30 protein-coding genes and 3 pseudogenes (2 of these 33 cut by a window edge) are annotated in these 57,671 nt (G+C 69.2%); 24 read left to right on the forward strand and 9 right to left on the reverse strand.

The features are described from left to right. The 5 genes from L3Q67_RS32415 to L3Q67_RS32435 form a co-directional block, all read left to right on the forward strand. Nucleotides 1–943 carry the 3' portion of a WXG100 family type VII secretion target gene (locus tag L3Q67_RS32415; protein ID WP_499185231.1) on the forward strand. 206 nt of this gene lie to the left of the window's left edge, so 943 of the gene's 1,149 nt are visible here — the last part of the coding sequence; its start codon lies off the left edge, out of view; it ends in the stop codon at nucleotides 941–943. Between the two features lie 6 nt (nucleotides 944–949). After that, on the forward strand, nucleotides 950–1,363 hold the full coding sequence (locus L3Q67_RS32420; protein ID WP_499185232.1) for a hypothetical protein: 414 nt from the start codon (nucleotides 950–952) through the stop codon (nucleotides 1,361–1,363). 214 nt (nucleotides 1,364–1,577) lie between these two features. Beyond that, nucleotides 1,578–3,374: a serine/threonine-protein kinase gene (locus L3Q67_RS32425; RefSeq protein ID WP_499185233.1), complete on the forward strand. Its 1,797-nt coding sequence runs from the start codon at nucleotides 1,578–1,580 to the stop codon at nucleotides 3,372–3,374. Then, nucleotides 3,371–5,203, forward strand: a complete 1,833-nt coding sequence (locus L3Q67_RS32430) for a serine/threonine-protein kinase (RefSeq protein WP_499185234.1) — start codon at nucleotides 3,371–3,373, stop codon at nucleotides 5,201–5,203. The genes L3Q67_RS32425 and L3Q67_RS32430 overlap by 4 nt, the downstream gene beginning before the upstream one ends. Nucleotides 5,204–6,236: 1,033 nt before the next feature. Further along, the gene (locus tag L3Q67_RS32435; RefSeq protein WP_499185235.1) at nucleotides 6,237–6,467 is read left to right on the forward strand and encodes a hypothetical protein; all 231 of its coding nucleotides are present in this window, start codon (nucleotides 6,237–6,239) and stop codon (nucleotides 6,465–6,467) included. A gap of 550 nt (nucleotides 6,468–7,017) precedes the next feature. Here L3Q67_RS32435 and L3Q67_RS32440 read toward each other — a convergent pair. From L3Q67_RS32440 to L3Q67_RS32455, 4 genes are all read right to left on the reverse strand, one after another. Next, nucleotides 7,018–7,467: a hypothetical protein gene (locus L3Q67_RS32440; RefSeq protein ID WP_499185236.1), complete on the reverse strand. Its 450-nt coding sequence runs from the start codon at nucleotides 7,465–7,467 to the stop codon at nucleotides 7,018–7,020. Between the two features lie 25 nt (nucleotides 7,468–7,492). Further along, complete coding sequence (locus L3Q67_RS32445) at nucleotides 7,493–8,227, reverse strand: hypothetical protein (RefSeq protein ID WP_499185237.1); 735 nt, start codon at nucleotides 8,225–8,227, stop codon at nucleotides 7,493–7,495. 153 nt (nucleotides 8,228–8,380) lie between these two features. Continuing rightward, a complete protein-coding gene (locus L3Q67_RS32450; RefSeq protein WP_499185238.1) occupies nucleotides 8,381–9,607 on the reverse strand; it encodes a Rossmann-fold NAD(P)-binding domain-containing protein in 1,227 nt (408 codons plus the stop codon). 16 nt (nucleotides 9,608–9,623) lie between these two features. Beyond that, nucleotides 9,624–11,066, reverse strand: a complete 1,443-nt coding sequence (locus tag L3Q67_RS32455; protein WP_499185239.1) for an MFS transporter — start codon at nucleotides 11,064–11,066, stop codon at nucleotides 9,624–9,626. A 102-nt stretch (nucleotides 11,067–11,168) separates the two neighbouring features. On the opposite strand from L3Q67_RS32455, the gene L3Q67_RS32460 reads away from it, so the two are divergent. From L3Q67_RS32460 to L3Q67_RS32475, 4 genes are all read left to right on the forward strand, one after another. Next, nucleotides 11,169–11,804: a TetR/AcrR family transcriptional regulator gene (locus tag L3Q67_RS32460; protein WP_499185240.1), complete on the forward strand. Its 636-nt coding sequence runs from the start codon at nucleotides 11,169–11,171 to the stop codon at nucleotides 11,802–11,804. A 111-nt stretch (nucleotides 11,805–11,915) separates the two neighbouring features. Next, entirely contained in the window at nucleotides 11,916–12,044 is a 129-nt protein-coding gene (locus L3Q67_RS32465; protein ID WP_499185241.1) for a hypothetical protein, read from the forward strand. A 72-nt stretch (nucleotides 12,045–12,116) separates the two neighbouring features. Continuing rightward, entirely contained in the window at nucleotides 12,117–12,326 is a 210-nt protein-coding gene (locus L3Q67_RS32470; protein WP_499185242.1) for a hypothetical protein, read from the forward strand. 237 nt (nucleotides 12,327–12,563) lie between these two features. After that, nucleotides 12,564–12,971, forward strand: a complete 408-nt coding sequence (locus L3Q67_RS32475; protein WP_499191695.1) for an alpha/beta fold hydrolase — start codon at nucleotides 12,564–12,566, stop codon at nucleotides 12,969–12,971. Between the two features lie 496 nt (nucleotides 12,972–13,467). Here the strand turns inward: L3Q67_RS32475 and L3Q67_RS32480 are convergent, their stop codons facing one another. Then, a complete protein-coding gene (locus L3Q67_RS32480; protein ID WP_499185243.1) occupies nucleotides 13,468–16,143 on the reverse strand; it encodes an ATP-binding protein in 2,676 nt (891 codons plus the stop codon). 880 nt (nucleotides 16,144–17,023) lie between these two features. Between L3Q67_RS32480 and L3Q67_RS32485 the strand changes: the two genes are divergently transcribed. Beyond that, on the forward strand, nucleotides 17,024–17,752 hold the full coding sequence (locus tag L3Q67_RS32485; protein ID WP_499185244.1) for a helix-turn-helix domain-containing protein: 729 nt from the start codon (nucleotides 17,024–17,026) through the stop codon (nucleotides 17,750–17,752). 27 nt (nucleotides 17,753–17,779) lie between these two features. On the opposite strand, the gene L3Q67_RS32490 is transcribed toward L3Q67_RS32485, so the two are convergent. Continuing rightward, a complete protein-coding gene (locus tag L3Q67_RS32490; RefSeq protein ID WP_499185245.1) occupies nucleotides 17,780–18,262 on the reverse strand; it encodes a MarR family winged helix-turn-helix transcriptional regulator in 483 nt (160 codons plus the stop codon). 141 nt (nucleotides 18,263–18,403) lie between these two features. On the opposite strand from L3Q67_RS32490, the gene L3Q67_RS32495 reads away from it, so the two are divergent. The 4 genes from L3Q67_RS32495 to L3Q67_RS32510 all read left to right on the forward strand — a co-directional run bounded on the left by L3Q67_RS32495 (nucleotide 18,404) and on the right by L3Q67_RS32510 (nucleotide 22,257). Continuing rightward, complete coding sequence (locus L3Q67_RS32495) at nucleotides 18,404–18,778, forward strand: DoxX family protein (RefSeq protein ID WP_499185246.1); 375 nt, start codon at nucleotides 18,404–18,406, stop codon at nucleotides 18,776–18,778. A 210-nt stretch (nucleotides 18,779–18,988) separates the two neighbouring features. After that, entirely contained in the window at nucleotides 18,989–20,995 is a 2,007-nt protein-coding gene (locus L3Q67_RS32500) for a carbamoyltransferase family protein (protein ID WP_499185247.1), read from the forward strand. Between the two features lie 40 nt (nucleotides 20,996–21,035). Further along, a complete protein-coding gene (locus L3Q67_RS32505) occupies nucleotides 21,036–21,299 on the forward strand; it encodes a hypothetical protein (protein WP_499185248.1) in 264 nt (87 codons plus the stop codon). 19 nt (nucleotides 21,300–21,318) lie between these two features. Next, entirely contained in the window at nucleotides 21,319–22,257 is a 939-nt protein-coding gene (locus L3Q67_RS32510) for an ROK family protein (protein ID WP_499185249.1), read from the forward strand. Here the strand turns inward: L3Q67_RS32510 and L3Q67_RS32515 are convergent. Then, on the reverse strand, nucleotides 22,212–22,646 hold the full coding sequence (locus L3Q67_RS32515) for a type II 3-dehydroquinate dehydratase (RefSeq protein WP_499185250.1): 435 nt from the start codon (nucleotides 22,644–22,646) through the stop codon (nucleotides 22,212–22,214). The genes L3Q67_RS32510 and L3Q67_RS32515 overlap by 46 nt on opposite strands. 242 nt (nucleotides 22,647–22,888) lie before the next feature. Here L3Q67_RS32515 and L3Q67_RS32520 point away from each other — a divergent pair, with 242 nt between their 5' ends. The 3 genes from L3Q67_RS32520 to L3Q67_RS32530 are packed head-to-tail and all read left to right on the forward strand — an operon-like array spanning nucleotide 22,889 to nucleotide 25,801. After that, nucleotides 22,889–24,040, forward strand: coding sequence for a DegT/DnrJ/EryC1/StrS family aminotransferase (locus L3Q67_RS32520; protein WP_499185251.1), 1,152 nt, complete (start codon nucleotides 22,889–22,891; stop codon nucleotides 24,038–24,040). Next, entirely contained in the window at nucleotides 24,037–25,125 is a 1,089-nt protein-coding gene (locus L3Q67_RS32525; RefSeq protein WP_499185252.1) for a Gfo/Idh/MocA family protein, read from the forward strand. The genes L3Q67_RS32520 and L3Q67_RS32525 overlap by 4 nt, the downstream gene beginning before the upstream one ends. 13 nt (nucleotides 25,126–25,138) lie before the next feature. After that, nucleotides 25,139–25,801, forward strand: coding sequence for an HAD-IA family hydrolase (locus L3Q67_RS32530; protein WP_499185253.1), 663 nt, complete (start codon nucleotides 25,139–25,141; stop codon nucleotides 25,799–25,801). A gap of 5 nt (nucleotides 25,802–25,806) precedes the next feature. Here L3Q67_RS32530 and L3Q67_RS32535 read toward each other — a convergent pair whose 3' ends face one another. Beyond that, on the reverse strand, nucleotides 25,807–26,829 hold the full coding sequence (locus tag L3Q67_RS32535; protein WP_499185254.1) for a 3-dehydroquinate synthase family protein: 1,023 nt from the start codon (nucleotides 26,827–26,829) through the stop codon (nucleotides 25,807–25,809). A 181-nt stretch (nucleotides 26,830–27,010) separates the two neighbouring features. On the opposite strand from L3Q67_RS32535, the gene L3Q67_RS32540 reads away from it, so the two are divergent. Both L3Q67_RS32540 and mhpA read left to right on the forward strand, forming a co-directional pair. Beyond that, on the forward strand, nucleotides 27,011–29,857 hold the full coding sequence (locus L3Q67_RS32540; protein ID WP_499185255.1) for an AMP-binding protein: 2,847 nt from the start codon (nucleotides 27,011–27,013) through the stop codon (nucleotides 29,855–29,857). Next, complete coding sequence (gene mhpA, locus L3Q67_RS32545) at nucleotides 29,838–31,448, forward strand: bifunctional 3-(3-hydroxy-phenyl)propionate/3-hydroxycinnamic acid hydroxylase MhpA (protein ID WP_499185256.1); 1,611 nt, start codon at nucleotides 29,838–29,840, stop codon at nucleotides 31,446–31,448. The genes L3Q67_RS32540 and mhpA overlap by 20 nt, the downstream gene beginning before the upstream one ends. On the opposite strand, the gene L3Q67_RS32550 is transcribed toward mhpA, so the two are convergent. Then, on the reverse strand, nucleotides 31,399–32,091 hold the full coding sequence (locus L3Q67_RS32550; RefSeq protein ID WP_499185257.1) for a hypothetical protein: 693 nt from the start codon (nucleotides 32,089–32,091) through the stop codon (nucleotides 31,399–31,401). The two genes, mhpA and L3Q67_RS32550, sit on opposite strands and share 50 nt — an antisense overlap. A 340-nt stretch (nucleotides 32,092–32,431) precedes the next feature. Here L3Q67_RS32550 and L3Q67_RS32555 point away from each other — a divergent pair, with 340 nt between their 5' ends. From L3Q67_RS32555 to L3Q67_RS32575, 5 genes and pseudogenes are all read left to right on the forward strand, one after another. Continuing rightward, the gene (locus L3Q67_RS32555; protein WP_499185258.1) at nucleotides 32,432–33,007 is read left to right on the forward strand and encodes a YceI family protein; all 576 of its coding nucleotides are present in this window, start codon (nucleotides 32,432–32,434) and stop codon (nucleotides 33,005–33,007) included. A gap of 269 nt (nucleotides 33,008–33,276) precedes the next feature. After that, nucleotides 33,277–48,132 (forward strand): SDR family NAD(P)-dependent oxidoreductase, encoded by a 14,856-nt coding sequence (locus L3Q67_RS32560; protein ID WP_499191696.1) that lies wholly within the window; start codon nucleotides 33,277–33,279, stop codon nucleotides 48,130–48,132. Nucleotides 48,133–48,208: 76 nt separating this feature from the next. After that, nucleotides 48,209–50,692 (forward strand): annotated as a pseudogene (locus L3Q67_RS32565) (type I polyketide synthase); the annotation flags it as partial. A gap of 255 nt (nucleotides 50,693–50,947) precedes the next feature. Next, nucleotides 50,948–53,548 (forward strand): annotated as a pseudogene (locus tag L3Q67_RS32570) (SDR family NAD(P)-dependent oxidoreductase); the annotation flags it as partial. Nucleotides 53,549–53,980: 432 nt separating this feature from the next. After that, nucleotides 53,981–57,671 (forward strand): annotated as a pseudogene (locus L3Q67_RS32575) (SDR family NAD(P)-dependent oxidoreductase); its annotated part runs 1,816 nt beyond the window's last position; the annotation flags it as partial.

Consider the following 57,671-nt stretch of genomic DNA (forward strand, 5'->3'; position numbering starts at 1 on the left):
CACCGCTGCGCGGCTGGCCACCGACTCCGGGGTGGCATTGGGTGAGGCGGCGAAGTACTACGCCGCCGATGATGACGCCCACGCCGCGGCGCTGGATCGGACCGTGCCCGCCGGCGCCTTGCCGGCCAGACTGGAGAAGGCCCCGGTCGAGGGCGACACCGGCGAGCCGTTCTCCAAGTACGACGAGGACCCGATCGAGACCGCGAAGAAGAACTACGAGCGCGGCACCGGCATGGAACGCCCCGACTCCGACGCCTTCAAGCAGCGCTGGGGACTCAAAGTCGCCGAGGAGATCAGCGCGGCCACGGGCAAGGCGTCGTTCAGCAGCGACCTGCGCGCATTCCTCACCCACATCGCCGGCAGCGACATCCTCGAGACCATGATCGGCGCGCTGGGCCCCGGCGGCTGGGAACTGCTCGACGCCCAGGCGGTGGCGTTCCAGCAGGGGGCCGACGCGGTCGAGGGGATCAGGAAGAACCTGGACCGGGGCCGGTTCGACATCCAGGGCGGCTGGGCAGGCAACGCCGCCGACGAGGCGGGCCGCTGGCTGGAACGCTTCAGCGGCTGCCTGGCCCAGCACCGGGACTTCCTGCTCACCGGCGCCGAGGAGATCATGGCGTTCTGCCGCACGATGTACCTGAACATGGAACAGCTCAACGCCCTGGTCGACCTGCTGATCGACAAGCTCGTCGGCCTGCTGCCCATCCTCGAAGCCGCCGACATCGGCACCGCCATCCTGAACATCCTCAAAGGCGAGGACAAACTGCACGTCGTCGCTTCGCTGATGGTCACTCTGGCCGACATCGACGACTGGATCTGGTCAGCGCACCAAGGGGTGTCGGCCTTCGTGAGCATGCTGCACCGAGCGCAGGTCGACGGCCCGGTCAACGCCGCGCAATGGCCCCCCGAGCCCTACGTCGTGCCCCAGCTGATGAGGAAGTAGCGCACCGTGAACGAGCATTTCGACCAGACCGGCGAGCGCCGGCACGCGACCGACATCGCGCTGCGGATCATCGCCGCCAACGGGACCGGCGCCCAGCAGGCGACCGCGAAGGACGTTCTGGAAGGCCGTCACCGGCTCCAGGACCTGCTGTACCTGCCCGACCACAGCGGCACGCGATTCGCACCGCTCTACCAACTCGCCCAGCCCTGGACCGTCATGTCGGCCGACCAGCGCGCCGAACTCATGCGTGACGCCGACACCGCCGTAGCCGACATCGTCTCACGAGTCGCGGCCATCGAACTCCCGCAGGCCGACCGCGACCACCAGCACGGCGAGCCCGACGACGTGGACTTCTCCGAGATCACGTTCTGCGTACCCGCTGTCGAACTCCACCGGCACGACGACCGCGAACCCCGCTGAGCCGTGGCGAATCCGGAAGCCGGGGAACCACGGGCGGATCTGCACCGTCGGAGTCTGACGGAACTGTTACATTGCGGGGCGAGGAGTCACACGGTGCGCCTCGGTATCGGCGGATAGCGGGGTTATGCGGTCATCGAGGACGAATCGGGGAAAGCGTCGTGACGGTGGTGTGATCGGGCAGTATCGGCTACTTGCCTCGCTGGGTGCCGGGGGCATGGGAAGGGTGTCGCTCGCCCAGTCACCCGATGGGCGGCTGGTCGCGGTCAAGCAGATCCATCCGGCGCTCGCGCACGATCCCGGTTTCCGGGAACGGTTCCGGCTCGAGGTGCAGGCCTCGCGCCGGGTTTCCGGGGCGTACACAGCCCCCGTGTTCGACGCGGACCCCGACGCGCCCGCGCCGTGGCTGGCGTCGTTGTACATCGCGGCGCCGACGCTGCAGGACGCTGTCGAGTCGGCGGGGCCGTTGCCGCAGGACATCGTGCGCAGGCTCGCGGTCGGGCTGGCCACGGCGCTGGCCGACATCCACCGCGCGGGGCTGATCCACCGCGATCTCAAGCCCGGCAACGTGTTGCTCGCCGCCGATGGGCCCCGGGTGATCGACTTCGGCATCGCCAGGGCCAGCGAGGGTGACTCGGAGCTGACCCGCAGCGGCGCGATCATCGGCTCACCGGCCTACATGTCGCCCGAGCAGGCGCAGGGGGAGAGGCTGACACCGGCGAGCGATGTGTTCTCCTTCGGCGGGTTGCTCGTGCTGGCGGCGACGGGACGTGCTCCGTTCGCCGGCCGGTCGACGCCGCAGACCTTGTACAACGTCGTGCACCTCGACCCGGACCTGTCAGCGGTGCCGCCCGCGATCCGGTACCTGGCCGAACCCTGCCTGGCGAAGGACCCGCGGCGAAGGCCGACGCCGCAGCAGCTCCTCGACGCGCTCGGCGCGCTCACGCCGAGCCCGCAACCGTGGTCGGCGACCGTGCACGCGCTGATCACCGAGCGCGAGAAAGCGGCGGCGAAGGCGCTGCGAGGCCCTGCTCGGCGCCGGAACAGGATCACCGCCGCCGCGGTCGGTGCCGTTGTCGTCCTCGCCGGTGCGGTGACGATTCCCGCCCTGCTCGCGCGGTCCACGCCGGAGGCGGCCCCGGCCGCCGCGACGCCGACAGCGCACCCCACGCCGTCCACGACAGAGCCGTCGTCCCCGCCCGCACCGTTGAGCCCGGCCGGGCTCCGCACGATCGACCCGTGCAAGGTGCTGTCTGGCCTGAAGGTCACGACCCGCGTGGGGTTCTTCGCCTGCGCATTCACCGGTGACGGGCAGCGCGAGATCTCCGTGGGCGTGCCGACCGGCCCGATCCCGCCGACGGAGGCCACGGAGACCGCCACCGTCGAAGGCATGGCCGCCGCCGTCCAGGCCGAGTCGGACAAGGTCCGGGACACCTGCCGCGCCACGGTCACCCTGCCCGACGATCCGGAGAGCGCGCTCGGCGTGACCGTCGCCCGTGATGACCAGGCGGGCACGACGGCCGAACTCTGCGAAGACGCCAAGGCCAGGTTGGGCGAGGTCGTCCGGAACATCAGCGACGGCAGCGCCCGGCGGCCGGACGAGGACACCACGCTGGGAAAGCTCGATCCCTGCGCGTTGCTCGGCGACGACGAAGCGCAGACGATCTTCGGGGTCCTGCCCACCAAGCGGCCCGGCACGTTGCACAGCTGCGACTGGGACGCCGCCGCCTCGGCCTCCCTCGCCCTGCAGTTCGACTTCCACGACTCGCCACCGTCGGCGGAGGAGACCCGCGGTGAACGGGTCACGATCGGCGGACTGACCGTCTACCAGCGGCCCTTTACCGAATCCGAGCCGAGCGTCTGTGAACTGCGCTGGGTCCAGCACGGTGCCGAAGGGCAGGCGAGGGAGGTCGTGAGCATCCGCGTGCGCCCGCCGGCCGAAAGCAACACCGCCGACACGTGCCGGCAGGCCAGAGACGTCGCGGCGAAGGTCGTGCCGAGGCTGCCGCGATGAAGCCGCTCGACCCCGCCCAGCCGCGCACCGCGGGCCGCTACCGGCTGCTCGCTGTGCTCGGCGAGGGCGCCATGGGACGGGTGCTGCTCGCTCTCTCCCCGGATGGGCGGCTGGCCGCGCTCAAGCAAATCCACCCGGAGTTCGCCCATGACGCGGGGTTCCGCGGCCGGTTCCGGCACGAGGTGCAGGCCTCGCGCCGGGTTTCCAGGGCCTACACCGCCGCGGTGCTCGACGCCGACGCCGACGCCGAGGTTCCCTGGCTCGCCTCGGTCCACGTGCCGGGGCCGAACCTGCGCGAGGCGGTGGACGCGGCGGGCCCACTGCCGCCCGACGCGGTCCGCTACCTCGCCGTGGGACTGACGACCGCGCTGGCCGACATCCACCGCGTGGGGCTCATCCACCGCGATCTCAAGCCGGGCAACGTGTTGCTCGCCGCCGACGGACCCCGCGTCATCGACTTCGGGATCGCCCGCGCCGCCGAGGGCTCGGACCTCACGGGGACCGGCGCAATCATCGGCTCGCCCGCGTTCATGTCCCCGGAACAGGCCACGAGCGACATGCTCACCCCCGCCAGCGACGTGTTCTCCCTCGGCGCCTTACTGGTCATGGCGGCAACCGGACGGGCGCCCTTCACCGGCAACACCACGGCCCAGACCCTGTACAACATCGTCCACACGCGACCCGACCTGAGTGGGCTGGCGCCCGAGATCGCGGCGCTGGTCGAGCCGTGCTTGGCGAAGGACCCGGCGGCGCGCCCGACACCGCAACAACTGCTCGCCCTGCTGGGCCCAGTCCCCACCGGAGCGGGGTGGCCCGACGGTGTGCGAACCCTCATCACGGCGCGGGGCGCGCGTATCCGCGAGGTGCTGTCCTGGCCACTGCCCGAGCCGCCGCCACGGAAACGCCCGTGGGGCAAGGCCACCCCTGTGCTGGCCGGGGCACTGTGCGCGGTCACGGCGGCGTCGTTCGCGGTGGTGCGACTGGACGGCTTCGAGGATGTGGTCGACGGCCGCGCCACGGGACATCCGCTGCCGGCGCGCGAGGCGCTGGCCGACGCTCGACTCCGCCTGGTGGATCCGTGCCGCGTGCTGGACGGGGTCGACGTGGACCCGGTCGGCGAGTTCACCCGGTTTCGCTCCGAAGAGCCCGGCGGATGCACCTACCAGACCTCCGAGAACGACCTCGGCGTCTGGCTGACCATCGGGATGGACAGCGACGCCGGCAGCGATTCGGGCCGGGACGCCGGGAAGGACATCGACGGCTTGCCCGTGCGGCTGACGGACGCGAACACTGGCTGCGGCGCCCTGATCCAGACTCCGGCGCGACCCGAGTTGAGCATCGGGATCGAGTTCCCCACCGGGACGGCCGACTCCTGCGGCCCGGCGACGACCGTGCTGCGCACCGTCGTCGACCGCCTGCGAACCGACGTGTTCCGGTGGGAAGTCCCCGCGAACAGCGCCCTGCCCGTCGATCCGTGCTCCCTGGTGGACGGTGAGACCGCACGATCGGCCGTGGGCGGTGGGTTCAAGGCTTCCCCGTACTTGCTGCGCGCGTGCAGGTGGGAAGGGCAGGTCGGCAGCATGAGCCTCACGGTGAAGCAAGGAGAACCGGGCCAGCCGCCCCGCGGCGCGGGCGAGCCCACGAAAATCGACGGCGTGGACGCGTACCTGTCGCAGGACGACACCGGGTACTGCACGCTCGCCTGGACCCACCGGCAGGTCGACGAAGAACGCACGGAAGTGCTCGAGGTCGAGTCGATGAGGACCACTGACCCGTGCGGCACGGCGACCACGTACGCCAAAGCGGTGATGACGAGACTGTCGGGCTGAGTTCGGCCCGATCACTCGCGCCAGCGGCCGGAACCCGTGGCTCGGGCCGGAACATGAACCCGGCGCCTGGCCGTGGTCGGACCCGAGGAAGTTCAAGCCGCACGCCCACGCCAGTCCCGCGCGCGGCACGACGACTTCTGCGACCGCCGTCACGGGCTCGACCACGGCCCAAGGCCATGGCTTCGGCATGGGCCGGCAACCAGGCCGAAGCCCGGCACCACTGCGCCCCGGCAAGGCGCGCTGGGCCGGGTGTTCCGCGTGTCCCACCGCGGCACGGCGACGGAGACGGCCAGGGTGGTGGGCATGACTCAATACCCCGGCGTGGCTGGCGATTGCCCGGCGCCCCGACCGCGAGAACTCCTCCTCCGGCTCCCGGTTCGTCCGGGCCGACCAGGTCATCGGCGTGCACGTCAGGAAGCTCCACTCCAGGTTCGAGGCGAGGTGTGACCACGATCTTCACCATTGTCATGGGCGTTGTGCGGGTGCTGATCCCTGCACTGGACGACCACATTGGACGCCGCTGCGCGGCGGGCTCGCCGACTTCGACCCGCTCCTGCTCACCGGCGACGGCGTCCACAAACCCTGCCTGGCAACGAACTATCCGACCACGCCGGACGGATCGACGGCGACGCGCAGTACCTAGCCGACGCCTTGGTCGACGCGGCCGTCGCCGTGCCGCGCAGCGACCCGGCCGAGCAGCCTGACAACACCACCGCAATGCTTACCGTCCGCGTGACCAGACCTGTCCTTCCGGCCACGGCTACGCCATTGACGGACGTGGGCTAGGCGTAGGACATGGGCGGCCGCCGCCCTTCACTGCGGGATATTGCCGACGGTGCAGGCCGCCGCAGCCGTGTCTTCGTCAACGAAGGTCGCAACCAAGGCAAGGGTGCACACAACGACGGCCTCTGGCGAGAAATCGGGGGCCGCCGCGACCGCTATGCAGATACCGCCCCTGACAACGCCTACTCGGTAGCCGTTCGATGTGAGAACGCTTTGGCATAGGGCGACGCCCAGAACTGAAACATCACCGTTGGCTGCAGGCGTCGTCGAAGCCGTCGCCGTGCTGACCGAACCAGCGTGCGGCGAAGGCTCTGCGGCTGCGCTGACACCAGACATACATGTGATGGCCATAGTCGCACCGGCTGAGACCACAGCCGCTCGTTCAACGATTCTTGCGATACCCATCTCTTCTCCGATCATGATGATCGACCTACAACAGGCCGTCGTGGTTGAACTAGATGCCATCGGCATCGGCGCATGATGTGCCGGTCGAAGGATCTGACCAGCGCCACTGCCAACACGCCAATAACGGGGTTGCCCGGTTCGCGTACGTCGAAGCGATCCGGACAACCGGGGCACCTCGATCATCGGTACAGCCAGTTGCCCTGGACAAGGCCATACGGCTCTTTCGTACAAACTCGCACAGAGCGTCCTCAGGTGGTGATCACCAGGCCAGCGTCGTCGACCTTCGACAGTCGGGTAATGGGCCCCGGCTCAGCGCAGGTTCGTCGTGCTCACCTGCCTGGGAACGGCATGCCGGTGGGGGAGGAGCCCGCCGCTGGAAGTGCAGCACGGATCGTGCCCAGCCTTACCGTTTCGCCTCCTCAATGCGGTCGACGAGGTTGGCGTGGATTCCTTGCAGCCGTGGCATTTGGTCGAGGCCAACCCGGAGTAGTGGACATCTGACGCAGGCATTTTCGTGTGCACAAGGGGTTCCGTGGTCGCGGCCGCATGTTCCGAGGGCCACTTTCCGCAGCTCGAAGTGGGCGAGGAATTCGTCCCATTCCTGGGCGGTGAGGTCGCGGTATTCCTCACTGGGGCGCTCGGCCCGGCGGCCTGTGACGTGGCCACGAGGCATTCTCGGATGTAGCTGCGCGTGATGGGCCGGTATTCGGTGCCGAAGCGCCGTTGGAACAGGAACGGCATCGGAGAGCTCCAGTTCTGCTCGAACACGTCATAGCTGACACCAACGGCAGGGTGGCGTTGCCCGCCCGCACTCGGAAGATGATCGCGGTCAAGACCTCTCCGAGCTCCGGTGAAACCAGCAGCAGGCGCTCCGCGTCGGTCTTGGATGGAGCGACCTCCAACATCGGCACGACCTCGCCGGTGGTGGGCAGCGTGTAGGCGACGAAACTGTGATGTGTCAGCTCCAGCATCTCCTCGATGCGGATTCCGGTGTGCCGCAAGACTTCTATCGTCGCCCACGACCAGAACGCGGCCGACTCCTCGTGGGTGAGTTCCCGCCGCTTGTCCGTCACCACGTCGATGGCGTAGACCCGGCCGGACTCACCCTGGTGGCAACGCTGCAACTCCTGACCGCCCGCGGTGAACCGGCTCCCGGAGGGAGTGGCCGCGGCGGTGGTGATGCGTTCTTCGGCGTCCCTGCGGTGCTGCTCGACGGCCCGCAGCAACGCCGGCAGCAACGGAAGCTGGGTCCTGGTCCGCTGATCCATCCGGGCTTTGACGCGCGCCTGGGCCTTCTTCCGGGTCACCTCCGACGCCTTGATCGGGCACGGCGCCACCCAGGGCGTCCTCCGGGCCGGGTCGTTCTCTCCACGCCTGCGCGACCTCAGGCACCAGCCGTAGCGAGTCGATGCCGGGGTGGTGGATCTCCAGGTCACGCCAGAACAGTCGGCAGAGGTTGCGGGCGACGGAGCGCAATGAGGTGTGGTCGAGTTCAGGGGATCGCTCGGTGAGGCACTCAACCAGAAGATCCCGGACAGGCAGGCACTCGATGCCGTAGGCGTCGACGATCTGCTCGACGCTGCGGCGGCCGTCCAGCCGCAGCAGGCGCAACCGCTCGGGCGCCGCAGCCGGTAACACGCTGGCCTGCTTGAGCATCGCGTAGAACAACGGCCTGCCCGCGCTGCCCCGCAAGTGGTGCTCCTGCAACGCCTTGGTCAGCTCGAAACAGTCGCCGACGGTGATGTCGCCAACGACGCCGACCTGGCGGATCACGATCCAGGTCAGCTCGTTCAAGGCGTCTGCCGTCCGGGCCATGCCGAGCAGCACCCGGCCCATTCCGCCCTCACCGAGGGCCGCCACGAGCCGGTGGCGCCCGGCCTGCCCCGGTTCGTTTTGAGATTCAGCCACGCGACGCCGGCGGTTCGTCGAAGTGGGAGGCCATGCCCCCGAGGTATCCGTTCATCGCCCGGGGATCATGCCGACGCACACTTACATCTCGCTTACATCGACCGCCACGTCGGAGGTAACCGGCGTGAAATTGGGATCGGGCAGGGTGAGAGCGGTGTGCGCCGGTCGCCCGGTTTCCGGTGGCAACGCAGTGAGGCCGCGAAGTCCGTTGTTGCGTCGCGCGAGGGCTTCGGCGGTCACCGGGAAGAGCGCCGCGTCGCCCGCGTCGACCTGTGCCTGGTTCAGTTCGACGAAGCCACGGGTGCCGTTTTCGTAGGCGGCGAAAGCGACGGTGTGGTCGCGATGGGTGGCCAGTGCCCCGGCGAGCATGTAGGCGCCGACGAGGGCGATGCTGGAGCCCTGACCGGTCAGGAACGACGGGGCATAGGCGGCATCGCCGACGAGACCGACCCGGCCGCTGGACCAGCGGGGCAGGTGGATCTGGCTGACGGTGTCGAAGAACAGGTCGTCCGTGTCCTGCATGGCGGCGACCATGGTCGGGATCTCCCATCCGTCGTCGGCGAAGGTCGTGGCGACGAGGTCACGCTGTGCCTCGGGGACGCGGAGTACGTCGTAGGGTGGTTCGGGGAGGGCGACAACCAGGAAACCATGGAGCTCGTCGCTTCCCTTGACCGCGTAGAGCGCCGCCGCCCGGCCGGGGGAGTTCCAGATCACTCCTTCTTGGGAGAGGCCGAATTTGTTGGGCATGGTGAATCCGGCGAAGCAATATCCCAGATAACGGTGGTATTGCTCCTCGGGTCCGAAATTGAGTTCCCTGGTGCGCGAGTGCAGTCCGTCGGCACCCAGCACCAGATCGAAACTGCGCTGCGCGCCGCTGCGGAAGGTGACATCGACACCGTGCTCGTGTTCGGTGAGCGCATCGATGGAGTCGTCGAATACGTACTCCACTTCGTCCCGGGTGGCTCCGTGCAGGATTTCCGCCAGTGCCCCGCGAGGCACCTCGACATCACGTCCCTCGACTCCGCCGACCACCGTCTGCGGATGAACCGAGGCCACCTCGCTGCCATCGGAATCAAGGAAGGTCAGCCGTTGCGTTTCGATATTCGCTTCCTGGAGCTGCGGCAGGATTCCCATCCGGCGGGCCACCTCCAGTGCGGTGCCGCGCACGTCGATCGGATACCCACCGCCACGCAGTCCGGTGGATTTCTCCACCACCGTCACCGCGAAGCCGTACCGTTGCAGCCAGAACGCGACAGCGGGACCGGCGATGCTCGCCCCGGAGACCAGAACCGTACGTTGTGTTTTCATTTTTTCATCAACTCCGTCAGAGAGACGCCCGAGACGGCGTTTGGGGGCTGACGCGCGACTTTCGCACCAGCATGACAACGAGTACCGCGGCGATCGCGAATGCCGTGGTAGCGATCGTGATATAGGTGAAAACACCCGTTCCCGAGTTCACCGTTTCGCCGTTGGCGACCACGGTGGTCGACTTGAGCACCGCCGCGCCGACGAAGTTCAGCACCACCGATCCGATCGCGATGACGACCATGACCAGGCTGGAGACGATGCCCTGCCGGTCGGCGGGCGCCAGGCTGCCCGCCATGTTGAAGCCGGAGGTGCCGAGTGCGCCCACCGTGAAACCCAGCAGGAACGCGAAGAAGAGCGCGGCGGGGAACTGGGAGACACCGAGGAACATCCCGATGGTGCCCACCGTGCCGAGCGCGACTCCACCGGCCAGGGTCGAGGCCGGTCCGATGCGGGCGGCGAGCGCTCCGGCCACCGGGCCGCCGATCATCACGCCGATTCCCGGCGCCGCGAGCAGCAGAGCCACCGTTCCCTGGCCCGCCAGTCCGTATCCGAGTTGCTGATCCGCCGAGATGTCACCGATCAGGGGAACGAGCTGGAGCATGCTCTGGTACGAACCGGTGCTGAGCACGAGGACGAGGAGCGTGAGCACCAAGGGCGCGCCGAGGTTCCTGACGTCGATCAGGGAGTCGGGCTTCCGGCTCGATACCAGGAACCACCTGGCGAACGCGGTGATACCACCGACGAGGAGAACCAGGGGACCGAAGGCGAGCCAGCCGAACTCCGAGCCGAGGCTGACGTAACTGAGCACCCCGGCAAGGCCGCCGCCGAGGAGAAGGGCGCCCCCGACGTCGATCCGGCCCGGTGTCCTGATCAGGGATTCGGGAATGACCTTGCGCACGCAGATCGCCATCGTGACCGCGACGACGGCCGAGACGAGGAACAGGATCTGGAAGCCGAACTCCGCGGCCAGTTTCTCGGTGAGGAAACGGGAAGCGATGTTGAGCACCGCGGACCCGGAGGTCACGATGCCGACGATGACCATCGCGATCCGGGGTGCGCAGACGTCGCGGACGATCGCGACGGTGAGGAACATGGCGGCCACGGCCGCGCCCTGCAACAGGCGCCCGGGGATGAAGACCCAGATACTGGGAGCCAGCGCGCAGACGAGCGCGCCTGCGCAGCTGATCAGCAGGGTCAGCACGAGCACCTTGCGCTTGCCGTGGACGTCGGCGCTCTTCCCGAGCAGTGGCGCCCACATGACGCCCGCCAGCATCGCGCTGGCGTTGAGCCAGGCCGCCTGGTCGGTGCCGAAGTAGTCGAGCATTTCCGGAAGGACGAGCAGTGGTGCGGTGATGGCCGTGTCGACCATGAAGTTGACCAGAACGAGGACGGCCACCAGGCCGACGAGCCGTCCGTTCCACCTCGTGTGCGGTCCGGCGCCGATCCTGCTCTCGTGCATGAAGGACTCCTTGCGGCGGGATTCGGGGGAGACGGCGTACTCGCCTCACAAGAAACAACACTACACCGTGCAGTTTTCTGCGACTGAGAATAGGATGAGAACATGGCGACCCCGCGAGCGACCGCGCAGACACCAGGCAGGCGGCTGCGCGCCGAGGCCAAGCAAGCGGCCATCCTTGACGCGGCCGAGGCCCTGTTCGTCTCGGACGGGTACGAACTCACCAGCGTCGACGCGATCTCGGCGCGGGCCGGGGTGTCCAAACGCACCGTCTACGACCACTTCGGCGACAAGCAGACTCTCTTCCGATCCGTTCTCGGGCGCACCAACGACGCGGTGGTCGCGAGCGTGAGAGCGGCGATCGACGAGGAAATGGTCGACGGCAGGGACATCCGCGACGCCCTGCTCGGCTTCGCGCAGAGGGTGACGACGGAGATGTTCCCGACGTCGCACTACGTGACGTTCCGGCGGCTGAGTTCCCAGGCACCCGTGGCGCCGCGTCTGCCGGAGGCGGCGCGCGATGAGCCCGAACGGATGGTGGAGGAGCGGTTCGCGAAGTTCGCCGCGGATGGGAGGCTCCAGCTGACCGATCCGCGCCGCGCCATGCAGCACTTCATCGCACTGACGATGCGACTGGCCCTCGATGTGATCGACGAGGACCTGGCAGGCACGGTGGGCAGGCCGGAGATTCTCGCGATCCTCGCCGACGGCGTGGACGTGTTCCTTCGCGCCTACCGCTGACCCGTCCGGGTGTAGAGTTGTTGTTGTCCGAGAGCAACTCGCGCGCAGGCGGTCAAGCCGGCGCCTCGGTCCCTCTTCCGGCTCTTCATCGCCGGGGACGGGAGCACCGGCATGCAGTCGGGCCCGCACACCACCACCAAGGCCAGGAACGGCACCGAATCCCTCCACCCGGCCACCCGCCTCCGCCTGAAGCTCAAGCACCGACGCTCCTGGGTGCGCGACACCCAGGAACCGCGCTGAGCGACTTCAGTGAACACCGCGAGCGACGATCGTCGACAGCGCGCGGGCCCGGCTGGTTCCTAGCGTGGCGGCATGCTCAAGATCCTGCTTTCGCTCGCGCTCGTGGCTCCACCGGCCGTGGCTGACGCGTCGCACCACCTGAACTGGCAGCCCTGTCCCGAGGCGGGCACGGTTTCGATCCAGTGCACCGACCTGAACGTCCCGCTCGCCGAGCCCGGCGGTCGCCTGATCACGCTGAAGGTGGCGCGGCTGCCGCGACCGGCAAGAAGCGCGGCACGGTAATGATCAACTTCGGCGGACCGCAGGGCAACCAGATCGCGATCATGCGGTCCCAACCGCGGATCTTCGACACGTGGGACCCGCGTGGCTATCCAGGGCTCAGCAGTCCGGTGCTGGAGTGCGACTGGAGCAAGCACGCCACCGTTCCCGGCCGACCAGGCGGAGTTCGATCGGCTCGCCACGGCCAACAAGGCCAGGGGAGACCAGTGCCGTGCCAGTGATCCGGAGTTGTTCGACCACATGGACTCCGCGAGCGACGCTCGCGACGCCGACGTGATTCGCCAGGCACTGGGCGAAAACCGGATGAACTTCATCGGCACCTCGTACGGTGGTGTCATCGCGCAGTCCTATGCCCGGCAGTTCCCGGACGGGTGCGCATCATCTACGTCGACGGCACCGGCGACCACGGTGCGCGGAACTAGAGGCTGTCGCGCTCGACTTCGAGCGCTACCTGGGGCGGTTCCTCGACTGGGCGGGTCCGGGAACCGACCGACGCTGGCGGTCGCTGGTCGCCAAGGCCGACGTGGAGCCGGTTCCGGCCGGTACGGCCCGCTTCGACGGCACACAGCTGCGTGCGCTCGGCATTCGGAAGGTGACGCGCGGGCCGGATGCCTGGCCTGCCCTGCTGGCCGCCATCGGCTCCGCTGAGGCGGGCGACGCCTCCGGTTTCGCGGCGTCCGGTAGCGATCCGTATCCAGGGGTGCCCGGCGGCGGTGTCACGGAGTGCCTGGATGATCCCGCCCGCGCGACCACGCGGACGTCGCGCGTAGCGTCGAGCGTCTCAACCACGTCGCACCCAACGCAGGCGCCGCCTTCCCCTCGCCTGGCACCTGCCGACGACCTGTTCCGGCTGGCCCGCACCGGTCATCAATCCGCCGGCGCCGCTACCCGGCGGCCTGCCGCCGATGCTGGGCGCCGGTACCTGGCTCGACTTCAGCCCGACCGTGCGGGCGGTGGCCGAAGTCCCCGGCAGCCGGACGATCTATCACGACGGTCCCGGCCACCAACCTGTTCGGGGCGATGGCCAACCCGTGCGTGATCGACCACGTGAGCCGCTACGTCACCGATCGCGCACTCCCGCGGGAGAACACCAGCTGCTCCTGAGCGAACCGGCCTGACCGGGCTGGGCGGCCGCCCAGCCCGGTCAGGCGCCCAGTTCGTCGGGGAGTTCTTCACGGCGTTTGACGTCCAGCTTGCGGAACACCCGCGTCAGGTGCTGTTCGACCGTGCTGGCCGTGACGTACAGCCGGCTGGCGATCTCCCGGTTCGTGTAGCCCATGGCGGCCAGCGAGGCGACCCGTCGTTCCGAATCGGTGAGCTGCTTGATCCGGCTGGGCCGAGTCGCGACGGCGACCGTCGCCGGGGAGAGTTCGTCGCCGCCTTTGGGCAGGAGTTCCTCGCACAGGGGTTCCGCGTCGCAGCTGTTGGCCACGTACCACGCCCGGCGCACGATCCGGCGAGCCTGTTTCTGCTCACCGATCGCGTGCCTGGCCCGGCTCAGATCACGCAATGACCGGGCGAGTTCGTACTTGTCGCCGCGTTCCTCGAGGATGTCGATGGCTTCGGTGAGCAGCTGCGGCCGACGCTTCGCCGAACTGGTTTCGGCCAGCAGGCGCAACGACAGCGCCCTGGCGCGATCGCCGTCCGCGCCGGGGCGGGCGAGCTGGTCGAGCACGAGCCGCTTGGCCTGATCACGGTTGCCGAGCGCTAGCCACGCCTCGGCCGCGCTGGTCCGCCACAGGACCAGGCTGCTCCCGCTGAGCCCCCAGTCGTCCATCAGCTCACCGCACATCAGGAAATCCGCCAGTGCGGCCTGGCTGCGCCCGATGGCGAGGAAGTAGTGGCCGCGGGCGTGCAGGTAGTGCAGCCCGTAACGGTTCCTCAGCGCCGACGCCGGGATCGACTGGGTCGCGTACCGTGCCGCCTTCTCGAACTGGCCCATCCTGGTGTACGCGAGAATCAGGCTCCCGAGTGGAAACCCGACCGCGGAGGCCCATGACCCGGGGGACGCGTCGGCGAGCGCCCTGTTCGCGAGGTCCGCCGCCGCGGTCAGATCTCCCTGCCGCACAGCGATTTCGGCCTTGCAGGCGGAGAACAGCGAGCGCCACATGGGCATGCGGCGGGAGCCGGCTTCCTGGAGCAGGACGTCGCACCACGTGTTCGCGGTCTCCAGCTGGTCGGTGTAGATCAGCGCCAGCACCGCGAGCAGCCCGCCCTCCTCCTGGCCGGCGACGCTGTGCCCGAGGTGCAGTTCCCGCAGGACCTCCTCGGCTCTCGGCTTGATCTCCTGGCTCTGCCCGCGCACGAGCACGTCGGCCAGCACGGCCGACGCCCGCGGCACACTGCCTTCCCTGGCGGTCTTGAGGCCGCGGTCCGCCGGCGGCCGCACGCCACGGCGGGCGAGCAGTGGATACGTGCACGTCAGCCATCGGTCGACGGAGTGCAGTTCGTCGGCGGCTTGCGGGTCGTCCCGCAGTCCCGTGAGCACCTGCTCGGCCTCGCTCGTCCGGCCACGCCACAGCAACTGCCGCACCAGCGCGATGGTTTCGGGTGCCGCCAGATGCCCGGAGTCGGCGGCGTCGACCAGCGGCCCGAGGTGCCGGGCGGCCGTCGACGGGTTGATCCGCCATTCGATTTCCGCGAGCTTGGCCTCGACGGACGCGCGTGCCTGCGCATCGGGGCAGGATTCCAGCGCGCGTTCGAGCAGTTCCACCGCGAAACTCGCGTTCGCGGCGAGTGCGGCCAGCTCGGCGGCTTCGAGCAGGACGTCCTGGCTCCACGAGGTTTCCCTGTGACCGGCGGACATCAGGTGCCGTGCCACCGTCACCGCGGGCATGCCGAGGTCGTGCAAGAGCTTGGCGGCACGGCGATGCAGGTCCGCGCGCACGTCGGCGGGCAGTTCGTTCAGCACGCTGAGCCGGGCGACGTCGTGCCGGAAGGCGCCGCCGTGCAGGAGACCGGCTTCGGTCATCGCGTGCAGTGCCTGGACCACCAGCGCGGGGTCGGCCCCGGCGACACTGGCGAGTTCGGCGGGGGAGGCGTCCGCGTCGAGAACGGCCAGCGCGCGCACCGTGTCGAGCAGGACCGATTCGTTGCGGTACAGGCAGCTCAGAAATGCCTGGCCGTAGCCGTGCTCCTGCGCCTCGCCGGCGGAACTGTAGTCCTCGATCAACGCGTGGAGCAGCAGCGGATTACCGCCGGAGGCCTTGACCAGGTCGGTCGGGCAGCGGTCACCGGGGTCGCCGTCGGGCAGCTTCGCCAGGATGCGGGTGACCGCCTCCGGCGCCAGCGGGGCGAGTTCGATCCGCGCGCTTTCCGGCAGGCGGGCCAGTTCCGCGCGCAACGGCGGATAGGTCGACCGCAGATGTGAATCGTCGCTCACCAGCACCACGATCGAGCTCTGCGTGGCGCGGCGGAGCAGCTGGCCGAGGCACATCGCCGAGGCCACGTCGGCGTGGCGCAGGTCGTCGATCACGATCAGCAGCGGTTCCCCCTCCGCCAAGCCGATCAGTTCCATGCACAGCTGGTGGCCGAGCCGCACGATCGCCGCCTCGTCCGGTTCGGCGGGCTGCGGGAGTTCCATCGGCAGACCCGCCGCCCGGAACAGCTGCGCCACCACGCCGAACGGGAGCTCGCGCTCCGCGTGGGCGCAGTTGGCCAGCAGCACCGAGAAACCCCGGTCCGCGGCGCGCTCTGCGGTGTCCCGCAACACCGTCGTCTTGCCGCAGGCCAGTGGTCCCTCCACCAGCAGGACACCGCCCACCCCGGCCACCCCGTTGTCCAGCAACCGTTCCGGTACCGCCGGACTTGAGTCGTTCATGGTTCGCTCCACGAGCTCTCCCCCTCCGAAAAGCCGCTGCTTTGTTGTCGCACCGGAACCACAACGTCCAGCCCGCCGCGACGATTCCCTCTTGTCGAAGTTTCGATACACGGACTCATCGCGCCGACCGGCGCGTCACCGCAATGGCTCAGCGCTGAGCCGCGGAAGACATTTTTGACGCGTGTGTAACACCCTTCGGCAGATTGTCACATCGGGGATTCCGCGCCTCGATCGATATCCGCCCAACATACGTCGACCTCGCGAATCCGGCAAACGCCACCTGAGGATCCACTGAATGATCCGTATGCGGACGTGCAATTTCCGAAGGTGGTTTTCCGCTGGCCGGAGACAGTTCCTGGAGTCGCTCGAGGTGACGCGCCGGATCTGTTCGATGACGCGATGTTCGTACCGGATGGTGTCATTCTGTTGCCTGATCAATTCCGTTGAATGCAAGACTGCGTGATCTCAGGTTGACCTGGCATGGGCCACTCTGCCGCCGGGACGGCGCCCATGCTGGCAAGGCGACCTCCACCCGGGCTCCGTCACCCGGCCGGACTAGCGCAAACCTAGGTCTTCTTGCCATCCGGTGCCATGCGCGAGATTGCGGAGGTTGTGTTCAGAACTTGCGGTGTTGGACCGGACGGGCAACGGATTTGCCTGATCGACGTTCGTTCCGCGCCCTCGCCCCGCGCCACTACGGATTCGCGTACACTTTTTCCTGAGGTTTTCGAAACAATCGCGCGTTTTCGAGATTCAAACGACGAGGAATTCCTTGCTGCCCACTTTTCCCGCGCCTTCCGCCCAGTGGCGGTCGCTGGCCGTCCGGCACATTGTCTGGCCTGCCACGAGCACCGGCACGCTGGTGGCCGGCGTGGCAGGCATGAGCCTGCTGCTCGCCGAAGCGGGCCGGACCACCATCACCATTCGGGCAGGCGAACAACGCCGTCACCACGAATGGGCGCCGGGACGGCTTCTGCTGAATGGACCTGACCGTCCGGTGCGGGTCAGCTACCAGGCAACTGAAGAGCTTCGGGGTACCCTGGTTCGCGTCCCGCGGGAAACTGTCGAACGAACCGCCGGGAAACTCGAGCACCCCGACGTGGACTACGAGCGAATGGCCGACCTGCTGCCGGCCGACGACCCGTTTCTGCGAGGAATGGTCCGGGCGCTGGACGCGGCCTCGCGGAGCCGGGCAGGTGAACCGTACGCGGAGGCGGCCGCCGGTTTCCTCGTCGCGCATCTGCTCACCCACTATTCCATGCGATCCGCACGGACCACGCGTTTCCCGGAAACCGAAAACGCCCGCATCCAGGCGGTGATCACGTTGATGCGCGACCATCTCGACGAGCCGCTGACCTTGGCCGATCTCGCCGACGAGGTCTATCTCAGCGTTTACCACCTGGCGCGGGTCTTCAAGGAGGCCACCGGGGAAACCCCGCGCCGGTATCTCACCCGGTTGCGCCTCGAACGGGCCGAACGCCTGTTGCGGGACAGCGATCTGGCGATCGCCGAAATCGCCCCGCTGTGCGGTTTCGCCAGCCCCAGTGCGCTGTCGAACGCGTTCCTGCGGAAAACGGGCAAGCGCCCTTCTTCGTACCGCACTTCGTGAAACCGGTTCGGATTCCGCTGGGCGGGTTCACTCGATGGAGGATGTTCCGTCCCCGTCGGCCGCGGTGCTGATCCGTTTGCCGATCTCACGCAGTTGTTTCTGCTGGGCCGCGGTCAGCGGGTCGAAGACGAGTTTGCGTACTTCGGCGACGTGCCCGGGGGCGGCGTCCTCGATTTTCTGCCAGCCGGCGTCGGTGAGGACCGCCAGGGTGTAGCGCCCGTCGGCCGGGTCGGGCCGTCGTCGCAGCCACCCCTGGTTCTCCATGCGCTTGACCACGTGCGACAGCCTGGACAGCGAACCGTCGGCCAGTACCGCGAGGCTGCTCATCCGCAGGGTTCGTTCCGGCGCTTCGGAGAGTCCGGCCAGTACCTGGTATTCGAAGAAGCTGATCCCGGAGTCACACTGCAGCTGCGCGTGCAGCGCGGCCGGCACCCTGATCAGCACGCTCGCCAATGCCACCCAGGTCTCCCGCTCCTGTTCGTCGAGCCAGCGAGGTTCGTCCGCGTTCATGATCTCCGTCCTGGCTCGCCTGCGCCTGGTCCATCCAACCAGGTTCGACTTGAAGGGTCAAGTGAGATGACTTGACGCTTCAAGTCATCTCTTGCTAGCTTCTGGCCAGGTAGTCACCTAGAACTCGGAGATGTCGAACTCATGAACGTCGTGTTGTGGGTCATCGCGGGCTTGCTCGCAGCCGCCTTTCTCGGGGCGGGGGCGATGAAGCTGGCCCAGCCGAAGGAGAAACTGGCCGCTTCGGGGATGGGCTGGGCAGGCGACTACTCGGCCGGCTCGGTCAAGGCGGTCGGTGCGGTCGAAGTGCTCGGCGCACTCGGCCTGATCCTGCCGGCCGCGTTCGGCGTCGCCGTCATCCTGACCCCGGTCGCGGCACTCGGCCTGGCGATCGTGATGGTCGGCGCGGTTGTCGTGCACATCCGCCGCAAGGAGAACCAGGCGCTCGCCGCTCCGGTGATCCTGCTCATCCTCGCGGCCGTCGTCACCTGGGGCCGCTTCGGCCCGTATGCCTTCTGAGCGAACACAAGCACGACTGGAGCGCGGCACCGGAACAAGGTGCCGCGCTCCAGTCGTTCCCGGCGTGCTCACCGTCGCGGAAAGGAAGGGGGTACAGGGGGGCTGGATAGGGGAAGCGGCGCCGTTTCTTCGGCAAGACTGGAGTTCGCAGGAGTCATGGCGTGGCCACCGGCCGGGCGATCCTGTCTTGTCCGTTGCCGAAGGTATTGGGTGATCAACGTGCTGGTGCTTGGCCTCAACGGGAACTTCTCCACCCGGGACTCCGATCTGGTGCCGATGATGTCCGAGTTCTTCTTCCACGACGCGTCGGCGTCGCTCGTCCGCGACGGCGAGTTGCTCGCGGCGGTCGAGGAGGAGCGGCTCAACCGGATCAAGAAGACGACCAAGTTCCCGGTCAACGCCATCCGGGCGTGCCTCGACGCGGCCGGGGTCACCCCGGACGACATCGACGCGGTCGGGTTCTACTTCCGCGAAGAGCATATGGACAACGTGCTCAACCACCTCTACACCGAGCACCAGCGGGCGCCGGTCCGCTACTCGCGTGAACTGATCAAGCAGCGGCTCAAGGAGGAGTTCGACTGGGACCTCCCCGACGAGAAGCTCGTCTACGCCCCGCACCACGACGCGCACGCGATGTCGACCTACCTGCACTCCGGAATGCGGGAGGCGCTGGTGGTCGTCCTGGACGGTCGTGGTGAGGAGAACTCCGGCACGATCTACCGCGCGGAGGACGGCAGGCTGGAGAAGCTCGCCGACTACGGGGTGATGAACTCCCTCGGCGTGCTCTACCTGAACGCGACCCAGTTGCTGGGCTACGGCTTCGGCGACGAGTACAAGGTAATGGGCCTCGCGCCCTACGGCGACCCGTCGACCTTCCGCGAGCTGTTCGCGAAGCTGTACACGCTGCGGGAAAACGGCGAGTACGACCTGCACCCGAACCTGACCGTGCCGAACTTGCTCAGCCCGCTGTTCCTCGAGCACGGCTTCACGCCCCGGCGCAAGGGCGAGGCATTCACTCAGCGGCACAAGGACTTCTCCGCGGGACTGCAGGAGGCAGTGGAGACGATCGCGCTGCACGTGCTCGGGCACTGGGCGGCGGCCACCGGCCTGTCGGCCCTGTGCTTCGGTGGCGGCGTGGCGCACAACTCGAGCCTCAACGGCGTCATTCTCGGTTCGGGCCTGTTCGACGAGGTTTTCGTGCACCCGGCCTCCCACGACGCGGGCGCGGGCGAAGGCGCCGCCTTTGTGGCGATGGCCGAGCTCGGTCACCGCGTCGCACCCGGCGACCGGCTGCGAAGTGCCAGTGTCGGCCCCGATCTGGGCACCGAGGTGCAGATCGCCGACCGGCTCGCCGACTGGGGTTCGGTGGTCGAGTTCGAACGCCACGACGACATCGTGGACAGTGCGGCGCGGTTCCTCGCCGACGGCTCGGTGCTGGGCTGGGCGCAGGGACGGTCGGAGTTCGGCCCCCGTGCGCTCGGGAACCGCAGCATCATCGCGGACGCGCGGCCCAGCGAGAACCAGACCCGGATCAACGCGATGGTCAAAAAGCGCGAGAGCTTCCGCCCGTTCGCGCCGGTGGTCACCGCCGAGGACGCCAGGACCTACTTCGACCTCCCCGAAACCGAAGCGGCTTACGAGTTCATGTCGTTCGTCGTGCCGGTGCGGGAGGACCGCCGGAACGAACTCGGCGCGGTGACCCACGTGGACGGCACCGCGCGGGTGCAACTGGTCGACGCGGAATCGGGTCCCCGGTTCCACCGGCTGGTCAGCCGGTTCGGGGAACTCACCGGTACGCCGGTGTTGCTCAACACCTCGTTCAACAACAACGCCGAGCCGATCGTGCAGAGCGTGGACGACGTGGTGACCTCCTTCCTGACCACCGATCTCGACTACCTGGTGGTGGACGACTTCCTGGTGCGGCGCAAGGGCGAACGGCTCGACCTCGACCTGCTGGTGCCCGCTTTCCGTGCGGTGACACGGCTCGTCGAGCGGATCGGCCTCGGCGGGCCCGAGCGGGAGATCCACCTGGAGTACTCGGGTGGCCCGGTGGCACCGATTTCCGCGCAGCTGTACCAGCTTCTCGCGACGGCCGACGGGAGCACCACGCTGGGCGCGCTCGCCGAAGCCGCCGGAGCGGATCCGGACGGCGTGCGCGAGGAACTGTACGACCTTTGGCAGCAACGCTTCCTGACCCTGACGCCGGCCTCCGCCTGACATGCAGCACACGATCGATGGCCATCGCGACGCCGCATCCGTGGCGGACGGGCTGAACGACGACATCCTCAAACTGCTGAGCATGCTCTCCGGGCACCCCGCGCGCTCCGACGCACTGGTCGAAGCGTGCGTGGCCTGCCTGGAAGCGGCGCAGTGCCTCGCGGGCCTGGTGGCGGGCGGGATCCCGATCACCACCGACCGGCAGGGCGAGGATGCGGTCCACGCGATACGGGCGGCTTCGCTGGCCGTCCGGTCCGCGCTGGTGGAGGCGGATGACGAGCGCCGGACGCAACTGGCGGACTGACAACCGAGGACGGTACGGCATGAGCTACCTGGGAATCGACATCGGCGGTACCAAGGTCGCCTTCCGGGCCGAGTCGCCGGCCGGTGAAGTGGCCGAGTTCTCCTTCGCCTGGCCGGAATGGGACCGCGGGGCGCCGGAGGACCTCCGGTTGCTCGCGGACGGGCTCGCGAAGCTGGCCGCGTCGGTGCGTGAACCGATCACCGCGGCCGGCGTCGCGTTTCCGGCCACTGTGGACCGAACCGGCAGGGTGGTGACCTGGCCGGGACGGCCGAGTTGGTCCGGAATGGACTTCGACGCGGCACTGCGGGCTTTGCTGCCCGGGGTTCCCGCGCGCTTCGCCGATGACGGCGACCTCGCGGCGCTCGCCGAGGCACGCGTGGCGAACTGCGCGAACCTGGTCTACTTCGGGGTCGGGACGGGGATCGGGGGCGGGATCGTGCTCGACGGCCGTCCCCGCCCTGGGCTCGCCCGTGCCTCCTGCGAACTGGGACATCTGGTGGTGGACCGCTTCGGCGAACGGTGCGATTGCGGCCGTCGCGGCTGCGTGCAGGCCGTCGCCTCAGGTCCGGCGACGTTGCGCCGGGCGGCGCGAGCGCGAGGCGCCGCGGTGACACCGGCGGAACTGCGGCGCGGGCTGGCGAACGCGGAGCGGTGGGCGGAAACCGCGATCATCGAAAGCGCCGGCGCGCTCGCGGCGGCGGTGGTGAGCGTCGGCGAGCTGTGCGACCCCGGACTGTCGGTGATCGGCGGCGGCTTCGCGACCGCGATGCCGGGCTTTGTCGACCTGGTCGCCCTGCACGTGCGGTCGCTGGTGCGCCCCGGCCACGAGCCGGCACCCGTGCGGCCCGCCGTCCTCGGTGGGCTGTCCTCTTTGCACGGTGCGGTGCTCGTGGCCAGGGAGGCGGCGGGCGTTCAGTCCGCGGAGATCTCCAGCAGGGCGCTTGCCGCGAGCCGGTAACCGAGCGCGCCCATGCCGACCACCACACCACTGGCCAGCGGCGCCAGCACCGAATCGTGCCGGAACTGCTCGCGCGCCCAGACGTTGGACAGGTGGACCTCGATCCACGGCCGGGGATAGTTGGCGAGCGCGTCGCGCAGGCTCCAGCCCGCGATCATCAGCGCGCCCGGATTGACGATCGCGCCGACCGTGTCGTAATTGTCCTGGAGTGCGCCGATCAATTCGCTCTCGGCGTCGGACTGGAAGGCGATCACCTCCCAGCCGCGTCCGGTGACCGCCGCGGTGACCGACTTCTCGATGTCGTCCAGCGTGTCCGTGCCGTAGATATCTGTTTCGCGGCGGCCGAGAATGCCGAGATTGGGCCCGTTCAGCAGAAGCACCTGGTCCAAGGGAGTTCCTCACTCTCGTTTCGTACGCCGGTTCGGCCGGGTTTCCGATGCTAGCAAGGAAAACCGCGACCGGTCGGCGAGTGCGGGACGCTGACGTGCACAGGGGGTGGTCAGGGGGTGTGCAGGGGATTGGGGGGTGCGTTATGCCGAGGGTAGCGTGGAATTGTCTGGCGCACCGTTCTGTGCGCGCTTTGTCCGACTGTTTTCGTCAGGTGGGAGAGCGGTAAGAAATGGGTAACAATATGCAGGAGCTGGAATTCCCGTCCTGGCCCCAGTACGGCGACGAGGAGCGGACGGCGCTGCACCGTGCGCTGGACCAGGGCCAGTGGTGGCGCATCGGTGGCAACGAGGTCGACACCTTCGAACGCGAATTCGCCGACCACCACGGAGCCGAGTACGCGCTGGCGGTCACCACCGGCACGCACGCGCTGGAACTGGCGCTCCAGGTGCTGGGGGTGACGCCCGGCAGCGAGGTCATCGTGCCCGCGTTCACCTTCATTTCCTCCTCGCAGGCCGCCCAGCGGCTCGGTGCGGTGGCCGTCCCGGTCGACGTGGACCCCGGCACCTACAACCTCGACGTGGCGGCCACCGCGGCCGCGATCACCTCGAAGACCAGCGCGATCATGCCGGTGCACATGGCCGGACTCGTCGCCGACATGGACGCGCTGGCGAAGCTGTCCGCCGATTCCGGGGTGCCGCTGCTGCAGGACGCCGCTCACGCACACGGTGCGCTGTGGCGGGGCAAGAGAGTCGGCGAGCTGGGTTCGGTGGCGGCGTTCAGCTTCCAGAACGGCAAGCTGATGACCGCGGGTGAAGGCGGTGCCGTGCTGTTCGGCGACGCCGAGCTGTACGAGACCGGTTTTGTCCGGCACAGCTGCGGCAGGCCGCGGGAGGACCGCGGCTACTTCCACCGCACGTCGGGCTCGAACTTCCGGATGAACGAGTTCTCGGCCGCCGTGCTGCGTGCCCAGCTGGGACGGCTCGAAGACCAGATCACCGTGCGGGCGCAGCGGTTCCCGATGCTCACTGGGCTGCTCGCGCAGATCGACGGCGTCGAACCGCAGGCGGCCGATGACCGCTGCGATCGCAATCCGCACTACATGGCGATGTTCCGGCTGCCGGGTGTCACCGAGCACCGGCGCGCCGAGATCGTCGACGAGCTCATCGCGCGCGGCCTGCCCGCGTTTGTCGGCTTCCGCGCGATCTACCGCACCAACGCTTTCTGGGAGGCCGGGGCGCCGGACGAGTCGGCGGAGGAGATCGCCCGCCGCTGCCCGAACGCCGAAGCGCTGACCACGGACTGCGTGTGGCTGCACCACCGCATGCTGCTGGGCAGCGAGGAACAGATGCACACCGCGGCCTCGATCGTCGCCGACGTGGTCGGCCGCCGATGAGCCCGCGACCGGTCCGCGTCGCGGTGATCGGCCTCGGCTGGGCGGGCCGGACGATCTGGCTGCCCCGGCTGCGCGCACATCCGGCCTTCGAGGTCGTGGCGCTGGTCGAGCCGGAGCCGGTGCAGCGGGCCAGCGCGGCCAGGCAGGCGGACGGGATCACCATGTACGGCTCGGCCGATGAGCTGCGGCCGGATTCGGTGGATCTTGCCGTGGTCGCGGTGCCCAACCACCTGCACGCCCCGGTCGCCGACCAGGTGCTCGCCGCCGGCATCCCGGTGTTCCTGGAGAAACCGCTGTGCCTGAGCCAGGCCGAGGTGGACCAGTTGGCTGCGGCGGAGTCCGCGGGCGGGCTGCTGCTCGGCGGGAGCGCGGCCCGCTACCGCGCCGACGTGAGCGCGTTGCGGGAGCTGAAGGACTCACTCGGCGAGATCCGGCACGCCGAACTCTCCTGGCGCCGTGCCCGTGGGGTGCCCACCGGCGCCGGCTGGTTCACCACCAGGCAGCTCGCCGGCGGCGGGGCGCTGGTCGATCTGGGCTGGCACCTGCTGGACATCGCCGGCTTCCTGCTGGGCCCGCTGAGCTTCGAGCAGGTGGTCGGCACCGTGTCCGCCGACTTCGTGAACGGCAGCTCGTTCCGGGCCGCGTGGCGGAAAGAAGCGGCAGGCGGCCTCGGCGACGTCGAGGACACCGCACACGGATTCCTGGTGAGCACCGAAGGGATCTCGGTGGCGCTGCGAGCGAGCTGGGCCTCCCACGAGGCGACCGACCGCACCACGTTCCGGCTCGAAGGCAGCGAAGGCACCGCCGAACTCCGGTGCACGCTCGGCTTCAGCCCGAACCGGGAAGACGGCTCGATGCTCACGCACACCGTCGGCGGGGAAATCGTCCGCGCCGAGCGGCTGGACGAGCCGATCGGCACGGAATACGACCGCCAACTCGACGAACTGCCCGCGCTGCTCGCCGATCCGGCAGGCCGCGGTCACGCGGTACGCGACGCCCGCCGGGCGATCGACGTCATCGAACGAATCTACGCCTCCGCGGCGCTCGGCCGGTCAAGACAGCCGTTGCCCGCCGCGGTCGGCTGAAGGGAGTGGGCTCATGAAAACCCAGCACCCATCCGTGGTCGTCTTCGACCTCGACGGCGTACTAGTGGACAGCTTCGAGGTCATGCGAGCGGCGTTCACCCTCGCCTACGCGGAGGTCGTCGGTGACGGTGAGCCGCCGTTCGCGGAGTACAACCGGCACCTCGGCCGGTACTTCCCGGACATCATGCGGATCATGGGGCTGCCACTGGCGATGGAGGAGCCGTTCGTCAGGGAGAGCTATCGGCTGGCGGATCGCGTGGAGGTCTTCCCCGGCGTGCGCGAGCTGGTGACCATTCTGCGGGACAACGGAATCGGACTGGCCATCGCCACCGGGAAGAGCGGTGAACGGGCCAGGTCGCTGCTGGCGCGACTTGACCTGCTCGACCTGTTCGACCACGTCATCGGCTCCGACGAGGTCGCCAGGCCCAAGCCCGCGCCCGACATAGTGCGGCACGCGATGGCGTTGCTGGGCGCGGACCCCGGCGAGGTGATCATGGTGGGCGACGCGGTGACGGACCTGCAGAGCGCGAAGGACGCCGGTGTCACCGCCGTGGCCGCGATGTGGGGCGAAACCTCCGAAGCGGAACTGCTGCGCGCCGGACCGGACGCGATCGTGCGGACGCCGATGGAACTGCTGACCCTGTGCGGACTCGACCAGCGGAGCCCGGTGTACTGAGCTGATCAGTGCGCCTGGGGCATCGCGGCCAGCGTGCGCGCGACGACCTCCTCGGGCACGTCCCGGACCAGTTCGGGGCCGTCCGGTCCGTCCAGCACGAAGCTCAGGCCGGTGGTCGCTTTCTTGTCCAGCCGCATCAGCGCGACCAGGCCGGGCCCGTCGACGCCGGCAGGCAGATCGGCCGGGAGTCCGTAGCGCTCCACCACTTCGCGGTGCTCGCCGACGCGCGCCGCGTCGATCCGGCCGAGCTCACCGGCGAGCAGGCCGGCGAACACCGTGCCGATCGCCACCCCCTCGCCGTGCCGGAGGTCGAAGTCGGTGGCGCGCTCCAGCGCGTGGCCCAGGGTGTGGCCGTAATTGAGCAAGTGCCGCGCCCCGGTGTCGCGCTCGTCGGCCGAGACGATCCCGGCCTTCAGCGAGACACTCGCGACGATCTGCTCCAGCAGCGGCAGGCGGTCGATCCCTGGCGCCCCGATGAAGTGGCACCGGGCAATTTCCCCGTACCCGTTGAGTCGTTCCCGCTCGGGCAGAGTGGCCAGGAAGTCGAGGTCGCAGAGCACCGCGCTGGGCTGCCAGTAGGTGCCGACCAGGTTCTTGCCCTCCGGCAGGTTCACCGCGGTCTTCCCGCCGACGCTCGCGTCGACCTGCGCGAGCAGCGAGGTCGGCAGGTGGATCACCGGCACACCCCGGTGGTACAGCGCGGCGGCCAGGCCAACGGCGTCGGTTGTCGTGCCGCCACCGCAGGACACCACCACATCCGACCGCGTCAGGCCGAATTCGACGAACCGGCTGCACAGCTCCGCCACGGTCGCCAGGGTTTTGTTCTTCTCCCCGTCCTGTGTGGTCAGCACGGTGCACGGCACGCCGGGGTCGGGCGTCTCCGCTTCCGGTCGGGCGGTGACCACCACCGCCTTGCGCGCACCGAGGTCGCGGACGATGCCGAGAAGTGTCTGCCGCGCACCGGAACCGATGTGCACGGAGTAGGAACGCTCGGCGAGATCGACGTCGACGCGCCGGATTTCGGGCATGGGGTGCTGGCCTTTCGGACCGGGATCGCTGATGGCTGAAGCGTATTACGGCGGCACGGTGGGCAAACCGGATTGAGGGGGGCCTCCGGGGATCGGTCAGGGGGGCCGGGTGGCGCCGGCGCGGCCGAAACTGGCCATGCCTGCTTAGCGATCGTGACCACTCAGTGGGAGGTGTGCCGGCATGCTGCGTACCGACCTGATCCGCCCGGTGCCGGATCTGCTGCGGGAAAACGCTGTCCGCCATGCCGATCGTGTCGCCTATTCGGATGGACGGCGGTCGGTCACCTACGCCAGGCTGGAAACGCGGACCCGGCGGGTGGCCGGGCACCTGGCCGGGCTGGGTCTGCACTCCGGCGACCGCGCGATGATCTGCCTGGGAAACCGGGTCGAAAACGTCGAAAGCTATTTCGCGTTGACGCGGGCGGGCGCGGTGGGTGTTCCGGTCAGCCCGTGGTCGACCGACGCGGAACTGTCCTATTTGCTCGACGACAGCGGCGCGCGCCTGGTCGTCACCGATGCCGCGCACGCCGCGCAGTTCGGCCGATTGCTCGGTGGGCACCCGGAACTGCGGATCGTGCTGGTGGGCACGGGCGCACCGCCGCCTCGCTGCGTTTCCTACGAAGCGTTGGCGGCGACCGAGCCCGTCGCGCCCGCCCGTGACGATCTCGGCCTGGATGAGCCGGCTTGGATCGTCTACACCGCCGGTACCACCGGGAAGCCGAAGGGCGTGGTGTCGACCCAGCGGAATTGCCTGTGGTCGGTGGCGGCGTGTTATGTGCCGATTCCGGGGTTGTCTTCGGCTGACCGGGTGCTGTGGCCGTTGCCGTTGTTCCACAGTTTGTCGCATATCGTCTGCGTGCTGGGTGTGCTGGCGGTGGGTGCGTCGGCGCGGATCCTGCCGGGCTTTTCGGCGGACGAGGTGCTGGCCGCGATGCGCGAGTTCCGGCCGTCGGTACTGGCCGGGGTGCCGACCGTCTATCACCAGCTCGTGCGCGACGGTGGTGCCGGGGTCGGTGGTTTGCGCGTGTGTCTGGTGGGCGGCGCGGTGCTACCGGCAGGCCTGCGGCGGTCGTTCGAGGAGTTGTTCGGTGTTCCCCTGATCGACGCGTACGGCAGCACGGAGACCTGTGGCGCGATCGCGATGAACTGGCCGTCCGGCGGGCGGGTCGAGGGTTCGTGCGGGCTGCCGGTGCCGGGGGTCGCGGTGCGGTTGGTGGCATCCGGGATCGATGTGGACGCCGGGTGCGAGGGCGAGGTGTGGGTCCGCGGCCCGAACGTGATGGTGGGGTACCACAATCGGCCGGAGTTGACCGCCGAAGTGCTCGGGGCGGGCTGGCTCCGGACCGGTGACCTGGCTCGGTTCGACGAGTCCGGGTTCCTGACGGTGACGGGCCGCGTCAAGGAGTTGATCATCCGGGCGGGGGAGAACATCCATCCCGGTGAGGTCGAGGACGTGGTGCGCGGCGTTCCGGGCGTGGTCGATGTCGCGGTGGTGGGAAAGCCGCACGAGGTGCTTGGTGAGGTTCCGGTAGCGTATGTGGTGCCGGACCCCGATGGCTTCGATCCGGCCGAGCTGCTGGCCGTCTGCCACGAACGACTGTCGTATTCCAAGGTGCCGGAAGAGGTCTACGAGATCGCGATGATCCCGCGCACCGTTGGCGGGAAGATCACCCGCCACGTGCTGCTGGAGCAGCCGGCGCGGCTGCGGGCGGCCGGCAGCGGCCAGTACGGTTCACTACTCCGCCTGGACTGGGTGCCCTGCTCACTGCTGTTCGACCCGCCCGCGCTGACCGGTTCACTGGCGGTCGCCGGACCGGACGCGGCCGAACTGGTGGCGGGACTGCGTGCGGTCGCGGACGGCGACCTGCGTGCCTACGCCTCGCTCGGTGAGGTCCGCGCGGAACCGGTACCCGATGTGACGGTGCTGGTGGTGCCGGAGCGCGGTGGCCCCGAGGACGTGGCCGAGGCGGTCGGCGACGGTGTCCGGAGCATGGTGGCCGAGCTGACGGCCTGGCTCGCCGACGAGCGCCTGTCCGCGTCGGCGCTGGTGGTGGCCACACGTGGTGCGGTGGCCACCAGCGAGCGGGAGGACGTCGGCGAGCTCCGGCGCGCGCCGCTGTGGGGCGTGCTGCGTTCGGTCCAGGCGGAGCACCCCGGCCGGATTCGCGTGGTGGACGTGGAAACCCTGGACGGCGCCGAAACCGGTGCCGCCTTGATCAGCGCGGTGACCGGGCCGGACCCGCAGTCCGCGGTGCGCTCCGGTGTGGTGTTGGTGCCCCGGCTGGCCAGGGTGGCAGTGCCTGCCGAGCCCGTGCCCGCCATCGAACCGCGGGGCACCGTGCTGGTCGCGGGCGCGGACGGCCTGCGCGGGGCGGCGATCGCCCGCCATCTGGCGACCGCGCACGGTGTCCGGCAACTGCTGTTGATGAGCGCGGACGGCTGGCCGGACGCGGCCGCCGCGGAGCTGACGGCCGATTTCGCGGCCATAGGCGCGGAACTCACCCTCGAAACCGGCACGGCAGCCGACCGCGGGACCCTCGAATCTCTGCTGAGCAATGGGAAACAGCCCATCGCCGGAGTGGTGAACGCGGAGGAGACCGGCAGCCGGTACCCGCTGGAAGCCGTGGTGCGGGGCATCATCAACCTGCACGAGCTGGCCAGGGACGCCGGCTTGTTCGTCCTTGTCACGTCGGCGGGCGGGGTGCTCGGCGGCCGGGTGGAGCAGGCCGCGGCGGACGCGTTCGGCGTGGCCCTGATCCAGCGGCGTCGTCACCGCGGCCTCCCCGGGCTGGCGCTGGCCTGGGGCCCGCTCGCCGAGGAGGGGCGATCGCGGTTCCCCGGCATCGGCACGATGTCCACGGTGGACGGGCTGGCCATGGTCGACGCGGCGCTCGCCGCGGACCAGGGCGCGCTGTCCGTGCTGCGGATCGACACCCGGGACCTGCGCGGGCCGGTGCCCGCGGCCGTGCTGCACGACCTGATCGACCTGTCCATGGAGGGAAGTGAAGATGTCAGCCTCGGCAGCTGAACCGGCGGATGTGCTCATCGTGGGGTACGGCCCGGTTGGCCAACTGCTGGCGGTCCTGCTCGCGCAACGCGGATGGCAGGTCACCGTACTGGAGCGGTGGCCGGCCCCGTTCGGGATGCCGCGGGCGGTGGGTTTCGACAGCGAAGCCGCCCGGATCCTCGCCGCGGCCGGAATCGGCGACAAGTTCGCCGAGTTCGGAGAGCCGTCACGGGAGTACGCCTGGCGCAACGCGCGCGGGCAGACGCTGACCGAGTTCGACGTGGCCGAACACGGGCACTGCGCCTGGCCGGACTCGACCTCGTTCTACCAGCCTGCCCTCGAGTCGGCGTTGATCGGCCGCGGCGCGAGCCTGCCGAACCTGCGTGTGCTGCGCGGGCACACGGTAGTGAGTTCGACCGAGGACGCCGACGGCGTGGAACTGGTCGCCGAGGCGGCCGACGGCACCGCACGGACGTTCGCCGGACGCTGGCTGATCGGCTGCGACGGGGCAGGCAGCTTCGTCCGCGACCGGATCGGCACGACGATCACCGATCTCGGCTTCGCCCACGACTGGCTGATCTGCGACGTCACCCTGCACGAACCCCGCGAGTTCAAACCGAACAACCTGCAGATCTGCGACCCCGCCCGGCCGCGGACCGCCGTGTCGGCCGGGCCCGGACACCGGCGCTGGGAGTTCATGCGCCTGCCGGGGGAGCAGAAGTCCGGCTTCGGCACGGTCGAGAACGCGTGGCGCCTGCTCCGCCTGGTCGACGTCACGCCGGAGAACGCCGAGCTGCACCGCCACGCCGTCTACACCTTCCGTGCCAGCTGGGCGGATCACTGGCGGTCGGGCCGGATGTTCATCGCGGGGGACGCGGCGCACCTGATGCCACCGTTCGCCGGGCAGGGCATGTGCTCGGGTTTCCGCGACGCCGCGAACCTCGCCTGGAAGCTCGACCTGGTGCTGGCGGGCCGGGTGGACGACCGGCTGCTGGACAGCTACGCCACCGAACGGCGAGCCCACGTGCGGCACGCGGTGACCATGTCGGTCGAGCTCGGCAAGGTGGTGTGTGTGGTGCGGCCCGCCGCCGCGGCCGACCGTGACGCGGCGATGCTGACCGCGCGCGAGCGGAACATCGAACCGCCCGCGGTGCAGCGCACGGCGGTGAAGCCGCTGGAAACCGGTTTCCTGCGTCAAGGCGCGGAGTACGCGGGCGATTCCACGCCGCAGGCACGCGTGCGCAAGGGCGGGCGGACCGGCCTGTTCGACGACGTCGTCGGGCTGGGATTCGTGCTGATCAGCAGTGTCGACGTCACCGCCGTGCCGGGCATGCACCAACTGGAGTCGCTGGCCGCGGTGGGGACGCACCTGGTGCGAGTGGTCCCCGCCGGAACCACGGACCTCGGCGAGCACGACGTCGTCGATGCCGAGGGGACCTATCTGCCGTATCTGGCGAAGATGAACGCGGTGGCCGCGCTGGTCCGCCCGGACTTCTACCTTTTCGGCGTCGCGCGGGACGAGGCCGAGTTGCGGGAAATGGTGGACGACTTCGCGCGCCGGCTCACAGCCGAGCCGGTAGTGGCGCGAATTCGAGAAGCGAGTTCGCGCTGACGGGGTCGTTCAGCAGTCGGCGCAATATCGAAGCCGCCAGTGCGAGGGTGTCCTCCGGCAGGCCGAGCACGGCGGAATTGTTCTTGGCGTGTTCGAACAGCAGGTAGTTCACCGGAGTGGCGTTGGACGCGGGCCTGGCATCGACAATCCGCGTCACCAGGTGCAGTTGACGCTGCCACACTTCCCGGAGCCGCTCGTCGTCGAGCAGGTCCGCGGCCCGCGCGTGGGCCGCGTCCGCCCGCCGCCCGGCCAGCCCGGCCAAGGCGACCCGCCGGGCCGGTGACATCCGGCGAGTCCAGTGTTCCCAGCAGGAGAAGAGAAAGAAGCCGCGGGCGCCGTCGGGAACCGGGCCGAGCAGTGACCACAGGTGCAGCATCGCCGTCGGCAGGCTGGACCGCTCGGTGGGTTCGCCCGCGTGGCACAGGTCGAGTGCGAGTTCGCTGGCCGCCATCGCCAGTTCCTCGGCACGCCGCCTGCCGGACGGATCGGTGAACTGCCGGGTCGGCGGTTCCGCCGGGTGCGCGCTGGGGAACTCCCGCACTATTTCGCGACGAATCGCGGCGTGGACCCAGAGCCCGAAGCCGTTTTCGCGCCGTTCGAGGAACCAGCGCCCATCGGTGCGAATCGCTCGAACTCTTGCCAATTCCTTTCTCCATGCCGCCAATCTCGGCTCGGCGACATCGCGGTCACGCAGGTGGATGTACAACCAATTGTCGGTCATCGACTCGACTCCCGGATCGCTGGTGGGCCTGACAAAGGTGTAGCACCGGAATCGTCTCCGAAATGCTCCTGCGGCGTAGTCAGGGATGCTTAGGGGGTCCGCTGGGGTGAGTTCTGTTCCGGTGCGGGGCGGACGCTTCCGACGTCCAGCGCTGGGCCGACCGGGGCGTACAGGGGGGTTGCTAGGGGGATCCGGGGACTTTTCTGGCGCTAGTCTCGCGTTCGCGAAGGAAATTCGGTACAGCGCGGAGGTTGGCGAAGTCATGAGTAGCCCTGGCACGACGTTCACGAGTCTCGACCCGGAAGTGGCCGGTGCTTATCAGCTGGATCCGGCCCACAGTCGTATCGGATTTGTCGCCCGGCACGCGATGGTGACCAAGGTCCGTGGCAACTTCAACGATTTCGCGGGCACCCTGGTGCTGAACGCCGACGAGCCTGCCAAGTCGAGCGCGAACGTGTCGATCGAGGTCATCAGCGTCGACACGCGCAGCAATATGCGCGACAACCACCTGCGGTCGGACGAAGTGCTCGACCCCGAGCACTTCCCGCAGATCACCTTCATCAGCACCGAGGTCGAGCGGATCGGTGACGCGGAGTTCCGGATGACCGGCGACCTGACCATCCGCGGCACCACCAGGCAGATCGACATCGACTGGACCTTCGGCGGGATCGCCAAGGACCCGATGGGCAGCCTCCGCAGCGGTTTCGAAGGCAGGGCCGAGATCAACCGCACCGATTTCGGCATCACCTTCAACGTGCCGCTGGAATCGGGCGGCGTGCTGGTGTCGGAGAAGATCGTGCTCGAATTCGAGGTCTCCGCGATCAAGGAAGCCGAGTAGCTTTCCCCTCGACAGCCGCGTTCCGCCGATCCTGGTGGGCGCGGCTGTTTTTGTGCCCACGAGTTTTCGCGGTACACCGGAAACTTAGGGATATCCCAGGGGGCAGCTAGGGGGTCCTGCCCGCGGATCGCCAGCAAGACTGGACCGTGCGGCCGCTTCGCGCGAGCACGCCGCACGAATGGCTCCGGCGTCACGCTGATGCGGGGCGAGCTGGTGGCTTGCCGCCCGCTTCGTGACGTCGCACTCGATCTAGGGATGTTGGTGGCATGCTGCGTACCGAACTGATCCGCCCCCTGCCCGAACTGTTGCGCGCGCACGCGGAACGGCTCGGGGACAAGATCGCTTACGCCGACGCGCGACGAAGCGTGAGCTACGCCGAACTCGAACTGCGGACCCGGCGGCTGGGCGGGCATCTGGCCGATCGCGGCGTGCGGCCCGGGGACAGGGTGGCGATCTACCTCGGCAACTGTGTCGAGATCGTGGAGAGCTATTTCGCGATCACGCGGGCGAGTGCGATCGGTGTGCCCCTCAATCCGCAGTCCACGGACGCCGAGTTGAGTCACCTGCTCGGTGACAGCGGTGCCGTTGTGGTGATCACCGACCCCGAGCACGTCGAGCAGGTCGGCCGTGTGCTGGCCGATTGCCCGCCGCTGGCGCTCATCGTCACCGGCGAAGCCACGGGAAACACGCTGTCGTTCGCGGAATTGTGTGCCTCGGACCCCGGCACGCCGGCTCGTGACGATCTCGGTCTCGATGAGCCCGCCTGGATGCTTTACACCTCGGGCACGACGGGAAGGCCGAAGGGCGTGGTGTCGACCCAGCGGAATTGCCTGTGGTCGGTGGCGGCGTGCTATGTGCCGATTCCGGATTTGTCGTCCGATGACCGGGTGCTGTGGCCGCTGCCGCTGTTCCACAGTCTGTCGCATATCGCGTGCGTATTGAGTGTGACGGCGGTCGGGGCGACCGCACGGATCTTGCCGGGTTTCTCGGCCGAGGACGTGCTGGACGTGATGCGCGAGTTCCGTCCGACGGTGCTGGCCGGGGTGCCGACGGTTTACCACCACCTCGTGCGGGCGGCGCGTGGTGGCGTTGATGGTCTACGGGTCTGCCTGGTCGGTGGAGCCGTGTTGTCGGCAGGCCTGCGGCGGTCGTTCGAGGAGTTGTTCGGCGTTCCCTTGATCGACGCGTATGGGAGCACCGAGACCTGTGGCGCGATCGCGATGAACCGGCCGTCCGGCGCGCGGGTCGAGGGTTCGTGCGGGCAGCCGGTGCCGGGGGTCGCGGTCCGGTTGGTGGATCCGGTGTCCGGCGAGGATGTGGACGCGGAGTCCGAGGGCGAGGTGTGGGTCAGCGGCCCGAACGTGATGGTGGGTTACCACGATCAGCCGGAACTGACCGCGCAGGTGCTGGCCGGCGGCTGGTACCGGACCGGCGATCTGGCCCGTCGTGACGAGGCGGGGTACCTGACGATCACGGGCCGCGCGAAGGAACTGATCATCCGTGCCGGCGAGAACATCCATCCCGGTGAAGTCGAGGACGTGGTGCGTGGTGTTCCGGGCGTAATCGATGTCGCCGTGGCGGGAAGGCCGCACGAGGTTCTTGGTGAAGTGCCGGTGGTCTACGTCGTGCCGGACCCCGGCGGATTCGACCCGGCCGCACTCCTCGCCGCCTGCCGGGAACAGCTTTCCTATTTCAAGGTGCCCGACGCGGTTTACCAGACCGCCGAAGTGCCGCGCACCGCTTCCGGCAAGATCAAGCGTCACCTGCTGAGGGAACAGCCCGCGCGGCTGCTCGCGGCGGGCAGCGGTCACTACGAGAACCTGTTCCGGATCAACTGGACGCCCGCCGATCTCGGCGAGCCGGTGGACGTCGCGATCGTGCGCGGCAGTGGTGTGGGAGACCTGCCGGAACAACTGCGACGACGGCTCGGCGACGAGCGATCCCGCCTTGTTGTGGTGCTCCGGGACGACCTCGCCGATGCGCCGTTGCGAGGATCGGTGCGCTCGGTGCAGGCTGAGCACCCGGACCGGATTTCCCTCGTCCTGGCGGATCCCGGCGAAAGCGACGCGGCCGTGCGCGATGCCGCGGCAGCCGGTGAACCCGAATCTGCGATCCGCTCTGGTGCGGTCATGGTGCCGCGGCTGGCACGGGTGTCCGCGCTGGCCGGGCCGAGCCCCGAACTCGATCCCGACGGCACCGTGCTGGTGACCGGCGCCGGCGGCCCGCTGGGCTCGTCGATCGCCCGGCATCTGGTCGCCACCCAGGGCGTGCGGCACCTGCTGTTGCTGGGTCCGACGCTCGATGAGAACACCGCGCGGCTCGACGAAGAGGGCGTGGACATCGAGTTCGCCACCTGCGACCCGGCTGACCGAGACGCGCTTGAGGTCACGCTCGCGAACGTCGACCTCACCGCGGTGGTGCACGTCGACGCAGGCGCCGAGGGCGCGAGGAACCTCCACGAACTGACGGAGGGCCTGTCGCTGTTTGTGCTGGTGTCGCCGCTTTCCGGCGCACTCACCGGCGACCCCTACTTCGAGGCCCTTGCCCAGCATCGGCGTGATCACGGCCTGCCCGCGCTCGCCATGTCGTGGGCTGAGGACCTGTCGATCGAGGAGAAGCTTGCGGCCTTCGATGCCGCGCTCACCGTGGAGCACTCGCCGCTGGTGGCCCGGCACGGCCTGATCGAGCCTCGTCGTGGAGTCGCTGCGGAACGGCAGTGGCTGACCGAGAACGAGCAGGTGTTGCTGGACCTGGTTCGCGACGAGGTGGCGACGGTCTCCGGGTTGCCGAGCGGCGCCTCGGTGGAGCCGGGTCGGGCGTTCCGGGAGCACGGGTTCACCTCCACACACGCGGTCGAGCTGCGGAACCGGCTCAGCGCGGCCACCGGCCTGCCGCTGTCGGCGACGGTGGCCTTCGACTACCCGAACCCGGACGCGCTCGCCCGCCACCTGCGCGCCGAACTGCTGGGCGAGCCGGTTCGAGTCGCTCCGACGCGCGCCAGGCCCGATTCGGACGATCCGGTGGCGATCGTGGCGATGTCGTGCCGATTGCCGGGCGGCGTTTCCTCGCCGGAAGACCTGTGGAACCTGGTTGCGGACGGCGTCGACGCGATCTCGGAGTTTCCGGGCGACCGCGGCTGGGACGTCGGGGGACTGTTCGACCCGGATCCTGATCAAGCCGGGAAGTCGTATGTCCGCGAGGGTGGCTTCCTTCGCGATGCGGCGGGCTTCGACGCGGGGTTCTTCGGGATCAGTCCGCGCGAGGCGCTCGCGATGGATCCGCAGCAGCGGTTGTTGCTGGAGACTTCGTGGGAGGCCTTCGAGCGGGCGGGTATCGATCCGGCTTCACTGCGGGGTAGCGATGTCGGCGTGTACGCGGGCGTGATGCACCACGACTACGGCCCGAGCGATCACCAGGTGCCCGCGGATCTGGTGGGCTATCGCGGAACCGGTATCGCCGGGAGCGTGGCTTCGGGCCGGGTGTCGTATTCGCTGGGGTTCGAAGGTCCGGCCTTGACGATCGACACGGCGTGTTCGTCGTCGCTCGTCGCGATTCACCTTGCTGTGCAGGCGTTGCGTCGTGGTGAGTGCTCGATGGCACTGGCGGGTGGGGTGACGGTGATGGCGTCTCCGGTGTCCTTCGTGGAGTTCAGTCGTCAGCGGGGATTGGCTGGTGACGGCCGGTGCAAGCCGTTCGCCGGTGCGGCGGATGGCACCGGTTGGGGTGAGGGTGTTGGCCTGGTCCTGCTTGAGCGTCTTTCGGATGCGCGCCGGTTGGGCCATCAGGTGCTGGGTGTGGTGCGTGGCAGTGCGGTGAACCAGGATGGTGCTTCAAACGGGCTTACCGCGCCGAACGGTCCCTCGCAGCAGCGCGTGATCCAGTCCGCGCTGGCGAATGCGGGCCTTGTAGCGTCCGATGTGGACGCGGTGGAAGCGCACGGCACCGGCACGAGTCTGGGTGACCCGATTGAGGCCCAAGCACTTCTGGCCACCTATGGGCAGGATCGGGACGAGCCGTTGTGGCTGGGCTCGGTGAAGTCGAACGTTGGTCACACCCAGGGTGCTGCTGGGGTGACCGGTGTGATCAAGATGGTCGAGGCGATGCGTCGTGGTGTGCTGCCCCGGACGTTGCATGTGGACGAGCCGACGCCGAAGGTCGATTGGTCGGCTGGCGCGGTGGAGCTGTTGGCCGAGGCTCGTGACTGGCCGGAGGTGGAGCGTCCCCGCCGGGCCGGGGTGTCTTCGTTCGGCATCAGTGGCACGAATGCCCATGTGATTCTGGAGCAGGTGCCCGAGCCGGAGCCGGTCGAGGAGGGCACCGCTGATTTCGGTGTGGTGCCCCTGCTGATGTCGGGCCGCGGTGTGGGGGCGCTGCGCGACCAAGCTGCTCGCCTTCAGTCCGTTGGCGCGGCTTCGCTGGCGGACCTCGGTTTCTCATTGGCGACGACCCGATCGATGCTGACCGATCGCGGTGTTGTGCTGGCGGCAGACCAGGACGAAGCCTCCGCCGGGCTGAGCGCGCTGGCCGAGGGAACGCCGTCGCCTGCCGTGGTCACCGGTGTCGCGGACGTGGCAGGCAAGCGGGTGTTTGTCTTCCCTGGTCAGGGTGCCCAGTGGCTGGGGATGGGCCTGGAGTTGCTGGACAACTCGCCGGTGTTCGCGGCCCGGTTCGCCGAGTGCGAGCAGGTGCTGGCTCCTCTGCTGGGCTGGTCGATCGCGGATGCGCTTCGCGGTTCACCGAGCCTGGACCGGGTTGATGTGGTTCAGCCGGTGTCCTTCGCGGTGATGGTGGCCTTGGCGGATGTGTGGCGTTCGTTCGGTGTTGAACCGGATGCGGTCGTGGGCCATTCGCAGGGTGAGATCGCGGCGGCCTGTGTGGCGGGGGCGTTGTCGTTGGCGGATGCGGCTCGGGTTGTGGTGCTGCGGAGCCGGGCGATCGCGGGTGGGCTGGCTGGTCGTGGCGGGATGATGTCGCTCGCTACTTCGGCCGATGAGGCGGCTCGGCGGTTGCCGCCGGGAGTTGAGGTCGCGGCGATCAACGGACCGTCCTCGGTGGTCGTCGCCGGTGACCCCTCGGCGTTGCGCGAGCTGCAAGCGGAATGCGAGTCCGAGGGCATCCGAGCCCGGATCATCCCGGTGGATTACGCCTCCCACACCGCACACGTCGAGGCCATCGAAGCCGAACTGCTGGAAGTGCTCGTCGATGTCGCGGGCGCTCCGGTGCGCGTGCCGATGTGGTCCACCGTGGATCAAAGGTGGCTGGAAGGTCCGGAACTAGGTGCCGGATACTGGTACCGGAACCTGCGCAGCCAGGTCGGTTTCGCCCCCGCCATCGAGACCCTGCTGGAGAACGGCCACCGGGTTTTCGTCGAGGTCGGCTCGCATCCGGTGCTGACCACGAGCATTCAGGACGTCCTCGATCAGGCACCTACGGTCGTGGTGGGAACGCTGCGTCGCGACGACGGCGGGATGCGCCGAGTCCTGACCAGCCTGGCCGAACTGCACGTCCGCGGGGTACCAGTGGATTGGGCGGCGTGCTTCACCGGCGGCAGGCGGGTCGACCTACCCACCTATGCCTTCCAGCACGAGCGCTACTGGCTCGACATCCCGGAACCGACCGGCGACGTGACCGCATCGGGAATGCTGCCGCCGGATCATCCGCTGCTGGGTGCGGTGACCAGCCTCTCCGACGACGACGGACTGCTGTTTACCAGCTTGCTGTCGTTGCGGTCGCATCCGTGGCTGGCCGATCACGCCGTCTCGGGTGTGGTTCTGGTGCCGGGAACGGTCTTTGTGGAGCTGGCCATCCGTGCCGGTGACGAGGTGGGCTGCCCAGCCGTCGACGAACTGATCATCGAGGCCCCGCTCGTGCTCCCCGAACACGACGCCGTCCGGATCCAGGTCCGGGTCAGCGATCCAGACGAGAACGGACGGCGCAGGCTGGGCGTCTATTCTGCCGCCGATTCCCGATGGACACGGCACGTCAGCGGCACCCTGATGGCCGACGAACCGGTTCCCGCACACGCGCTCATCGAGTGGCCGCCCACCGGCGCGGAGGCTGTCGACGTCGAAGACTTCTATCCCCGGCAGTTCGCCGCCGGGTATGAGTACGGACCGGCCTTCCAGGGCCTGCGGAAGCTGTGGCGGCGCGGCGAGGAGGTCTTCGCCGAGGTCGCACTCTCCGACGACGCTGAGGCCGAATCGTTCGGCCTGCACCCCGCGCTACTGGATGCCGCGCTGCACGCCAGCACGTTCTGCGACGGCCAGCAGCCCGCGCCCGGCCAGACTCCGCTGCCGTTCGCCTGGAACGGCGTGGCCCTGCACGCGACCGGCGCACCCGCGTTGCGCGTGCGGGCAGTACCGCTGGGCTCGGACGGCGTTTCGCTGGAGCTGGCCGACCAGTCCGGGGCGCCGGTCGCCTCGATCACCTCGCTGGTGTTGCGGGCGGTCGCGACCGATCAGCTGGGCACGAGCCGTCGTCCGGTGGACGATTCGCTGTTCCGCGTCGAGTGGAACCAGACCAGCGTCGAACCCGTCACCGAGCCGGCCCCGATGACGCTGGTCGAAGTGCCGGGCGACGCATCGGACATCCGGTCGGCGACCGGGTACGTACTGCACGCGGTGCAGCAGTGGCTCGCCGACCGGTCGGACACCGGACCACTGGTGATCGCGACCCGCCACGCGATGGCTGTGGGCGACTCGCGCGAACTCGTCGATCCGGTGGCGGCCGCGGTATGGGGCCTGGTGCGCTCGGCGCAGTCGGAGAACCCCGGTCTGATCGTGCTGGTGGACCTGGATGACCAAGAGGCCTCGCGTGCTCTGCTCCCGGCGGTGGCCGCGTCCGCCGAGCCGCAGGTGGCGGTGCGGAATGGCGTGGTTTCGGTACCCCGCCTGGCACGGGCCCTTCCCGGCCCGGAACTGGCGGTCCCGGACGCACCCGCCTGGCACCTGGCGAAATCGGGTGGCGACACCCTGGACGACCTCGCCTTCGTGCCCGCTCCCGAGGTGCTCCGCCCGCTGGCGCCGCACGAGGTTCGTGTCGCCGTGCGTGCGGCGGGGCTGAACTTCCGTGACGTGGTGGTGGCCTTGGGCATGGTGCCCGGCCTCGAAGGGCTCGGCGGCGAGGGCGCCGGCGTGGTGCTCGAAGTCGGCGAGGAGGTCGAGGGCCTGGCCGTCGGCGATCGTGTCATGGGCACGTTCGACCGCGAGTTCGGTGCTTTCGGCCCGGTTGTGGTGGCCGACTCCCGGTTGGTGGTGGGCGTGCCGTGCGGGTGGTCGTTCGAGACGGCCGCGTCGGTTCCCGTGGTGTTCCTGACGGCGTTGTTCGGCTTGCAGGACGTCGCCGGGGTTGGCGCGGGGGATCGGGTGCTGGTGCACGCGGCGGCCGGTGGTGTCGGACTGGCGGCGGTGCGACTGGCGCGGGCCTGGGGCGCTGAGGTGTTCGGCACGGCCAGCCCTGGCAAGTGGAACGTTCTGCGAGGCGAAGGCCTCGACGACGAGCATCTGGCGAATTCACGCTCGTTGGATTTCGCGGATCGGCTCGGCCAGGTCGATGTGGTGTTGAACTCGCTGTCGGGCGAGTTCGTCGACAGGTCGCTGGGGTTGTTGTCGTCGGGCGGCCGGTTCGTCGAGCTGGGCAAGACCGACATCCGTGACGCGGATGTGGTGGCCGAAGCGCATCCTGGCGTGACGTACCGGGCGTTCGACCTGGCGAAGGCCGTAAGTCCTGAGCGGATTCAGAGAATGCTCCGCGAACTGGTGGGGTTGTTCCAGTCCGGCGCGCTGGAACCGCTGCCGGTGCGGGTGTGGGATGTGCGCCGGGCGCGCGAAGCGTTCCGGTTCGTGGGTCAGGCTCGGCATGTGGGCAAGGTGGTGCTGACCATGCCGCCGAGGCTGGACCCGGCGGGCACGGTGCTGATCACCGGTGGCACCGGAACCTTGGGTGGCCTGGTGGCGCGTCACGTGGTGACTGCGCACGGCGTGCGGAACGTCGTGTTGATGAGCCGCAGCGGACCGGCCGCGGAAGGCGCGGAGGGACTGGTCGCCGAACTCTCTGAGCTGGGTGTTCAGGTATCGGTGGTGGCGTGTGATGCCGGAGATCGGGACGCGGTGGCGTCGGTACTGGCACAGATCGAGCCTCCGCTGACCGCAGTGGTGCACGCGGCCGGCGTGCTGGACGACGGCGTGGTTTCGACGCTGACCGCCGAGCGCCTGGACCGTGTCCTGGGGCCGAAGGTCGACGCGGCCCTGGTGTTGCACGAGCTGACCAGGGACATGGATCTTGCGGCGTTCGTGCTGTTCTCTTCGGGCGCGGGCGTGCTCGGCAATCCGGGTCAAGGCAACTATGCCGCGGCGAACGCGTTCCTCGACGCGGCCGCACAACGCTGGCGCGCGGAAGGCTTCCCGGCTGTCTCGCTGGCGTGGGGATACTGGGCTCAGGCCAGTGGTTTGACCCAGCACCTCGGCGACGCGGACCTGGTGCGACACCAGCGAAGTGGCGTGATCGGCCTGTCCTCCGAAGAAGGGCTGGCGTTGTTCGACGCGGGCCTGCGATCCAGTGAAGCGGCACTGGTTCCCCTGAAACTGGACCTCGCGAGCGTTCGTGAGGTGCCCCCGATGCTGCGCGGCCTGGTCCGGCGGACCAGGCGTGCCGCGACCGCGGGAGCCGTCGCGGGTGGACTCGAACAGCGGTTGACCGGGCTGCCGGAGTCCGAACGGCAGCGGGTGCTGATCGACCTGGTCCGTGGTGAGGCGGCGGCCGTGCTCGGCCATTCCACCGTCGAGGCGATCGGTGCCACCAAGGCGTTCAAGGAGGTCGGCTTCGACTCGCTGACCGCGGTCGAACTGCGCAACCGCGTCAGCGCCGCGACCGGCCTGCGGTTGTCCGCCACCGTGGTCTTCGACTATCCGACACCGGAGGCGCTGGCCCGGCACGTGCGCACCGAGTTGTTCGGGGAAAGCGCGCCTCCGGTGGCCGCGGTGGTGTCCGGCGAGTCCGATCCGGGCGATCCGATCGCGATCGTGGCGATGTCGTGCCGGTTCCCCGGCGGGGTGTCGTCGCCGGACGACCTGTGGGACCTGGTCTCGAACGGGGTCGACACGATTTCGGATTTCCCGCGCGATCGTGGCTGGGACCTGGACGACCTGTTCGACCCGGATCCCGACCTGGCGGGGAAGTCGTACGTCCGCGAGGGCGCGTTCCTCGACGACGTGGCCGGTTTCGACGCCGGATTCTTCGGGATCAGTCCGCGTGAGGCGCTGGCGATGGATCCGCAGCAGCGGTTGTTGCTGGAGACTTCGTGGGAGACCTTCGAGAACGCGGGCATCGACCCGGCTTCGCTGCACGGGCAGAACGTCGGCGTGTACGCGGGCGTGATCAACCACGACTATGCCGTCCGGATCCACCTGGCTCCCGGGGACCTGGAGGGCTACCGGCTGACCGGGACGTCGGCCAGTGTCGCGTCGGGCCGGCTGTCCTACACGTTCGGCTTCGAAGGCCCGGCGATCACCGTGGATACGGCGTGTTCTTCCTCGCTGGTCGCGATTCACCTGGCCGCGCAGGCATTGCGTCGTGGTGAATGCTCGATGGCACTGGCCGGTGGGGCGTCGATGATGGCTTTGCCCGGCCCGTTCGTCGAATTCAGTCGTCAGCGCGGATTAGCTGGTGATGGCCGGTGCAAGCCGTTCGCCGGTGCGGCGGATGGCACCGGGTGGGGCGAGGGTGTTGGCCTGGTCCTGCTTGAGCGTCTTTCGGATGCGCGCCGGTCGGGGCATCAGGTGCTGGGTGTGGTGCGTGGCAGTGCGGTGAACCAGGACGGTGCGTCGAACGGACTCACCGCGCCGAACGGTCCCTCGCAGCAGCGCGTGATTCGTGCCGCGTTGGCGAATGCGGGCCTTAAGGCGTCCGATGTGGACGCGGTGGAAGCGCACGGCACCGGCACGAGTCTGGGTGATCCGATCGAGGCGCAGGCGTTGCTGGCCGCCTATGGACAGGATCGGGATCGGCCGTTGTGGCTGGGCTCGGTGAAGTCGAACATCGGCCACACCCAGGGCGCCGCCGGTATCGCCGGTGTGATCAAGATGGTGCAGGCGATGCGGCACGGTGTGCTCCCGAAGTCGCTGCACGTCGACGAGCCGACGCCGGAGGTCGACTGGTCCGCGGGAGCGGTGGAGTTGCTGGCCGAGGCTCGTGACTGGCCGGAGCTGGAGCGTCCCCGCCGGGCCGGGGTGTCTTCGTTCGGCATCAGCGGCACCAACGCGCACGTGATCCTGGAGCACGTACCCGAGCCCGAGCCGGTCGAGGAGACCGTCGTCGAGGTCGGTGTGGTGCCGTTGGTGGTGTCGGCCCGAAGCGCAACGGCCCTGCGGGCGCAGGCTGACCGTCTTCAGTCCGTTGCGGACGATGGCCCGCTGGCAGACATCGGCTACTCGCTGGCGACGACCCGTTCGATGCTGACCGATCGCGGTGTGGTGCTGGCTGCGGATCGCGAGGAGGCGGTTGCCGGACTGGCTGCCCTGGCCGACGGCACCCCCGATGTGATCTCCGGGGTCGCCGATGTCGAGGGCAAGACGGTGTTTGTTTTCCCTGGTCAGGGTGCCCAGTGGTGGGGGATGGGGCTGGAGTTGCTGGATGCCTCGCCGGTGTTCGCGGCCCGGTTCGCTGAGTGTGAGCAGGCGCTGGCTCCGTTGTTGGGCTGGTCGGTGGCCGATGCGCTGCGGGGCGGCTTGGACCAGGTGGACGTGGTGCAGCCGGTGTCCTTCGCGGTGATGGTCGCTCTGGCCGAGTTGTGGCGGTCGTTCGGCGTGGTGCCGGATGCGGTGGTGGGCCATTCGCAGGGTGAGATCGCGGCCGCTTGCGTGGCGGGCGCGTTGTCCCTGGAGGACGCGGCCTGTGTTGTGGTTCTGCGCAGCCAGGCGATCGCGCGTGGCGTGGCGGGCCGGGGCGGGATGATGTCGATCGCTACCTCCGCCGACGAGGCCGCTCAACGACTGCATCCCGGGGTTGAGATCGCTGTCATCAACGGGCCGTCCTCGGTGGTGGTGGCCGGTGATCCTGAGGCGCTGTCGACGCTGCAAGCCGAATGCGAGGCCGACGGACTCCGGGCCAGGATCATTCCGGTGGATTACGCCTCGCACACCGCACATGTCGAAGCGATCGAAGCCGAGCTGTTGGACGTGCTTGCCGAGGTCAGGGGCGCTCCGGTGAGCGTGCCGATGTGGTCCACCGTCACCCAGCAATGGCTGGAAGGCACCGAACTGGGTGCCGAGTACTGGTATCGGAACCTGCGCAGCCAGGTCGGTTTCGCCCCCGCCATCGAGACCCTGTTCGAGAACGGCCACCGGGTCTTCGTCGAGGTCAGCTCCCATCCCGTGCTGACCACGAGCATTCAAGACATTCTCGATCAGGCACCCACTGTCGTGGTGGGAACGCTGCGTCGCGACGACGGCGGGATGCGCCGAGTCCTGACCAGCCTCGCCGAACTGCATGTCCGCGGGATCTCCGTTGATTGGACGGCGTGCTTCACCGGCGGCAGGCGCGTTGACCTGCCCAACTACGCCTTCCAGCACGAGCGCTACTGGCTCGACATCCCCGCCCGGACGGGAGACGTGACCGCGGCAGGGCTCCGCTCCCCGGGGCATCCGCTGCTGGGCGCGGCCACGAGCCTCGCCAACGGCGACGGTCTCTTGTTCACCGGTCTGCTGTCGTTGCGGTCGCATCCGTGGCTGGCCGATCACGCCGTCTCGGGTGTCGTACTCGTGCCGGGGACCGCCTTTGTGGAGCTGGCCATCCGCGCCGGCGACGAGGTGGGCTGCCCAGCCGTCGACGAACTGATCACCGAGACACCGCTCGTACTCCGTGAGCAGGGCGGCATCCAGGTGCAGGTTGTGGTGGGCGACGCGGATGAGGACGGGCGCCGGCCGGTGAGCATCTACGGGCGTGACAACACCGAGGACGGGGCGTGGGTCCGCCACGCGGCGGGCACGCTGACGCCTGCCGAACCAGTGGCGGACTTCGAGCTGGCGGTTTGGCCTCCGGCGAACGCCGAACTGGTCGACCTCACCGGCTTCTACGATTCCCTCGCCGAGGCGGGATACGAATACGGCCCGATGTTCCAGGGGCTGCGAAAGGTGTGGACGCGTGGCGACGACGCGTTCGCCGAGGTGAGCCTGCCCGCCGACGTGGCCGGGTTCGGCCTGCATCCCGCGCTGTTGGACGCCGCCCTGCACAGCGCCAACTTCGCCGAACCCCGCCCGGCGACCGGCGAGACCCTGCTGCCGTTCGCCTGGAACGACGTCACCTTGTTCGCCTCGGGCGCCTCGGCGCTGCGGGTCCGGGCAACTCGTACCGGCGGGGACAGCCTGTCCTTCGCCGTGGCCGACCAGACCGGCGCGCCGGTCGCCGCCATCAGCTCGCTGACCTTGCGACCCGCGACAACCGGTCACACCACCGCCGCCAACTCGATGTTCCATCTCGACTGGACGACGTTGCGGCTGCCAGAGGTCATCGATCCTCCACAGTGGAAGGTCGTGGAGGTCGGTGAGGCGACGTTCGACGCCGTCGGCGTTCGTACCGCGGTCGGCCACGTGCTGGATGAGGTGCAGGGCTGGCTGGCCGAGGACGCTTCCCGGCTGGTTGTGCTGACCCGGGGTGCGGTCGCGGCACAGGAGGGCGAGACGGTCCAAGACCCAGCGGCGGCCGCGGTGTGGGGCCTGGTGCGCTCGGCGCAGTCGGAGAACCCCGACCGGTTTGTGCTGGTCGACGTCGACGATCGAGATTCGGCCTGGGAGCTGATCCCGGCGGTGGTGGCTTCCGGTGAGCCGCAGGCGGCCATTCGCGCCGGGGCGGTGCACGTGCCGCGGCTGGCTCGGGTGACGACGGCCGCGGACCTGATCCCGCCCGCCGAACCGGCCTGGCGGCTGGAGACCACCGCGCCGGGAACCCTGGACGCGCTGGCACTGGTACCCGTTCCTGATGCGCTCCGGCCGCCGGCGCCGCACGAGGTTCGCGTGGCCGTGCGTGCCGCGGGGCTGAACTTCCGCGATGTGCTCGTGTCACTGGGCATGGTGCCCGATCAGGAGGGCCTGGGCAGCGAAGTCGCCGGTGAGGTGCTGGAAGTCGGCTCGGGCGTGACCGGATTCGCTGCCGGGGACCGGGTGATGGGCATTCTCGAAGGCGCTTCGGGTGCTTTCGGCCCGGTTGTGGTGGCGGATGCGCGGTTGCTGGTGGCAGTACCGGATGACTGGTCCTTCGAGGTGGCTGCCTCGGTTCCGGTGGTGTTCCTGACGGCGTTGTACGGCTTGCGGGATGTCGCCGGGGTTGGCGCGGGGGATCGGGTGCTGGTGCACGCGGCCGCTGGTGGGGTGGGATTGGCGGCCGTGCGGTTGGCGCGAGCTTGGGGTGCTGAGGTGTTCGGCACGGCCAGCCCTGGGAAGTGGAATGTCCTGCGGGGCGAAGGTCTCGACGACGAGCATCTGGCGAGTTCACGTTCATCGGATTTCGCGGATCGGTTCGCAGACCTGGATGTGGTGCTGAATTCGCTGTCGGGTGAGTTGGTGGACGCCTCGCTGGGGTTGTTGTCGGCCGGCGGCCGGTTTGTCGAGTTGGGCAAGACCGACATCCGTGACGTGGATGCGGTGGCCGCGGAGTTTCCGGTCGAGTATCGGGCGTTCGACCTCGCGAATTCCGCGGGCCCGGATCGGATTCAGGAAATGCTGCGGGAACTGGCCGGCTTGTTCGAGGCCGGGAAACTCGAGCCGTTGCCCCTGCGGGTGTGGGATGTGCGCCGGGCGCGCGAGGCGTTCCGGTTCGTGAGCCAGGCTCGCCACGTGGGCAAGGTGGTGCTGACCATGCCGCCGAGGCTGGACCCGGCGGGCACGGTGCTGATCACCGGTGGCACCGGAACCTTGGGTGGCCTGGTGGCGCGCCATGTGGTGACTGCCCATGGGGTGCGCAACGTGGTGTTGGTCAGCCGCGGCGGGCAGGCAGACGAGCTGGTCGCCGAACTTGCCGAGCTGGGTGCCCGGGTAGCGGTGGCAGCGTGTGATGTCGGGGATCGGGACGCGGTGGCGTCCCTGCTCGCGCGGATCGAGCCTCCGCTGACCGCGGTCGTGCACGCGGCCGGAGTGCTGGACGACGGTGTTGTCTCGGCGCTGACCGCCGAGCGGCTGGACCGGGTGATGCGGCCGAAGGTCGACGCGGCCCTGGTATTGCACGAGCTGACCAGGGACATGGATCTCGCGGCGTTTGTGCTGTTCTCTTCCGGTGCCGGCGTGCTCGGCAATCCAGGGCAGGGCAACTATGCCGCGGCGAACGCGTTCCTCGACGCGGCGGCACAGCGTTGGCGTGCCGAGGGGTTCCCGGCTGTGTCGCTGGCGTGGGGCTATTGGGCGCAGACCAGTTCCCTGACCCAGCACCTCGACGAGACGGATCACAGCCGTATCGCTCGCGGTGGCGTCCTGCCATTGTCCGCAAAGGACGGAATGGCGTTGTTCGACGCCGCGCTGCACGGTACCGAGGCCGCTCTGGTGCCGATGAATCTCGATCCGGCCGCTGTACGCGGTTCCGATGGGACGGTTCCGCCGATCATGCGCGGGCTGGTCCGGCCGAAGCGGCGGACCGCGGAGGCCTCGGTGCCGTCTGGTGAATCCTGGGTCCAACGCCTCGCCGGGGTCACCGCGGCCGAGCAGGACAGCGCGCTCGTCGACCTGGTTCTCGGCAACGTGGCAGCCGTGCTTGGACACGGAACCGGTGACGCGCTCGACACGGAGACGGCCTTCAAGGAACTCGGGTTCGACTCGCTGACCGCGGTCGAGCTGCGCAACCGGCTCACCAAGGCGACCGGACTCCGCCTGCCGGCCACGGTGGTCTTCGACTACCCGAAGCCCGCGGTGCTCGCCGCGCACCTTCACGCGGAGCTGTTCCCCGAAGTCGCCGCGTCACCGGAGGGCAACCTCCGCCGTGTGCTGGCCACGGTGCCGTTCAGCCGGTTCCAGGAGGCGGGCGTGCTGGACGCCCTGATGCGCCTGGCCGGTACCGGCGAACCCGTCGTATCGGCGACCGGTGAAATCGACGCGATGGACGCGGACGACCTCGTGAAGCGCGCCCTGCGCGGCGCCGCGCACTGAACCAGCCTGCCTGAATACGGAGAAATCACACATGGCTACGTCCACCGAAGAACTCGTCAAGGCGCTGCGGGCTTCGCTGAAGGAAAACGACCGGCTTCAGCGGAACGAGGCAGCGGCGAAGGAACCGATCGCCATCGTCGGCATGGGGTGCCGGTTCCCCGGCGGGGTGTCGTCGCCGGAGGCCCTGTGGGATCTGGTTTCGGGCGGGGTCGACGCGATCACCGAGTTCCCCGACGACCGCGGCTGGGACCTCGGCGGACTGTTCGATCCGGACCCCGGCCAGGCCGGGAAGTCCTACGTTCGCGAGGGCGGATTCCTCGATGGCGCGGCGGAGTTCGACGCGGGGTTCTTCGGGATCAGTCCGCGCGAGGCGCTGGCGATGGATCCGCAGCAACGTGTGCTGCTGGAAACCTCCTGGGAGACCTTCGAGAACGCCGGCATCGATCCGTCCGCGCTGGCGGGCAGCGCGGTCGGCCTCTTCGCCGGTGTGATCAACCAGGAATACGCGGTCAGCACACGGGCCGGGGTCGAGGAACTCGACGGCTACCGGCTGACCGGTAACGCGGGCAGCGTGGCGTCGGGCCGGGTGTCGTACACGTTCGGCTTCGAAGGCCCGTCGTTGACCGTGGATACGGCGTGTTCTTCGTCGCTGGTGGCGATTCACCTCGCTGTGCAGGCGTTGCGTCGTGGTGAGTGTTCGATGGCGCTGGCTGGTGGTGTGACGGTGATGGCGACGCCCAGCTTGTTCGTCGACTTCAGTCGTCAGCGGGGGCTGGCGTTGGACGCGCGGTGCAAGGCTTTCGCGGGTTCGGCGGATGGCACCAGTTTCAGCGAGGGTGTCGGGCTGGTGTTGCTGGAGCGGTTGTCCGAAGCACACCGACTGGGGCATCGGGTATCGGGTGTGGTGCGTGGCAGTGCGGTGAACCAGGATGGCGCGTCGAACGGACTCACTGCGCCGAATGGTCCTTCACAGCAGCGCGTGATCCGGGCAGCGCTGGCGGATGCGGGCCTGGCGGCGTCCGAAGTGGACGCGGTGGAGGCACACGGGACGGGTACCAGCTTGGGTGATCCGATCGAGGCGCAGGCGTTGCTGGCGACGTATGGGCAGGATCGGGATGAGCCGCTATGGCTGGGTTCGGTGAAGTCGAACATCGGTCACACCCAGGGTGCCGCGGGTATCGCGGGTGTGATCAAGATGGTCGAGGCGATGCGGCACGGCGTGCTTCCGAAGACCCTGCACGTGGACGAGCCCACGCCCGAGGTCGACTGGACCGCAGGTGCGGTCGAGTTGCTGACCGAACCCCGTGACTGGCAGGAGGCGGGCCGTCCCCGCCGGGCCGGGGTCTCGTCGTTCGGTATCAGCGGCACCAATGCCCACCTGATTCTCGAGCAGCCTCCCGAACTCGAAGACGCCCAAGGCGGCGAACCGTTGTTTCCCGGCGGAGTCGTGCCGTGGGTGGTGTCGGCGCGCACGGAGTCCGCTCTGTCCGAGCACACGGCGCGGCTGGCCGAGGCCGTGCCCGATGTCGCGGCGGATGTGGCGGCGACGCTGACCGGGCGCGCGGCGATGTCCCGTCGCGCGGTGGTGCTGGCGGCGGACCGCGATTCGGGGGCTGCCGGGCTGCGGGCGGTGGCGTCCGGCGAGGCGTTCCCGGCGGTGGTGCGCGGAACCGCGGTGGCCGGCCGGTCGGCGGTCGTGTTCTCCGGCCAGGGCTCGCAGTGGGCAGGGATGGGCGGGTCGTGGCCCGCGGACTCGGTCTTCGGCATGAAGCTGCGTGCCGTCGTGGACCAGCTGGACTGCCCAGGCCTGCTCGACGTGATGCTCACCGACGCGGACGCGCTGAACGAAACGGGCTACACCCAGCCCGCCCTGTTCGCGGTCGAGGTGGCGTTGTGGGAACTGCTTTCCGCGGCGGGCGTGCGGCCCGACTACGTCCTGGGGCATTCCATCGGGGAGATCACCGCCGCGTACGTGGCCGGCGTGCTGGACCTGCCCGACGCCTGCGCGCTGGTCTCGGCGCGGGCGCGCCTCATGCAGGCCATCCCGGCGGGTGGCGGGATGGCCGCGGTTTCCGCACCGGGCGGGGTCGCCGAACTCGAACCCCTGCTGGCAGGCACTGGAGTGGTGGTGTCGGCGGTCAACAGCCCGTCCTCAGCGGTGCTGTCCGGCGAACTGGAAGCCGTGCACGAGCTGGCGGACGAGTTGCAGGCCAAGGGCTGGCGGGTGAACCGGCTGCGGGTGAGCCACGCCTTCCACTCGCCGCTGATGGAGCCGATGCTCGCAGAGTTCGAGGCGATCGCGGCCGGGCTGACCTACCGGAAGCCGGTGATCCCGGTGGTGTCCACGGTGACCGGCCGCCCGATCGAGCCGGACGCCGGGTACTGGGTGCGCCAGGCGCGCGAGTGCGTCCACTTCGAGCAGGGCGTGCGGTTCGCCATCGCCCAGGGCGTCCGGAACTTCCTCGAGGTCGGCCCGCACAGCGCGCTGGGCGTGGCGATCACGGAAACCGCGCAGGCCGGCGAGGTGGACGTGGCGGTGCACAGCACCATGCGCCGCGACGACGACAGCCCCGAACGGGTGCTCACCGGCCTGGCCGCGGCGTTCACCACCGGCCTGACCGTGGACTGGCCCGCCGTGCTCGGCGGCACCGGTACCCGGGTGCCGCTGCCGACCTACCCCTTCGAACACGAGCGGTTCTGGCTCTCCACCGCCCAGGTCTCGGACGCGGCTTCGCTGGGACAGCGGACGTCGGCGCACCCCGTGCTCGGAGCCGTGGTGGACCTGCCGCAGGACGCCGGGATCGTGCTGACCGGCCGGATCGGCACCGGGCTCCAGCCGTGGTTGGCCGACCACGCGGTGTTCGGCACGGTGGTGGTGCCGGGAACGGGGCTGGCGGAATGGGCGTGGCAGGCCGGTGCGCAGGCGGGCTGCCCGGAGATCGGGGAGTTGGTCCTCGAAGCCCCGCTGGTGCTGGCCGATCGCTCGCCGCGGCAGGTGCAGGTCCACCTGGCCGCCCCGGACGACGACGGGAACCGCTCGGTGACCGTGCATTCGCGGGCTGTCCGGGAGGACGCGGACTGGGTGTGCCACGCGACGGGAACGGTCGGGCTCAGCAGCTCGGGCGAGCCGGACCGGCTCGGCGAATGGCCACCGGCCGGTGCGGAATCCCTTGATCTGTCACGGTCCTATGAGCTCCTGGCCGAGCACGGGTTCACCTACGGTCCTGGTTTCCAGGGACTGCGGAGTGCGTGGCGGCTCGGTGAAGAATTGTATGCCGAAGTGACCCTCCCGGAGCCCGGAGAGCACTTCCTGATGCATCCGGCGCTGCTCGACGCGGCGATGCACATCGGCGCGGTGGACGCGGTGGAACGCGGCGCGGCCGCCGCCATGCCGTTCGAATGGCAGGGCGCACGCCTGCACGCCACCGGGGCGACCGCGGTGCGGGTCCGGTGGCAGCCGATCGGCGAGAACGCGTTCCGCCTGGACCTCTCGGACACCTCCGGTGCGCCGGTGGCCACGGTGGACAGAATCACCACCCGGCCCGCCGCACCGGACGTGGTCCGCGAGCACGCGGGTGGCGAGCTGTTCGTCGTGGAGTGGCAGCCGATTCCCGTGCCAGGCGAAACAGCCGAGGTCGAGGTCGTGTGGGTGTCCGGTGAAGACCCCGAGGCGGTCGTCGGCACAACGGTCGACCTCATCCAGCGGCGGCTGGTCGCGGACACCGGCGGCCCGCTGGTCGTGGCCACGGTCAACGCCGTCGCGGCGGTCTCCGGTGACGACGTCGACCTGGCGTCGGCGCCGGTGTGGGGGCTGGTTCGCACCGCGCAGAACGAGCACCCCGGCCGGTTTGTCCTGGTAGACGTCGACGACGATCCCGCGTCACGAGCCGCAGTGCCCGCGATGGCTGCCGCCGGGGTGGACCAGGCCGCGATCCGGGCGGGCCGTCCGCTGGTGCCCAGGCTGGTGCGACGGCGTCCGGGCGCGGCACTGACCCCGCCGCCGGGGCCGTGGTGCCTGGTCAGCAAGCACACCGGCAGCGTGTCGGACCTGGCGCTGAGGTCCTGGCCGGAAGGCGATCGGGCGCTGGAGAGCGGTGAGGTCCGGATCGCGGTCCGTGCGGCCGGGGTGAACTTCCGCGACGTGGTCACCGCGCTGGGCATGGTGGCCGACCAGCGTGCTCTGGGCGGTGAGGGCGCCGGGGTGGTGGTCGAGGCCGGGCCGGAGGTGAGCGGTCTGGCCGTCGGGGACCGGGTGCTGGGCCTGCTGCCCGCAGCGGGCCCGGTGGTGGTGACCGACCAGCGAGCGGTCGCGCCCATTCCGCCTGGCTGGACCTTCGCCGAGGCGGCCACGATCCCGATCGTCTTCCTGACGGCCTGGTACGGCCTGCGTTCGCTGGCCGGTCTGCGTCGGGGAGAGACGGTGCTGGTACACGCCGGCGCCGGAGGTGTCGGCATGGCGGCGATCCAGCTCGCGCGTCGCTGGGGTGCACGGGTGCTGGCGACGGCCGGCCCCGCCAAGTGGCCGGTGCTGCGTGAGCTGGGGATCGCCGAGCAGGACATCGCTTCTTCGCGAACCACCGAGTTCGCCGACCGGTTCGCCTCGACCGGCGTCGACGTTGTGCTCAACTCGCTGGCCGGAGCGCAGGCGGACGCCTCGCTGGCGCTGCTGGGGTCCGGCGGCCGGTTCCTCGAAATGGGCAAGACCGATATCCGCGATCCGGCGGATCATCCCAGGCTGTCCTACCAGGCGTTCGACTTGATGGACGCGGGGCTGGACGGTATCGCCGCGATGCTGGCGGAGCTGACTGCTCTCTTCCGTGCCGGTGAACTGCGGCCGCTGCCGGTGACCGCGTGGGACGTCCGGTCGGCGCCGGAGGCGTATCGGCACATTAGCCAGGCGAAGCACGTCGGCAAGGTCGTCCTGACCATTCCGGGCGCGCTCGGCCGGGATCGTACGGTTCTCGTCACTGGTGGAACGGGCACCCTGGGCGGTCTGGTGGCCCGTCACCTGGTCACCGAACGCGGCGTGCGGCGACTGTTGCTGCTCAGCCGTCGGGGCCCCGAGGCCGACGGTGCCGACGTACTCCGGAAGGAACTGACCGAGCTGGGCGCCGAGGTGACCATCTCGGCGTGTGACGTCACCGATCTCGACGCGTTGCGTGCGGCGGTTCGCGGCCATTCACTCGAAGCCGTCGTACACACCGCCGGTGCGCTGGCGGACGCGCCGATCGAAGCCATCCGGCCGGACCAGGTGACCACCGTGCTGGCGCCGAAGGTGCGGGGTGCCTGGAACCTGCACCTGCTGACCCAAGACGCCGACCTGTCGGCATTCGTCCTGTTCTCTTCGCTGGCCGGAGTGGTCGGCAGCCCGGGTCAGGGCGTCTACGCGGCGGCCAATGCCTACCTGGACGGCCTCGCCGCGCACCGTCGTCGTCGCGGCCTTCCGGCGGTCTCGCTCGACTGGGGACTGTGGAGCAGCGCGAGCGGGATGAGCGGCCACCTCGGGGAAACCGATCTCGCACGGATCGCTCGCGGCGGCGCGGTGCCGATGAGCGACAACGAGGCGCTGGCGCGATTCGACACGGCGATCGACGCTGCGGTTCCGGTGGTGGTGCCCGCGGCAGTGGACATCGCGGCGTTGCAGGCCGACGCGGCGAACATCCCGGCCATCCTGAGTGGCCTGGTGCGAACAGCTCCACGCCGGGCCACGACGGCCGAGGCGACGACCGGTTTGCTCGACCGGCTGACCGGTCTCGGCGCCGCGGAACAGCAGCGCCTGGTGCTGGACCTGGTGCGCCGGGAGGCTTCGGCCGTGCTCGGGCACTCCGGCGTGGACGCCATCGAGCCGGACCAGCCGTTCAAGGAACTGGGGTTCGACTCGCTGACCGCTGTCGAACTGCGGAACCGGCTGGCCAACGCCACCGGCTCACGCCTGTCCGCGACGCTGGTGTTCGATCACCCGACACCGGTGGATCTGGCCAGGGAACTCACCGTGCTGGCCGCGCCGGCGGCGAGTTCGCCTGCCGACACCGCACTGTCCGAATTGGACAGGATCGACGCGGCGATCCCCGCGCTGCTTGGCGACGGCGGCACCGAAGCGGTCCTCGGCAGGCTGCGCCGGCTCGTGCGCAAGCTGGAAGGAGAGGCGGCCGAGGTTGGCATCGATCCGGCCGCGGCCACCGACGACGAACTGTTCGAGGTGCTCGACCGACTGAGCACCGCCGCGGGAAGGCAGAACGCGTGACCACCAGCGAAGACAAGCTCAGGACCTACCTCAGGCAGGCGACCACCGACCTGATCGAGACACGACGACGCCTGACGGATCTGGAAGACCGGGCGGCCGAACCCGTCGCGATCGTGGCGATGTCGTGCCGGTTCCCCGGTGGGGTCACCTCGCCCGAACAGCTGTGGGACCTGGTGTCGAGTGGGGTGGACGCGGTTTCGGAGTTCCCGGCCGATCGGGGCTGGGACCTGGACGCGTTGTTCGATCCGGACCCGGATCACGCGGGGACCTCGTACGTCCGTGAGGGCGGTTTCCTTGAGGCCGCGACGGAGTTCGATGCGGGGTTCTTCGGGATCAGCCCGCGTGAGGCGTTGGCGATGGATCCGCAGCAGCGCTTGTTGCTGGAGTCGTCGTGGGAGGCTTTCGAGCGGGCGGGTATCGATCCGGTTTCGTTGCGGGGCAGCGATGTCGGTGTGTTCGCGGGCCTGTTCAACCAGGAGTACGGATCTCGGGTGCGCGGCGCACAGGAGGACGTCGAGGGATATCTGGGTTCTGGCAGCGCCGGGAGCGTGGCTTCGGGCCGGGTGTCGTATTCGCTGGGTTTCGAGGGGCCGGCGTTGACGATCGACACGGCGTGTTCTTCGTCGTTGGTGGCGATTCACCTTGCCGTGCAGGCGTTGCGTCGAGGCGAGTGCTCGATGGCCCTGGCCGGTGGGGTGACGGTGATGGCGTCTCCGGTGTCTTTTGTGGAGTTCAGTCGTCAGCGTGGATTGGCTGCCGATGGGCGGTGCAAACCGTTCGCAGGTGCGGCGGATGGCACTGGGTGGGGTGAGGGTATCGGGCTGGTGCTGCTGGAGCGGCTGTCCGAGGCGCGCCGGTTGGGCCATCGGGTGCTGAGTGTGGTGCGTGGCAGTGCGGTGAATCAGGATGGTGCGTCGAATGGCATGACGGCGCCGAATGGACCTTCGCAGCGTCGTGTGATCCGGGCGGCGCTGGCGGATGCGGGCCTGGTGGCCGCCGACGTGGATGCCGTGGAGGCACATGGCACCGGCACGAGCTTGGGTGATCCGATCGAGGCGCAGGCGCTGTTGGCGACCTATGGGCAGGATCGGGATGTGCCGTTGTGGTTGGGTTCGGTGAAGTCGAACATCGGTCACACCCAGGGGGCCGCGGGCATCGCCGGCGTGATCAAGATGGTTGAGGCGATGCGGCACGGTGTGCTACCTCGGACGTTGCACGTGGACGAGCCGACGCCGAAGGTCGATTGGTCGGCGGGCGCGCTGGAACTGCTGACCGAGTCCCGGGACTGGCCGGAGGTGGACCGTCCCCGGCGGGCAGGGGTGTCGTCTTTCGGCATCAGCGGCACGAACGCCCATGTGATTCTGGAGCAGGTGCCCGAGGAACCGGCCGACGACGCTCCTTCCCAGGTCGACGTGGTGCCGCTGGTGGTATCGGGTCGTGGTGACGCGGCCCTGCGGGCGCAGGCCGCACAACTGAAGTCCGTTGTGGATGGTGGCTCGCTGGCAGACGTTGGTTTCTCGCTGGCGACAACGCGTTCGATGCTGAGCGATCGCGGTGTGGTGCTGGCGGAGGATCGGGATGAGGCGCTCGCCGGATTGGGTGCGCTCGCCGAGGGCGCGCCCTTGGCGGGTGTGGTGTCGGGGGTGGCCGTCTCGGGTGGGTTGGCCGTGTTGTTTTCCGGTCAGGGGAGTCAGCGGCCGGGCATGGGCCGGGAACTGTACGAGCGTTTCCCGGTGTTCGCGGCAGCGGTGGACGAGGTGTGCGCGGAGCTGGGCCGCTGGATGGACGGCGGTGCGGTCCAGGAGGTGATGTTCGGCGCTGGTGAGGTGCTGAATGACACCGGGTGGGCGCAGCCTGCTTTGTTCGTGTTCGAGGTCGCGTTGTTCCGGTTGCTGGAGTCGTGGGGTGTTCGGCCGGATGTGGTGGGCGGGCACTCGATCGGTGAGGTGACAGCGGCGGTCGTGGCGGGTGTGCTGGAGTTGGCGGGCGCCGCTCGGTTGGTGGCGGCGCGGGCCGAGTTGATGCAGGCGTTGCCGCCGGGTGGCGTGATGGTGGCGGTGTCCGCCGGTGAAGAGCGCGTGCGCGAGCTGCTGGACGACCGGATGTCGGTGGCTGCGGTGAACGGCCCGGAGTCCGTGGTGATCTCCGGTGCGGAGGACGCGGTGCTCGCGGTGGCGGAGGTGTTGCGGGGTGAAGGGTGCCGGGTGCGGCGGCTGCGGGTCTCGCACGCCTTCCACTCGCCGTTGGTGGAGCCGATGTTGGAGGAGTTCCGCCGGACACTCGAACAGATTGAGTTCTCGCCGCCGCTGATCCCGATGTTGTCGAATGTGTCCGGTGGGGTGGCCGATCCTGAGGTGGTGACGACGCCTGGGTACTGGGTGGAGCACGTGCGTGCTGCGGTGCGGTTCGCTGACGGTGTTGCTGTGTTGCCGGGGTTGTCGGTGTCGACGGTGCTGGAGGTCGGGCCGGGCGGGACGCTGACCGGGCTGGGGTCGGACTGCCTGCCCGCGGACAGCCGGATCGGGTTCGTGGCGGGCGCTCGTGGTGGCATGTCGGAGTCCAGGGCCGTGTTGACCGCGTTGGCCGAGCTTCACGTTCGCGGGGTCGAGGTCGACTGGGCCGCCTGCTTCGGCGGTGGCAGGCGGGTGGATTTGCCGACGTATGCCTTCCAGCGCGAGCGTTTCTGGCTCGACGTCCCGGCCGCCACCGGCCAGGTACTGTCCGGGCATCCGATGTTGGGCGCGACCACCAGGCTCGCCATTGGCGACGGGGTCCTGTTCACCAGTCAGCTGTCATCGCGGTCGCACCCCTGGCTGGCCGATCAGGCGGTTTCGATCGCCGCCTTCGTCGAGCTGGCCATCCGTGCTGGGGACGAGATCGGCTGCCCGGTGATCGAGGAACTCACCGTCGAGGCACCGCTGATCCTTCCCGAGCAGGGCGCGATCCAGCTACAGGTGATGGTGAGCGACCGGGCGGTGAGCATTCATTCCGGCGGCGAGGGTGCATGGACTCGTCACGCGACCGGAACGCTGACCACCCGGGAAATCGACGCCGGAGTCGATCCGGCGCCTGGTGACGAGGTCGCCCTGCCCGCTGAGATCGACGCGACCGGCTACGGGCTCCATCCCGCGCTGCTGGACGCCGCACTCCGCACCGTCACATCCGACATGCCGACCGAGTGGCGCGGTGTGACGCTGCACGCCTCCGGAGCGACGAGCGTGCGGGTGCAGCTGACCGCGACCGGCGCCGACAGCTTCACGCTGCACCTGGCCGACCCGGCCGGGGCGCCCGTAGC

The organism is Saccharothrix sp. AJ9571 (assembly GCF_021725495.1).
Taxonomy (GTDB): Bacteria; Actinomycetota; Actinomycetes; order Mycobacteriales; family Pseudonocardiaceae; genus Amycolatopsis; species Amycolatopsis magusensis.

What these genes read in the sequence shown, in the direction of transcription:
- L3Q67_RS32425 (WP_499185233.1), top strand. Translation starts at nt 1,578, where the DNA reads ATGGGAAGGGTGTCGCTCGCCCAGTCACCCGATGGGCGGCTGGTCGCG.
- L3Q67_RS32430 (WP_499185234.1), top strand. Translation starts at nt 3,371, where the DNA reads ATGAAGCCGCTCGACCCCGCCCAGCCGCGCACCGCGGGCCGCTACCGG.
- L3Q67_RS32445 (WP_499185237.1), bottom strand. Translation starts at nt 8,227, where the DNA reads ATGGGCCGGGTGCTGCTCGGCATGGCCCGGACGGCAGACGCCTTGAAC.
- L3Q67_RS32450 (WP_499185238.1), bottom strand. Translation starts at nt 9,607, where the DNA reads ATGAAAACACAACGTACGGTTCTGGTCTCCGGGGCGAGCATCGCCGGT.
- L3Q67_RS32455 (WP_499185239.1), bottom strand. Translation starts at nt 11,066, where the DNA reads ATGCACGAGAGCAGGATCGGCGCCGGACCGCACACGAGGTGGAACGGA.
- L3Q67_RS32460 (WP_499185240.1), top strand. Translation starts at nt 11,169, where the DNA reads ATGGCGACCCCGCGAGCGACCGCGCAGACACCAGGCAGGCGGCTGCGC.
- L3Q67_RS32465 (WP_499185241.1), top strand. Translation starts at nt 11,916, where the DNA reads ATGCAGTCGGGCCCGCACACCACCACCAAGGCCAGGAACGGCACCGAA.
- L3Q67_RS32470 (WP_499185242.1), top strand. Translation starts at nt 12,117, where the DNA reads ATGCTCAAGATCCTGCTTTCGCTCGCGCTCGTGGCTCCACCGGCCGTG.
- L3Q67_RS32475 (WP_499191695.1), top strand. Translation starts at nt 12,564, where the DNA reads ATGGACTCCGCGAGCGACGCTCGCGACGCCGACGTGATTCGCCAGGCA.
- L3Q67_RS32480 (WP_499185243.1), bottom strand. Translation starts at nt 16,143, where the DNA reads ATGAACGACTCAAGTCCGGCGGTACCGGAACGGTTGCTGGACAACGGG.
- L3Q67_RS32485 (WP_499185244.1), top strand. Translation starts at nt 17,024, where the DNA reads ATGAGCCTGCTGCTCGCCGAAGCGGGCCGGACCACCATCACCATTCGG.
- L3Q67_RS32490 (WP_499185245.1), bottom strand. Translation starts at nt 18,262, where the DNA reads ATGAACGCGGACGAACCTCGCTGGCTCGACGAACAGGAGCGGGAGACC.
- L3Q67_RS32495 (WP_499185246.1), top strand. Translation starts at nt 18,404, where the DNA reads ATGAACGTCGTGTTGTGGGTCATCGCGGGCTTGCTCGCAGCCGCCTTT.
- L3Q67_RS32510 (WP_499185249.1), top strand. Translation starts at nt 21,319, where the DNA reads ATGAGCTACCTGGGAATCGACATCGGCGGTACCAAGGTCGCCTTCCGG.
- L3Q67_RS32520 (WP_499185251.1), top strand. Translation starts at nt 22,889, where the DNA reads ATGCAGGAGCTGGAATTCCCGTCCTGGCCCCAGTACGGCGACGAGGAG.
- L3Q67_RS32525 (WP_499185252.1), top strand. Translation starts at nt 24,037, where the DNA reads ATGAGCCCGCGACCGGTCCGCGTCGCGGTGATCGGCCTCGGCTGGGCG.
- L3Q67_RS32530 (WP_499185253.1), top strand. Translation starts at nt 25,139, where the DNA reads ATGAAAACCCAGCACCCATCCGTGGTCGTCTTCGACCTCGACGGCGTA.
- L3Q67_RS32535 (WP_499185254.1), bottom strand. Translation starts at nt 26,829, where the DNA reads ATGCCCGAAATCCGGCGCGTCGACGTCGATCTCGCCGAGCGTTCCTAC.
- L3Q67_RS32540 (WP_499185255.1), top strand. Translation starts at nt 27,011, where the DNA reads ATGCTGCGTACCGACCTGATCCGCCCGGTGCCGGATCTGCTGCGGGAA.
- mhpA (WP_499185256.1), top strand. Translation starts at nt 29,838, where the DNA reads ATGTCAGCCTCGGCAGCTGAACCGGCGGATGTGCTCATCGTGGGGTAC.
- L3Q67_RS32555 (WP_499185258.1), top strand. Translation starts at nt 32,432, where the DNA reads ATGAGTAGCCCTGGCACGACGTTCACGAGTCTCGACCCGGAAGTGGCC.